Origin of the sequence: Novosphingobium sp. 63-713 (genome assembly GCF_001898925.1) — a bacterium.
Lineage (GTDB): Bacteria > Pseudomonadota > Alphaproteobacteria > Sphingomonadales > Sphingomonadaceae > Novosphingobium.
The window spans coordinates 171474-227352 of the sequence record NZ_MKVS01000046.1; the positions used below are offsets into that span (position 1 = coordinate 171474).

Below are 55879 nucleotides of genomic sequence, written 5' to 3' on the forward strand. Positions count from 1 at the left end.
AGGCTGGGCTTCGTGCAGGGCGGCCGCAGCAGCGGTCTTGTCACCACCGGCGATCGCGGCTTCGACCTTCTTGACGAAGGTGCGGATGCGGCTGATGCGGGCGCCATTGATTTCGGCGCGACGCTCGTTACGGCGGATGCGCTTGCGGGCTTGCGGCGTATTGGCCATGTGTGTCCTCGTATCGGGCCGATGTGGCCGGAAATTGCTAGCGAAAATCGGTATAGCAGAACCATCGGTTCCACCAGAAGCGGCGCCCTTAACCAGCGTTGGCCGAATCGTCAAGGGAATAGGAGTCTTTATTGTTCCGCCCCGGACCATCCGGCGCGGCCCGTTTGCCCTATTTCTGACAGGCCGGACACCAGAAACTCGACCGGCCGCCCTGCGCCACGCGGGCAATCGGCGCGGCGCAGGCGTGGCACGGCTCGCCCTCGCGGCCATAGACGCGCCAGTTGGCCGCGAAATAGCCCAGCTCGCCGTTGGGCTGGGCATAATCGCGGATCGTGCTGCCGCCTGCCGCGATGCTCTCGGACAGGACATCGACAATCGCGGGCACCAGCAGCGCCAGTTCGCGCTTCTTCACATCGCGCCCCAGCCGCAAGGGGCTGATCCCCGCCCGGTGCAGCGCCTCGCAGACATAGATATTGCCAAGGCCCGCCACGACCGCCTGATCGAGCAGCAATTGCTTGACCGGGCTGAGGCGTCCCTTCATCCGTGCGGCCAGCAGGGCAGGGGTCAGTTCCGGCCCCAAAGGCTCGGGCCCCATCGCGGCAAAGGCGGGCCATGCGGCCAGCGCCTCATCGGCCACCAGATCGACCGAGCCGAATCGCCGCGCATCATTGAGCGCCAATCGCGCACCCGCCTCTGTGGTCAGCACCAGATGGTCGTGCTTTTCAAGCGCATCCGGATCAATCCGCCACCGCCCCGACATGCCCAGATGGAACACCATCACCGCGCCCCGGTCGGTATGGATCAGCCCGTACTTGGCCCGGCGCGACAGGGCCGTCACCGTGGCTCCCGTCATCACCTGCACCAGATCGGCGGGAAAGGGGCGGCGCAGTCCCTCGCGGCGGGTTTCGACACGGGCGATCCGTTGTCCGTCCAGATAGGTGGACAGGCCGCGCAGTGTGGTTTCGACTTCAGGTAGCTCTGGCATGGGGGGGAGATAGGAGGTTTAGAAGGATAATGCGAGGGTCTAGACCCTCGCGCTCCCATTACTGTCTTCGCTGTGCCGGGCTGGCGGCCGGGCGGATTTGGGCGATGAATTTCTGCCTGCCGCGCTTGCATAAGCACCTTTCCGCAAGCGCGAAACCGTCCTAAAGCGGCGCCCATGACTCAGAGCGATCAACAGCCCGACACCGTCTCCTTTGGCTATGAGGAGGTCAGCCCCGAGGAAAAGACTGCCAAGGTGGGCGCGGTCTTTTCATCCGTGGCCAAGAAGTATGACATCATGAACGATGCCATGTCGGCCGGGCTGCATCGCCTGTGGAAGGACAAGTTCGTGCGCCGGGTGAAACCCCAGCCGGGCGAGATGATCCTGGATATGGCGGGCGGCACGGGCGACATCGCCTTCCGCATGGCCGAGCGCGGCGCCTCGATCACCGTGTCCGACATCAATCAGGACATGCTGGACGTGGGCATCGAACGCGCGATGGAGCGTGGCCTCGATGGTCTGGTCTGGAGCCGTCAGAATGCCGAGGAGCTGAGCTTTCAGAGCCGGGTGTTCGATGCCTATACGATTGCCTTTGGCATCCGCAATGTCACGCGCATCGACAAGGCGCTGAAGGAAGCGCATCGCGTGCTGAAATTCGGCGGGCGCTTCTTCTGCCTTGAATTTTCGACGACCGAATGGCCGGGCTTCAAGGAAGCCTATGACGCCTATTCGCACAAGCTGGTGCCGCAACTGGGCCAGATGATCGCGGGCGATGCCGATTCCTATCGCTATTTGATCGAATCGATCCGCCGCTTCCCGCCCATGCCCGAATTTGAAGGCATGATCCGCGAGGCCGGTTTCGTGAACACCCGCGTCGAACCGATCCTTGGCGGTCTGGTGGCGATTCATTCGGGCTGGAAGGTCTAAACACCTTGTCACCCCGCAAGCATATCTGGCGCCTGCTGAGTTGGGGCCGCATTTTGGCGTCGCATGGCGCGTTGCGGGGGATCGAGCAGGATCCCCATACGCCCGCCCCGGTGGCCCGCCTGTGCCGCATCGCGCGGTTTGGCGCGCGCGTTCCGGCTGTGCCCGATTATGCCGGAGCCTTCCGCGCGATCGGCCCCGCCGCGATCAAGCTGGGCCAGACCTTGGCCACCCGCCCCGATCTGGTGGGCGAGGAAGCGGCCAATAATCTGCTCGAGCTGCAGGACAGCCTGCCACCTGTTCCCTTTGCCGCGATCAAGGCCGAGGTGGAGAGCGCCTTTGGCCGTCCTTTAAGCGAACTCTACGCCGAATTCGAGGAGCAGCCGGTGGGCGCGGCCTCCATCGCGCAGGTCCACCGCGCGATCACCACCGATGGCCGCCGCGTGGCGGTCAAGGTGCTACGCCCCGGCATCCGCGAGAAATTCGCGCAGGATATCCAGACCTATGAATGGGCTGCGGCCCATCTGGAAGCCCTTGGCGGCGAGGCCACGCGCCTGCGCCCGCGTCTCATCATCGCCAATTTCAAGCGTTGGTCGATGCGCGAACTCGACCTGCGCCGCGAGGCCGCCTCGGCCTCCGAACTGGCCGAGATGATGAAGGGCACCCACGGCTATCGCATTCCCGCCATCGACTGGGACCGCACATGCGGCCGTGTGATGACGCTGGAATGGATCGACGGGATCAAGATCAGCGACACCGCCGCGCTCAAGGCCGCCGGGATCAATCTGGAAAGCCTGGCCAAGCGTCTGGTCATCGCCTTCCTGACGCAGGCGGTGCATCTGGGCTATTTCCATGCCGATATGCATCAGGGCAACCTGTTCATCGAGCCGGACGGCACCATTGTCGCCATCGACTTCGGCATCATGGGCCGGATCAACCGTCAGGCGCGCATCTGGCTGGGCGAGATCCTGCATGGGCTGACCACTGGCAATTACCGCCGCGTGGCCGAGATCCATTTCGAGGCGCAATATGTGCCTTCCTATCACTCGGTGGACGAATTCACGACCGCGCTGCGGGCCGTTGGCGAACCGATGCGCGGGCGTCCGGTCAAGGATCTCTCGGTCGGGCAGATGCTCGACGGGCTTTTCGCCATCACCCGCGATTTCGACATGTCGACCCAGCCGCATCTGCTGCTGCTGCAAAAGACGATGGTGATGGTCGAGGGTCTGGCCACGCAGCTCTATCCAGACATCAACATGTGGGATGTGTCGGGGCCTTTCGTCTCCGAATGGATGCGCGACGAGCTGGGCCCAGAGGCGGCCATCGCGCGCGGCATCCATCGCGGCCTGCGCCGGATCATGCGTATGCCCGACCTGATCGAGCGGATCGAGGAAAGGTTCCCCCTGAAGGGCGCCGCCCCCGAACAGCCGCCCTTGCCCGATATTCCTCTCATCTGGGATCGTCAGGGTAAACCGAATGCTAACCGCTGGCCCGGATATATCGGAGCCTTCCTGTTGGGGGGTATAAGCGTATGGGCGGCGTGGCATATCGGCTGGATGGGGTGAACGGGCGGGGGCCTGCGCCCTACGACCGTTTCGCCGCATGGGGCCGGTGGCCTGCGCGATTGGTGCTGGCGGTGCTGGCGTTGTTGCTGGCGGCTTCGGCATGGGTGCCGCTGACGGTCGGGCGGGGTGAGCAGGCCAAGGCCCCCAGTCTCGTCATCGCCCATAATAAGGCCGCCGAGCGCCCGCGCGACGAGGATCTCAAGCTCTATGACCGCGCCATATCGCGCATCCTCCATGGTGAGAACTATTACGACTTCATCGTGAGCGAGCATCGCCGCGCCGATTATCCGGTGCGGCCGGGCGCGGCGGTGCGTCTGCCCACGCTGGCCTATCTGGACGCGGCGATGGGGGTGGATGGCGACAAGCCTGCGCCCATCGCCATGGCGGTGGCGCTGGCGCTGATGGTTGGCGTGATTGCGGCATGGTGGGGGCGGCTGGGCGATCTGGGCGTGGATCCTTCGTTGCGGCGGATCGGCACGGCGCTGGTGTTCTTTGGCGCTTCACTGGGGTTGAACCGCTACTATTTCGTGCTGCATGAACTTTGGGCGGGGATGCTGGTGGGGCTCTCGCTGGGGCTGCATCGGCCGGAACGGGGTAAGTGGGTTGGGGCGGTGCTGGCCGCCGCGCTGGCGCTGTCCATCCGTGAGCATGTGCTGCCCTATGTTCTGCTGATGGGGGCGATGGCGGGCTGGCGCGGGGCGTGGCGCGAGGCGGCGGCATGGGGCGCCTTGGTGGCGCTGTTTGCGGTGGGTTATGCCTGGCACCTCCACCTGATTGCGCTGCAAACCCTGCCCACCGATCAGGTCGGGCCAAGCTGGCTGGCGATGCGCGGGCTGGGGGGCTTCCTGTCGAACACGGTGCTTTCCTCCAACCTGCGCTTTCTGCCCCATCAGATCGCCGGGCCGCTGACCATCCTGATGATCTTCGGCTGGGCCTCGTGGCGATCGAGCGCGGGGGAGACGGGGATGCTGCTGTTTTCCGGCTATGCGCTGCTGTTCTCCATCGCCGGGCGGAATGACAATTTCTATTGGGGGGCAGTGATTACGCCGGTCATGGCTTTGGGGTTGGCCTTTGTGCCGATGGGGCTGGGGGCTTTGGTCCGGGGGGCTTTTAAGAAGTAAGTTTGCCTCCGGCGGGCAAAGGGCGGGGGCCCTTTGCAATCCCGTTAATGGGGTGGTGCCAGAGTTCAGTGAGTGTGTTTGGGGCGATGTTTTAAAGCCTGCGGCGCGGTGAGGTCATCCCTGTCCGCGCCGCAGGCTTTAAAATTCAAGCATCGCGTCCGATGCGTAAGGCTGAACCCATGGCGCAACGCATACAGTAACGGGAGCGCGAGGGTCTAGACCCTCGCATTCTTCCCCTACCTCTTCTATGACCGTCTCCATGCTAGGCAAACGCATCCTTCTCATCATCGGCGGCGGCATCGCGGCCTATAAATCCTGCGAACTGATCCGCCTGATCCGCAAGGCGGGGGGCGATGTCACCTGCGTCCTCACGAAAGGCGGGGCGCAGTTTGTGACGCCGATGACGCTGGCGGCGCTGTCGGAAAATCCGGTGCATACCAGCCTGTTCGATCTGAAGAACGAGGTTGAGATGGGCCATATTCAACTGAGCCGTCAGGCCGATCTGGTGGTGGTCTGTCCGGCCACGGCCGATCTGATGGCCAAGATGGCCTGCGGCATTGCCGATGATCTGGCCACGACGCTGCTGCTGGCGACGGACAAGCCGGTGCTGGCGGTGCCTGCGATGAATGTGCGCATGTGGCAGCATGGGGCGACGATGGCCAATGTCGCCACGCTGCGCGCGCGCGGTGTGAATGTGCTGGACCCGGATGATGGCGTGATGGCCTGCGGCGAGTATGGGCCGGGGCGCCTGCCCGAGCCGGAGGCGGTGATGGGGGCGATCGGCGCGGCGCTGGCGCATGAAAAGCCGCTGGCGGGCCGTCATGTGCTGATTACCGCCGGTCCTACGCATGAGCCTATCGACCCGGTGCGCTATATCGCCAATCGGTCGAGCGGGCGTCAGGGTTTTGCCATTGCGCAGGCCGCCGCGCTGGCCGGGGCATCGGTGACGTTGATCGCTGGCCCGGTCGATCTGCCCACGCCCTATGGCGTGGCCCGCGTCAATGTTGAAACCGCGCGCGAGATGGCGGCGGCGGTCGAGGCTGCTTTGCCCGCCGATATTGCCGTGATGGTGGCGGCTGTGGCGGATTGGCGCGTGGCGGATGCCGGTGCGCAAAAGATCAAGAAGGATGGCAGCGGGGCCGTTCCTCCGCTCGCCCTTGTCGAGAACCCGGATATTTTGGCTGGCCTGTGCGCCTCGCCCCGCCGCCCGCGCCTTGTCGTGGGCTTTGCTGCCGAGACGCAGGGTGTCATCGCCCATGCGCAGGCCAAATTGGCGCGCAAGGGCGCGGACTGGATCGTCGGCAATGATGTGTCGGGCGATGTCATGGGCGGTTTGCGCAACAGCGTTCATATTGTCAGCGCCGATGGGGTGGACAGCCTGCCCGATCTGCCGAAAGAAGCGGTGGCTGCCGCTCTGGTTGAAAGGATTGCCCGTGTCTTTATCTGAACCCATTCCCGTCCGTCTCAAGCGCCTGCCCCATGGGCAGGATCTGCCCTTGCCCGCCTATGCCACCAGCGGCGCGGCGGGCATGGATGTCGTCTCGGCCGAGGATGTGGTGATCGCGCCGGGCGCGCGCCATGCGGTGGCCACGGGCCTTGCCATGGCGATCCCGCATGGTTTTGAAATTCAGGTCCGCCCGCGCAGCGGTCTGGCGCTCAAGCATGGCATCACCGTGCCCAACACGCCCGGTACGATTGATTCGGACTATCGCGGCGAATTGAAGGTGATCCTCATCAACCACGGCATGCAGGATTTCGCTATCGCGCGCGGTGATCGCGTGGCGCAGCTCGTGCTGGCCCCGGTGGTGCAGGGCGGCTGGATCGAGGTTGACGAACTGGACGAAACCGCGCGCGGCGAGGGCGGGTTCGGATCGACGGGCGGCGTGGTCGCGCTGGGCAATTAAGGCCACGAAAAAACCCGCCGCTGGTGAAGGCGGCGGGTTTTTCTCAATTTCGGTTTTTACTTCGCCGGACCCTTCACCGTGGTCTTTTCAGGGGCCACCGTGATGCGCAGCGTTTCGCCCGAATTGCCGGGGAAGCCGGTAAAGAAGGCCTCAACCAGATTGGGCACCAGCCAGGTCAGCTTGTTCGAGGCCGAGGCGGCTTCGGCCTTGCCTTCGAACACGCGCTTGTTGGCGCTCTTGTCGTCGATCTTCACGCTGATGCCGCTGGTGTAAACGGTATAGCTTTCCACGCCCTGATCGAACCAGGGATCATACCAGCCATAGCCCCAGCCGCCCATCATATAGGGACGGCCATAAAAGCCGCCGCCGTAAAAGCCCCGACGGCCAAAGCCCGGCCCGTACCACGGACCCCAGAACGGATCGCGCATGCCGGTCGAGCGGACATGCACGCGGCCCTTGTCCACGCCATAGGAAAAGCGCACGATCAGGTTGGCCGCATCAGGGTTGACCGCTTCGGTATAGCCCTTCTTGGTCAGTTCACCGGCCACCAGCTTGGCATACTGGCCAAATTCGATCCCGCCCGCCAGCGACGGATCATCGGCCACAACCGCAAAGGTCTGGCCCTGGGCCGCGGGCAATTGCGATTGAAAGCGGGTGACACGCGTGTCGAGCGTGTCGGCACAGGCGGAAAGGCCCAGCATCAGGAGGCCAGCCATGGCTCCCTTTATGCCGCGCGAGATCCATTGAGAGTTAGCGCCACTCATTCGTTTTTCTCCTCTGCATGCCGCTCTGGCCGACTATCCCTCCCCGGTTAGGGCGCAGCAGTGGTATGGTGCCGCGATGCTAGGCTTGCAAGGCTGAATAATGGTTGAATGATGCGGCAAAAAGAGGCGGGCGCAAAAGGGTTTAACCCCCTTTTGCGCCCTCATTTGTCAACGCACCAGACCCAGCGCGTCATAGGTGGCGGCCAGCGTCGGGGCCGAGGCGGCGCGGGCCTTTTCGGCGCCTTTGCGCAGAATGGCGTTCAACGCCTCGCGGTCCTGACGCAATTCATTGAAACGCGCGTTGATCGGCGCCAGTTGCTCGACCAGCAATTCGCCCAGCGCGGGCTTGAACGCGCCAAAGCCCTTGCCGCCGAAGGTGTCCAGAATCTGCGCCACCGACTGGCCCGACATGGCCGAATAGATGCCCACCAGATTGCGCGCCTCGGGGCGGCCCTCCAGCCCTTCGGCCTCGGATGGCAAGGCGTCGGCGTCGCTCTTGGCCTTCTTGATCTTGCCCATGATCGCGTCCGCATCGTCGGTCAGGTTGATGCGGCTCATGTCGCTGGGGTCCGACTTGCTCATCTTGGCTGAACCATCGCGCAGCGACATGATACGCGCGGCGGCGGGCGGGATGATCGGTTCGGGCAGGACGAACAGCGGCGCGTCCGCAGGGCAGAAGTCATTGTTGAACTTTTGCGCAATGTCGCGCGCCAGTTCGAGATGCTGCTTCTGATCCTCGCCCACGGGAACATGCGTGGCCTGATAGATCAGCACGTCAGCGGCCTGCAGCACAGGATAGGTGAAAAGCGCGACCGACTGGCCATCGCGGTTCTTGCCCGCCTTGTCCTTCCACTGCGTCATGCGGTTCAGCCAGCCCACGCGTGCCGTGCCGTTGAGCAGCCATTGCAACTCGGCATGGGCGGGCACCTGCGTCTGGTTGAACAGGGTGGACTTGTCCGGGTCGATCCCGCAGGCGACCAGCGCGGCGGTCATCTCGCGCGTGTTTTCGCCCAACGCCTTGGGATCATGCGGCATCGAAATCGCGTGAAGGTCGGCGAGGAAATAGAAACATTCCCCGCCCTTGGCCGTCCACTCGTCCTGCATCGCCACCCAATTGCGGATCGCACCAAGGTAATTGCCAAGGTGAAGATTGCCGGTGGGCTGAATGCCAGAAACGATACGCATGTGTTTCACTTCTCTGCTGAAACGCGGCGACGCCGCAAAAGTTTAAGATCCTCGATGCCAAAGGCGCCAAGGGCAAAGCTGGCGAGGCCATAGACAAAAACGCCCCCGCCCACCAGCGCCCCCATCGAGGCCAGGCGCACAAACCACGAGCCATGGGTATAAGGCATCAGCCAAGGCTGGCTGATCCACAGTACCGCGCCCATGGTCAGCGCCGCCACGCCCAATCGCCAGGCCCGGTGGCGCAGGCGCAGATCCATCTCGAAATGGCCGCGCTTGACCAGCGTGGCATAGAGCAGCCAGACATTGACCGTCGAAGCAATCGCGGTGGCCAGCGGCGGCCCCATATGGCGCAGCGGCAGGATCAGGATCAGGTTGAGCGCGAGGTTGACCCCCATGCTGATGGTGGCGAAACGCACCGGGGTCTTGGTGTCGTGGCGTGCGTAATAACCGGGCGTCAGCACCTTCACCAGAATATAGCTGGGCAGGCCGATCGAGAAGGCGGCCAGCGCCTGCGCTGTATGGGCGGTGTCGAGCGCAGTGTAGCGGCCATAGCCGAACAGCGCGGCGGCAATCGGCTCGCCGCAGAACACCAGACCCACCGTTGCGGGCAGGGTGAGCAGCAGGGCGATTTCGAGGCCGCGGTTTTGTGTCTCCATCGCCCCCGCCTCATCGCCCGCGCCCAGCAGGCGGCTGATCGTGGGCAGCAGCACCGTGCCCAGCGCAATGCCGATCAGGCCCAGCGGCAACTGGTTGAGCCGGTCGGCCATGTAAATATAGGTCACGCTGCCATGGTCGAGCAGGCTGGCGGCCAGCGCGGTGGAGATGACAAGGTTGATCTGCACCGCGCCTGCGCCCGCCGCCGCCGGCCAGATCAGCGCCATCAGCCGCTTTACCTCGGGCGTGAAACGCGGCCAATGAGGGCGCAGCGAGACGCCGTTGCGCCATGCCGCATGGGCCAGCCACGCCAGTTGCAGCGCGCCCGACACTGTGACCGCCAGCGCCTGATTGCGCGCGGTTTCAAACGGATCCGGCGAGTGGAAAAGCAGCAGCGCGCCGATCAGCGTCAGATTGAGCAGGATGGGCGCGGCGGCATTGACCCAGAATTTATGCAGCGAATTCAAAATCCCGCCCAGCAAAGACACCAGCGAGATCAGCATCAGATAGGGGATCGTCAGCCGCGAAAGCTTGACCGCAAAGGCGAACTGATCCGCCGAAACCCCATGGAACCGGCCCGATAGCGCCCATGTGACGGGCCATGCAAAGACCTCGAGCAGGATCGTCATCGCGATCAGCACGGGCAGCAGCACCGAAAGCGCCGCCTCGGCAAAGGCGATGCCGTCGGACAGGCCGCGCCCCTGCGCATCGGCCACTTTCTGATTGAACATGGGCACAAAGGCGCTGGCAAAGGCGCCCTCGGCAAACAGGGCGCGGAACATGTTGGGCAGGCGGAAGGCCACCAGAAAGGCGTCCGAGGCAAAGCCCGCGCCCACCATGCGCGCAAAGAGCGAATCGCGCACCAGGCCCAGCACGCGACTCATCAGGGTGAGGCCGCCGATCGTCCCCGTGGCTTTAAGAAGGTTCATGGGTTGGGCGGTCTTGTGTTGGCTTTATCGGGAAATGCCCGGCCCCGCATGGAGGCCGGGCAGGACATTATGCGTGGCCGGCGGGCTCGTCGGTGGCCGAGGGGCCCTGCTGGGCTTCGGCCTGCGCGGCAAGCTGCTGGATATAGAGGCCATTGAAATCAATGGGTTCCAGCATGACCGGGGTAAAGCCTGCATCGCGCGTGGCATCGGCGATCACGCGGCGGGCAAACGGGAAGAGGATGCGGGGCGCTTCGGCAAACATGAAGGCGTGCATCTGGGCTTCTTCCAGATTGCGCATCCCGATCAGGCCCGCATAGGTCAGATCGACGATATAGGCCACGCCCGCTTCGGCGCGCGCGTTGATCTGGATCTTCAGCTCGACCTCATGCACGTCGCCCTCGATGGCGCGGGCCTGAATGTTGAACTGGATGTCCAGCTGGGGCGAATCCTGCCACGAAAAACTCTCGGGCGCATTGGGATTTTCGACCGACAAGTCCTTCACATACTGCGAAATCACGCCTGCGCTGGGCAGGGTGTCCTCGCCATCCAGACGCAGCGAGGAAGTGACGGTGCCATCATCGGCCATGTTTGATACTTTCCCTGTGTGGCCCGGACTGCGGGCGCATGTGGTGGTCGTGGTTTGGGCAAAGCGCCTAGCATCACGGCCCGCACCGCACAAGGATCTGGGCGGCAAAGCAGACAGTTGCGGCGATTGTGACGCAGTGCGGGATTTTTTCGGGATTATATCCCCATCCATGCGTTGTTCATTTGTCAATCGTCACTATGTAGGGCACTATCAAGGGTGAAGTCCGCATGTTGCAAGACTCGCTCACAGGGATGAAAGCAAACGCAAGTGACCGTCTCGATCGTCATTCTGGCCATGATCGCAGCCTTTCTGGGCATGCGTCTCTATTCGGTGCTGGGGCGCCGCGCCGAACATGGCGAGGAGCCGGTACAGAGCCGTCTGGACGCCCAGCCCGCCGCTGCGGCCCCCGCTTTGCCGCTGCCCGAACGGGCCGTGGCCGGTACGGTCCGCCCGCGTGAACTGGGCGCGGTGCTGCCGGGTGTCGAGCGCGGATTGCGCGAAATCATCTCGGCGGACCGCCGCTTTGACCCCGTCACCTTTGTCGAAGGCGCCCGTTCGGCCTATCGCATGGTGCTCGAGGCTTTCTGGCGCGGCGATCGCGGGCAATTGAGCCATCTTTGCGATGCCGAAGTCGCACGCAGCTTCATCGAAGCCATCGACGCGCGCGAGGCCGCCGGTGAAACCTTCAACAACAGCCTTGTCCGTATCGAGGAAACCCAGATCGTGGGCGCCAGCTATTCGGCTCCCTTCGCCCGCGTGTCGATCCGCTTTGTTGCCGATATCGCCGCCGTCACGCGCGACCGCGATGGCAAGGTGATCGCCGGTTCGCTCAATGACGCGGTCGAGGTTCGCGATGTCTGGACATTCCGCCGCGATATCCACTCGGCCGATCCCGATTGGCTTCTCGAAGAGACCGACGAAGGTTAAGACCTTCGCTAAGCGGGGCGGCGCTAAGGCGTTCGCCCCGTTTGCCTGTGCCAAAGGGCCGGGCATGGAATGCGCCAAAAGGCGAATCTGGTGGGGACGATTATGAATTTGAGGCAGTCGCGAATCGGCGCGGCGCTGGCTGGATTGCTGTTGCTTGAGGCTTGCGCCCGCATCATTCCCGGCCCCCGTCCGCCCGTTACGCCCCCTCCGCGCCCAGTTCCCACCACGCCCGTTCCCCCGCCAAAACCGGTGGTGACCGCACTGGATGTCGGCGTGCATCGCGGGCCGGATCTGGCCTCTTTCGCGCTGAGCGACGGGACGGCGCAGAGCGCGCTGGCCTCTTTCCGTGAAAGCTGTCCCAAGCTGCTGGCGCGACCTGACACCAGCGGGTTGACCCAGCGTGGCGATTGGCAGGATGCCTGCGCGGCGGCCTCGGGTTGGGCTTCGTCGGATGCGACGCGGTTTTTCCGCTCCCGCTTCGAACTGGCGCAGGTCAGCGATGGAGCGACTTATGTCACCGGCTATTACGAGCCGGAAATCGCGGGCAGCCGCACCCGCCAGCCCGGTTATGACGTGCCGGTCTATGGCGTGCCGCGCGATTTGGTCCATGCCCGCCCCGGCGATGCGCCAATCAAGCCCAACGGCCAGACGCCCTTTGGCCGCTATGACGAGAACGGGGTGTTCCAGCCCTATTTCGAACGCGCCGAAATCGATGATGGAAAGCTGGTCGGCAAGGGGCTGGAAATTGCCTGGGCGGCCGATCCGGTGGAGTTCTTCTTCCTGCAGATTCAGGGTTCCGGGCGGTTGCGCGGGCCGGACGGGCGGGTGATTCGTATCGGCTATGCCGCCGACAATGGCCAGAATTACACCGGCATCGGCACCGTCATGCGGCAGCAGGGCCTGCTGGGCAATGCGCCGGGGCAGTATCCGGGCTCGATGCAGGGCATCATGCAATATATCCGCGAACATCCGCAGGATGGCATGTCGCTGATGCGCCAGAACAAGAGCTGGGTGTTCTTTCGCGAATTGACCGGCGACGGGCCGATCGGCGCGATGGGCGTGCCGGTGCGGCCCCATGTCAGCGTGGCGGCCGATCCGCTGTTTACGCCGCTGGGGGCGCCGGTGCTGATCGCGGCCGATCCGGCGCTGGCCAATGCGAACAAGGTCAACGGCCTGTGGGTGGCGCAGGATACCGGCGGGGCGATCAAGGGGCCGAACCGCTTTGACAGTTTCTGGGGCGCGGGCGACGAGGCAAGGCGCATCGCGGGCGGTATGCTGGCGCGTGGGCGGGCCTATATTCTGTTGCCCAAGGGTACGCTGGCGCGGCTTGGGGTGCGATGAGGGCGCCGTTCTCCCTGCGTGGCGGGCGCAGGCTGACGCCGGAAGAAGAGGATCTATGGCGCCGGGTGGCCGATACGATCGAGCCGCTGGAGCCGCGCCGCAGAGTTGAACCCAATGTGCCGCCGCCGGTTGTGGCCGAGGCGTCGCCCCTGCCGCCCAAGCGCATCAAGGGCCGCGTCCCGCCTCCTCTGCCGCCGCCCGCGCCGCCACCGGCGCCCGCGCGTCCGCTGGACCGGCATGGACTGGACGGCGGATGGGACAAAAGGCTGGGCAAGGGGCAGGTGGCTCCTGATTTTACGCTCGACCTCCATGGCGCCAATCTGGAAGGGGCCTATCAGCGCCTCGATCATGGCCTTGCGCTGGCTCTGGCGCAGGGCGCGCGGGTCGTGTTGCTGATCACGGGGCGCGCGCGTCCGGCTCCCGGCCCGGCGGATCGCGGATCGCATCGCGGGGTGATCCGGGCCAAGTTCCTCGACTGGCTGGTCCATGGCTCGCATGCTTCGCGCATTGCGGCTGTGCGGGCGGCGCATCCCCGGCATGGGGGCGCGGGGGCGGTGTATATTATTTTGAAGCGGGGGAAGTAAGGGAAGGGGTTGCCTCCGGCGGGTTAAGGGACTCGGTCCCTTAACAATCCCGATAATGGGGTGGCGTTTGGTTGGTAGATAAGCGCTATTCCGCGAGGCGTTTCATAAAGCCTGCGGCGCGGCGACGTAGCGCCATTGGCGCCGCAGGCTTTCAATTCCAAACATCGCTTCCGACACAAAAGGCCGAACATTTAACACATCCAATAACGGGATTGTTAAGGGACCAAGTCCCTTAACCCGCCGGAGGCATAAAAGCCCCTTAAGCCACCCCCTCCAACACCGGCGCCGGCGTGCGGATCAGGTAATCGAACGCCGACAGCCCCGCCGTTGCCCCCGCGCCCATGGCGATGACGATCTGCTTATAGGGCACGGTGGTGCAATCGCCCGCCGCGAAGACGCCTGGCACGCTGGTCGCGCCCTTGGCGTCGATCTCGATTTCGCCGCGAGGGCTCAGGGCGAGGGCGCCTTTGAGCCATTCGGTGTTCGGCACGAGGCCGATCTGGACGAAGATACCTTCGAGCTCGACCGTGTGGACCGCATCGGTATTGCGGTCTTTATAGGTCAGGCCCGTCACCTTGGCGCCATCGCCCAGCACTTCGGTGGTCAGCGCGCTGGTGATTACGTCCACGTTGGGCAGCGAACGCAGCTTGTCCTGAAGCACGGCATCGGCGCGCATTGCGCTGTCGAACTCGATCAGCGTGACATGGGCGACGATGCCAGCGAGGTCGATGGCCGCCTCGACGCCCGAATTGCCGCCGCCGATTACCGCCACGCGCTTGCCCTTGAACAGCGGGCCGTCGCAGTGGGGGCAATAGGCCACGCCCTTGTTGGCATAGTCCTTTTCGCCCGGCACATTCATGTTGCGCCAGCGCGCGCCGGTGGACAGCACGATGGACCGCGCCTTGAGCACACCGCCATTGGCCAGCTCGATCTGGTGATAGCCGCCTTCGCGCTCCGCCGGGATCAGCTTTTGCGCGGTGGCAAGGTTCATGATGTCGACATCATAGTCCTTCACGTGGCTTTCCAGCGCGGCGGCCAGTTTCGGGCCTTCGGTGTGGGAAACCGAGATGAAATTCTCGATGCCCAGCGTGTCGAGCACTTGCCCGCCGAAGCGCTGAGCGGCGACACCCGTGCGGATGCCCTTGCGCGCGGTATAGATGGCCGAGGCGGCGCCTGCGGGGCCGCCGCCGACAACCAGCACTTCGAACGGCTCCTTGGCGTTGACCGCTTCGGCGGCCTTCGCTTCGGCGCCCTCGTCCAGATCGGCGACGATCTCCTCCAGCGTCTTCTTGCCCGACAGCCACATCGCACCATCTTTGAACACGGCGGGCACAGCCATCACGCCGCGCTCATCGACTTCGGCCTGATAGGTACCGCCCTCGATCAGGGTTGCGGAGAAACGCGGGTTCTTCAGCGCGATCAGCGTCAGCGCCTGCACCACGTCGGGGCAATTGTGGCAGGTCAGCGAGAAATACATCTCGAAATTATGGGTGCTGGTCAGGCTTGTTACCTGATCCAGCACCTCTTGCGACACCTTGGGCGGGTGGCCGCCGGCCCAGAGCAATGCCAGGACCAGCGAAGTAAATTCGTGCCCCATCGGCAGACCGGCAAACCGCACACGGTCATGCGCATTGCTCACGGGGCTGATGGTGAAAGAAGGGACGCGCGCATTGGTTCCATCGAAGCGCGCCGAAACCTTGTCGGACAGCGCGGCGATGGCTTCGATCAATTCGCGGGTCTGAGCCGATTTGGCATCGTCGCCAAGGCTGGCGACAAGCTCAATCGGTTCACGCAGCATGGCGAGATATTGTTTGAGTTGGGCGGACAGGTTGGCGTCGAGCATCGGATTTGATCCTTCGGAATTTAGAAATACGAGGGGCGCGGCCCCTCGCGCTCCCTTTACGTCTCCCGACGAAAGGGCAGCTTATCAGGCAACGCTATGTATAAAAGGCTCTGCGGTGCAGCAGCCATAAAAGCCTCCGGCGGTGCGATCCAAGCGCTCGGGGGCCGCTAATCGCATATCTCTCGCCGGGAGACGTATTGGGGGTGAAGGGGGTGTAACACCCCCTTCGATAACCTACTTCAAAATCAGATCTTGCCGACCAGATCGATCGAGGGAGCCAGCGTTTCGGCGCCTTCTTCCCACTTGGCGGGGCAAACCTGACCGGGGTGTTCCTGCCAATACTTGGCGGCCTTGATCTTGCGCACCAGTTCGGCAGCGTTGCGGCCCACGCCTTCGGGGGTCACTTCGACGAGCTGCACCACGCCTTCGGGATCGGTCACGAAGGTGCCGCGATCGGCCAGGCCCACGCCTTCGCGCAGGTTGTTGAACTGCTTGGTCAGGTCATGGTTCTGGTCACCGACCAGGAAATATTCGATCTTGCCGATGGCGGGCGAGGTGTCGGCCCATGCCTTGTGGCTGAAGTGGGTGTCGGTCGACACGCCGTACACTTCAACGCCCATGGCCTTGAGGTTGGCATATTCGTTCTGGAGGTCTTCCAGCTCGGTCGGGCACACAAAGGTGAAGTCGGCCGGATAGAAGAAGAACACCGACCACTTGCCCTTGATGTCGGCGTCGGTCACGTCGACGAAAGCGCCGGCCTTGTAGGCGGTGGCGGTGAAGGGCTGGATCGAATAGCCGATAAGCGACATGGGATAAGCTCCGTCGTTTGCCCAGTTTGTATCTGGGGTTGTTGAAACTGTTGAAGCGGAGATAGGCACTGATGGCGCAAATGCGAAGTGCGGATTCCCGATTAATCACATTGGGAATAGCGATAAGTCGGAGGCGATAGGTACGGTTTGATCGATTTATCCGATCATCAATCCTGCTTGCGCAGGTTCAGGTCCCAAGGTTTGTCGCCGCCCGATGCGCATTGCCCGGTCACAATGCGCCCGTCGCCCGACAGCATGCCCGAGCAATCGCCGCTCTGGCCGTCGGCATCGACGACATAATGCCATGCGACATGCCTTCCCTCGATCCGGCCCTTGCCTGATCCGGTCCGGGCGCCATTCTCTATTGTGTCATAGGTCAGGGTCTGGCCCGTCTGGGCAAAGCGAAAGCTGAAACCGTCCCCGCTGCTCCACAGGCCGGTCATCGAGGCGGCGGCACCAGGGGATGGGGCCTGGGAGGATGGCAGCAGCGGCTGAGCCGTGGGGGCATTTTCCGGGGCGGGAGTATGATCCGGTTCGGGCGCATTGGCGGATGACTGCCCGGCCATCATCGTTGCCGCGCCAAACCCGACCGCCGAAAGCAGCAGTCCGCCAAACACCACCAGTTTGATCGAATCGCCCGACCGCCGAAAAAAGCTGAGCGCGATCATGGCGATCACCAGCACCAGCAGCGAAAGCACCCCCAGCGGGCTGACCGCCGCGGCCGCGATCACTTTGGGAAAATCGAGATTGCCCATGGCGCATACCCCCGGCCCAAGACCGGGGGCAAGCTAACCCAGACAGCAGCCCGGCTCAAGCGCGGGGAGCGGAAACCTGTCCACGGTCGATCAGCTTCTGATCGGCCAATACCAGCGCCATCATCGCCTCGACAACGGGCACGCCGCGAATGCCGACGCAAGGGTCATGGCGGCCCTTGGTGCGGATTTCGGAGGCTTCGCCTTCGTTGTTGATGGTGGGCACCGGGATCAGGATCGAGCTGGTCGGCTTGAAGGCCACGCGCACCACGACCGGCTGGCCAGTGGAAATACCGCCCGCGATGCCGCCCGCATGGTTGGCCTCGAACAGGGGCCGCCCATCGGGGCCGGGGCGCATCGGGTCGGCGTTCTGTTCGCCGCGCAAGGTGGCGGCGGCAAAGCCATCGCCGATTTCCACGCCCTTGACCGCGTTGATGCTCATCATTGCGGCGGCCAGTTCAGAGTCCAGCTTGGCATAAAGCGGCGCGCCCCATCCGGCGGGCACGCCATAGGCCAAGCATTCGACCACCGCGCCGATGGACGAGCCATCGAGCCGCGCCTGATCCACGATCGCTTCCCAGCGCTTGGCGGCCTCGGCATCGGGGCAGAAGAACGGGTTGGCCCGGATCTGCGCCTCGTCGAAATTACCCATGTCGATGCGGTCATCGCCGATCTGGCTGACATAGCCGACGATCCGCACCTCGGGGATCACCAGCCGCGCCACGCCGCCCGCCGCCACGCGCGCCGCCGTTTCGCGGGCCGAAGAACGCCCGCCGCCGCGATAGTCGCGGAAACCGTACTTGGCGTCATAGGCATAATCGGCATGGCCGGGGCGATAGGATTTGGCGACCTCGGAATAATCCTTCGACCGCTGATCGGTGTTCTCGATCATCAGGCTGATCGGCGTGCCGGTGGTGCGCCCTTCAAACACGCCGCTCAGGATCTTGACCAGATCGGCCTCGTTGCGCTGGGTGGTGAACTTGCTCTGCCCCGGACGGCGCGCGTCGAGGAAGGGCTGGATCCACTCCTCGCTGATCTCCAGCCCCGGAGGGCAACCGTCAACAACCGCGCCCAGCGCGGGCCCGTGGCTTTCGCCCCAGGTGGTGAATCGAAAAAGGCGGCCAAAAGTGTTCCAGCTCATGGCCGCGCTCTTTGGCGATTGTGGGCGGGAAAGTCCACTGTTACCCATGCGCCCATGTATATGAACGTGTTTCGCAGCCGGAAACGGGCTGATTACGACGCCGCCGCCTATGCCGCCGACGCTGCGCGCATGGACGAGTTGGCGCGGGCGCAGCCGGGCTTCCTCGATTACAAAAGCTTTGCCGCCTCCGATGGCGAAACCGTGACCATCTCGGTCTGGGAAAGCGTCGAGGCTGCGCGGGCATGGGCGCGCCACCCCGAACACCGCGAGGCGCAGGCGAGGGGGCGTGAGGCATATTATGCCGAATACACGGTCTATTCCTGCGACGGGGCGGTCGAGCGTCGTTTTCCGTGAAGGAAAGCATTGCCAAACCCGCCGCAACGGTGCTTTGGCCCGGCTCTACTTATCCAAGGAATTTCCATGACCATCACCCTCTACGGTATCCCCAATTGCGATACCGTCAAAAAAGCGCGCAAGTGGCTGGAGGGTAATGGCGTCAGCTATGCTTTCCATGATTACAAGAAGGCAGGCGCGGACAAGGACAAGCTGACCAACTGGATCATCGAGGCCGGGCTGGACAAGGTTTTGAACCGCGCGGGGACGACGTTCAAAAAGCTGCCCGAGGAAATCCGCGCGATGGTCGATGACAATCTGGCTGTCTCGCTGATGGTCGAGAACCCTTCGATGATCAAGCGGCCCATCGTGGAATACAAGGGCGGTCTGCTGGTGGGCTTCAAGGCCAGCGAGTGGGAAACGGCGCTGCGGTAAATTATGGGCGAGAGCTGGTATTCTATCCTTGAATGGGTGGCCGCCGCGCTGGGGCTGGTCAATATCGTGCTGCTCGTCCGGCGCTCGATCTGGAACTATGCCTTTGGCATGGCGATGGTGGCGATCTACGTCTTCGTTTTCCTTGAAAAGCGCCTCTATGCCGAAAGCGGGCTTCAGGTGTTTTTCTTCGCCGCGCAGGGCTGGGGCTGGTGGCTCTGGGCCAAAAGCAGGCGGGCGCCCAGCAAGGGAGAGAGGGACGAGGTGCCGGTCGGCTGGCTCAGCCCGTTTAGCCGCATCGTCTGGGCGCTGGTCACGGCTGCGCTCAGCCTCAACCTCGGCTGGGCGCTGGCGCGCTTTACCAATGCGGCGATGCCCTTTGCCGATTCGGCGGTGACAGGGGCGAGCGTTGCTGCGCAGATCCTGCTCGGCCTGCGCCGGACCGAAAACTGGGTGCTGTGGATCGCGATCGATGTGGCCTCGGTGGCGCTCTATATCAATCGTGGGCTTTATCCCACGGCGGCGCTCTATGTCGGCTTTCTCGTGCTCTCGGTGCTTGGCCTGCGCGAATGGGTGAAGGCAGGGCGGGCATGAGCCGCATCTGTTTCCACGGCGCGGAAAGCACGGGCAAATCGGTGCTGGCCGGGAGGCTGCGCCAAAGGTTCGGTTGGCCATGGGTGACCGAATATGGCCGCGAATATGCCGAGACCCACGGCACGGATTTCACCATGGACGACCTGCTCGCCATGGCGCGGGGCCAGAACGAAGCCATGCTGCGCGCCAGCGAGGCGCGGCCCCCGGTGCTGATCCTCGACACCGATCCGTTGATGACCGCCGCTTGGGCGCAGATGCTCTTCGATCACGCGCCTGATGAACTCTTCGCCTATCCCAAGGCCGACCTCTACCTTCTCTTCTCGCCCGATGTACCATGGGTGGCCGATGGCACGCGCTTTTTCGGCACCGACGAGGCGCGGGCGCGTTTCGCCGCCGTTGCCGAGGAGATGCTGGTGCGGGCGGGGGTGCCCTATGCGCGGATTGAGGGGGATTGGGAGGAGCGGGAGGCGCAGGTGGTGGAGGCGGTTAAGATTAGGATGCCTCCGGCGGGTTAAGGGCGGGGGCCCTTAACAATCCCGATACTGTCTATGTCGCGCTAGGGGTTCGGCCTTGCGCTACGCCGCCGCGCCGCAGGCTATAAAACCGCTTCGCGGATTGGCGCTTTGCCGGCGATCCAAACCTCACCCCAATAATGGGATTGCAAAGGGACCGAGTCCCTTTGCCCGCCGGAGGCAAAACTCCCTTAAACCGCCTTCTTCGCCGTCAGAATATAATTCAACGCCATATCATCCGACAGATACAGACCCTTCAAAGGATTCCACGCGATCCCCATCGGCTGGCCCACCTGCATGCCCAGATCTTCCAGCATCAGCGCCAGCTCGGGGGGCGTGATGAAGTCGTCCCAGTGATGTGTCCCGCGCGGCACCATGCCGAGGCGCTCGGCGGCCTCGATCATCAGCCATTTGGATTGCGGCGTGCGGTTGGGGGTGGACAGGATCAGCAGGCCATCCTCGGCCATTGCCCCAATCAGCGCGCGCAGGAAGGCGGGCTTGTCGGCGACATGCTCGATCACCTCCATGCTGGTGACCAGATCATAGCCCGACAGGCCCAGCGCCCCGACATCGCCGCAGACGTATTCGATGGACAGGCCGCTGCCGGCCGCGTGTGCGCCGGCCGCCGCGATGTTTTCCGCCGCCGCGTCCACGCCTGTTACGGCCGCGCCCAGCCGGGCCAGAGGCTCGCACAAAAGCCCTGCGCCGCAGCCCACATCCAGCGCCCGCCGCCCCGCCAGAGGTCGCACAGAGCGCGAATCGGCATGGAAATGCGCATCTACCGCATCGCGGATAAATCGCAGCCGAACCGGGTTCAGCCGGTGCAGCATGGCCGAGGAACCCTTGGGATCCCACCACTCTGCGGCCAATTTGCCGAAATGGGCGGCTTCCTCGGGGCGAATAGTCGTTGCATTGCTCATGGGACCTACCTAAAGCGCCAGCCCCAAGCGGGGCAAGTGCCTCGCGTGTAATTTTGTTTCAATTAAGGAGCCTGTGACCGTGGCCCGGATCGTCATGAAATTCGGCGGCACCTCCATGGCCGGCACCGAGCGCATCCGGCGCGTGGCGGGCATTGTGCGCCGTCAGCAAGAAGCCGGGCACGAGGTGGCGGTGGTGGTGTCGGCCATGTCGGGTGAAACCGACCGACTGGTAAACTTCTGCCGTGAAGCCAACGCGCTGTATGACCCCGCCGAATATGACGTGGTGGTGGCCAGCGGCGAACAGGTGACCAGCGGCCTTTTGGCGCTGACGCTGCAATCCATCGGCGCCAAGGCGCGTTCGTGGCTGGGCTGGCAATTGCCGATCCGCACCGATGACGCCCACGCCAAGGCACGCATCGAATCGATCGACACCGACGAGATCCTGGCCAGCATGGCGCGCGGCGAAATCGCCGTGATCCCCGGCTTTCAGGGCCTGACGGCGGACAATCGCATCACCACGCTGGGTCGTGGCGGTTCGGACACCTCGGCCGTGGCCGTGGCGGCGGCGCTGAAGGCGGATCGCTGCGACATCTACACCGACGTGGACGGCGTTTACACCACCGACCCGCGCATCGTCGCCAAGGCGCGCAAGCTCAAGAATGTCACCTATGAGGAAATGCTGGAATTGGCCAGCGTCGGCTCCAAGGTGCTTCAGACCCGCTCGGTCAGCCTTGCCATGAAGGAAAAGGTGCGCGTTCAGGTGCTCTCGTCCTTCATCGACGAAAATGCTCCCGCTGCTGATACACTGCCCGGCACGATGATCGTGTCCGACGAAGAACTTGAGGGCCTGGATATGGAACGCCAACTCATCACCGGCATCGCCGCCGACAAGAATGACGCCAAGGTTATCCTGACCGCCGTGCCGGATCGCCCGGGCGCCGTGTCGTCGATCTTCGGCCCGCTGGCCGAAGCCAACATCAACGTGGACATGATTATCCAGAACGTTGGCCGCGCCGATACGGACACGGACGTCACCTTCACGGTGCCCGCTGCCGACCTCGACCGCACCGTTGCCGTGCTGGAGGAAAACCGCGAAACCATCCGCTACGAAAAGCTCTCGACCGACCCCAAGGTCGCCAAGATCTCGGTCGTGGGCGTGGGCATGCGCAGCCACGCGGGCGTCGCGGCCATGATGTTCAAGGCTCTGGCCGATCGCGGGATCAACATCCAGGCGATCTCGACCTCGGAAATCAAGGTTTCGGTGCTGATCGATTCGGACGAAACCGAACTGGCCGTGCGTCTGCTGCATACGGCTTACGGGCTGGATGGGTAATCTGATCGCTATGGGGCATTGATCGCTGCGCGATGGATGCCTCCGGCGGGCAAAGGGACTTGGTCCCTTTGCAATCCCGTTACTGAAAAGCGCTCCTGCGGAAACGTGGGGGCGTTTTTCGTTTGGGGGTAAGCCGCTTCGCGGGAAGAAAAGAGGCGCCGCAGGCTTTAAAATTCCCACGACGCGTCCGATACCAAACGCCGAACCACAAGCACCACGCAGACAGTAATGGGAGCGCGAGGGACGAGTCCCTCGCATCAATTACTTCTTCTTGCTCACCTCAACCGCCGCATCGCTGGCCAGCTTGTCCACGCGCTCATTTTCCGCATGGCCATTATGCCCACGCACCCATTGCCAGTCGATCTTATGCGGCTTGGACACCAAAAGCATCTCGCGCCACAGGTCCTCATTGGCCACGGGCTCTTTCTTGGCATTGACCCAGCCGCGTTTCTGCCAGCCAAAGACCCATTGGGTGATGCCGTCGATCACATATTTGCTGTCGGTGCAGAGGGTGATCTGACAGGGCTGGTTCAGCGCCGCCAGAGCGCGGATCACGGCGGTCATTTCCATGCGGTTGTTGGTGGTTTCCTTTTCGGCGCCCACCAGTTCCTTTTCATGCTTGCCCATGCGCAGCAGCGCCGCCCAGCCGCCGGGGCCGGGGTTGCCCTTGCAGGCCCCGTCGGTAAAAATCTCGACCTGTTTCATGCCTGCAAACTCAAGCCCCGAACACGCCGGGGTTGGCAGCATAGAATTGCAGCCGGCGGGCAAAGGCCATCGGGTCCTTCTTCACCACCAGCGCATCGGGCGGGGTGTTGATCCAGTCATAGGCGCGGGTTGACAGGAAACGCATCGCCGCCCCCCGCGCCAGCACCGGCAAGGCGGCGATTTCGGCATAGGAGAGCGGCCGCACCGATTCGTAACCCGCCAGCAGCGCTTCGGAAATGTCCGAGTTGAATTCCCGCCCATCGCCCGAAAAACACCATGCCGCATGGGTCACGGCCACGTCATAGGCGATGATGTCATGGCAGGAGAAATAGAAGTCGATCAGCCCCGTCACCTGATCCCCCAGCATCAGCACATTGTCGGGGAACAGGTCGGCATGGATGATCGAGCGGGGCAGGTCGGTGGGCCACTCGCCCTCGATCACGGCCATTTCGCGCGCCACAAGGCCCGCCAGAGAAGGATCGATCGAGGCCAGCCCATCGGCCCCGCAACCGTCGATCAGCCCGCGCCAACCGGCGAGGCTAAGATCATTGGCGCGGCTCTGCGGGAAATCGGCGGCGGCCAGATGCAGTCCGGCCAGCGCCGCGCCCACCGAGCGCGCCTGTCCGGGCGTGGGCTCGGACACCGAAACGCCGGGCAGGAATTCGATCAGCGTGACGGCCTTGTCGTCGATCCAGCGAAAGCTGGCGCCGGTGCGGTCATGGATCGTGCGCGGCACCGGGCATTTCTTGTCGGCCAGATGGTCGAGCAGGCCCAGGAAGAAGGGCAGTTCGGCGACTTCTGTCCGGCCCTCGAACATGGTCAGGATGAAGCGCTTTGGCCCCGATCCGGTCCCGGTGGTTTCGATCAGCCAGTTTGAATTGGACACGCCCTCGGCAATGCCCTTGGCCGAAACCAGCTCGCCCACGGAAAATTCGCCGATCAGCGCGGCCAGCGCTTCGGCGCCCAATTGTGTATAAACCGCCATTGCCGCCTCTATTCAGCCAGCCAGTTGGCGCGGCAGTTTGAAGATCATGTTTTCTTCGGTGGTGACCACCGTTTCCTCTTCGACCTGGCGCCATTGGCCGATGCGGGCGATCACCTCGCGCACCAGTTCCTCAGGCGCGCTGGCGCCCGCCGTCAGGCCCAGCGTGTTCACCCCGTCGAGCCAGGAAACGTCGATCTCATCGGCGCGCTGCACCAACCGCGAGGGCGTGCCGCTGCGATCCGAAACCTCGACCAGACGCATCGAATTGGACGAATTTGGCGCGCCGATCACCAGCACCAGATCGCATTGCGGGGCAATCGCCTTGACGGCGGCCTGACGGTTCGATGTGGCGTAGCAGATGTCTTCGGCGCGGGGCGCGTGGATCTGGGGATAGCGGGCCTTGAGCGCCTCGATGATCTCATGCGTGTCATCGACCGAGAGCGTGGTTTGCGTGAGGAAACCAAGCGTGTCCTGCGTGGTGAAGGGCAGTTGCGCCACATCCTCGACCGTTTCGACCAGCGTCATATGGCCTTCGGGCACCTGACCGAATGTGCCGATCACCTCGGGGTGGCCCTTGTGGCCGATGAAGATGATATGGCGGCCCGCCTCGATCTGGCGTTCGGCCTGACGGTGGACCTTGGATACCAGCGGGCAGGTCGCATCGAGCCATTCCAGCCCGCGCGCATCGGCCGCTGCGGGCACCGCCTTGGGCACGCCATGGGCGGAAAAGATCACCGGCACGCCATCGGGAACTTCGTCGAGTTCCTCGACAAAGATCGCGCCCTTGGCCTTCAGCCCGTCGACCACATAGCGGTTGTGGACGATTTCATGGCGCACATAGACAGGAGCGCCATATTTGCGAATCGCCCGCTCGACAATTTCGATTGCGCGATCAACACCGGCGCAAAATCCGCGCGGCGCGGCAATCAACAGCTTGAGCGGCTGCAAAGAAATGGAATCGGCGGGGGCGGGAAAGGCGGTGTTCATACACCCGCCTCTAGCGCTTTGCGCCGCGCGCCGCTAGGGCAGCGAACAGGAATGTTGAAGGAACGAGTCTGTCATGCCCTTTCGTACACGCCGAATGAATGCCAAAGTTGCTTGCGGGGCGGGGCTGCTGGGCGCCATGGCTTTGCTGGCCGGGTGCAAGACGACTGGTGAACTGGTGGTGCAGGATGGCGTGGGCATCACGGCGGTGCGCTCGACCTGCCCGGCGGTGGGCATTGCCGATTACACCGGCGATATCACCACATTCCGTATCGGCGGCGGCCAGACCGCCGGCGCCATCGACCTGACCGGCGCGATCACCGATGTGCGCGGCCATTGCGATCCCAAGAGCAATCCGGTTGAAGCCAATGTGACCTTCAAGGTGCTGGCCACGCGCGCCGATGGGCGGGGCGAACGGGTGGTGAACCTGCCCTATTTCGTCACCGTGGTGCGCGGCGGCAATGTCGTGATCGCCAAGCGTTTGGGCACCGCAACGGTGCATTTTGCCGATGGCCAGACGCGCGGCGAGGTGATGGCCTCGGGCGGGGCGACGATCAACAAGGCCGACGCCACGCTGGACAGCGCGGTGCGCGCGCGTTTGCTCAAACAGCGCAAGGCGGGCGAGGCGGATGCCGCTATCGACCCGCTGACCGATCCCGAAGTGCGCGCGGCGGTCGCCAAGGCTACCTTCGAGGTGCTGGTGGGCTTCCAGCTCACGCCTGAACAGCTTCAGTATAACGCCACGCGCTGATTTCCGGGGGGCTTGGCGGCCCCCCTTTCGTTTCCGGCGTAAATTCGCTAGGCGCGCTGGCATGACACAGCAAGCCGATAGCCAAGCCCCGATCTTTCACGCCTTTGCGGGCCATGTCGCCGCCGCGCTCGATGCGCTGGTGGCTGCTGGCCAATTGCCGGAGGGGCTGAACCGAGGCGCGGTGACGGTGGAAAGCCCGCGCGATCCGTCGCATGGCGATCTGGCCACCAATGCGGCCATGGTGCTGGCCAAGCCCGCAGGCACCAATCCGCGCGCGCTGGCAACCTTGCTGGTGGCCGAGCTGGAAAAGCTGGAGCAGGTGAAAAGCGCCGAGATCGCCGGGCCGGGCTTTATCAACCTGCGTCTGTCGGATGCGGCATGGCTGGGCGAACTGGCTCTGATCGGGGCGCAGGGCGGCGATTATGGCCGTTCGGCCGTGGGTGCGGGCACGACGGTCAACGTCGAATATGTCTCGGCCAACCCGACTGGTCCCATGCATATGGGCCATTGCCGCGGCGCGGTGGTGGGCGATGCGCTGGCCTCGCTGCTGGAATGGGCCGGGCATAAGGTCATCCGCGAATATTACGTCAATGATGCGGGCGCGCAGGTGCAGGTTCTGGCCCGCTCTGCCCATGTCCGTTACCGCGAGGCGCTGGGCCATCAGGTGGGCGAGATCCCCGAAGGGCTCTATCCGGGCGATTATCTGGTGCCGGTGGGTCAGGCTTTGGCCGAGGAATTCGGCGATAAATACGTCGAGGCGCCCGAAGCCGAGTGGTTGGCGCTGTTCCGCGTGCGCGCCGTGGCCAAGATGATGGACATGATCCGCGACGATCTGGCGCTGCTGGGCATCGAACACGATCTTTTCTCATCCGAAGCGGAGCTTCAGGCGGCGGGCAAGCCCGAGGAGGCCGAGGCCTGGCTGCGGTCTGTCGATCTGGTCTATGACGGCGAGCTGGAAGCGCCCAAGGGCAAGCTGCCCGACGATTGGGAGCCGGTGGCGCTGCCCTTGTTCCGCAGCACCAAGTTTGGCGACGATCAGGACCGCCCGATCAAGAAGTCGGACGGGACATGGACCTATTTCGGCGCCGATCTGGCCTATCACTATCAGAAGGCCCAGACCGCCGATGCGCTGGTCGACATCTGGGGTGCGGACCATGCGGGCACGGTCAAGCGCATCAAGGCGGCGGTGGCCGCGATGACCGGGCGCGATGGCGCGGCGAAGCCCTTCGAGGTCAAGCTGGTGCAGATGGTGCAATTGCTGCGCGATGGCGAACCGGTGAAAATGTCCAAGCGTTCGGGCAATTTCGTCACCCTGCGCGAGGTGGTCGAGGAGGTCGGCAAGGAAGTCGTGCGCTTCACCATGCTGACCCGCAAGCCTGAGGCGATGATGGATTTCGACTTTGCCAAGGTGGTAGAGGCCAGCAAGGACAATCCCGTCTTCTATCTGCAATATGCCCATGCGCGCATCTGTTCGACGCTGCGCAAGGGCGCGGCGGAAGGCTTTGCGCCTGCCGCTGCCGGGCTGGACCTGCTGGGCGAGGAAGAGCTGGCGCTGGTGCGCACGGGGGCGCAGTTCCCGCGTCTGGTCGAGGCCGCCGCGGCGGCGCGCGAGCCGCACCGCATTGCCTTTTTCCTGGCCGATCTGGCCGCCGCCTTCCACGCGTACTGGAATGTCGGCAATGACCGGCCCGACAAGCGTTTTATTGTGTCCGAAAACGGTACGCTTACGGGCGCGAGGCTTTTCTTGGCCTCGCAAATCGGGCAGATCATCCGCAACGGCCTTGCCATCCTTGGCGTGACCGCTGTCGAGGAGATGTAAGTCATGGCGAACGGTCAGGATGGGTTTGGGAGCCGGGGTAACGGGTTTGCCCAGCCGCCAGTCCAGCCATGGACCGACGCGACGGGCGACGCGCAGGCGCGGGCAAGGGATCTGATCGGCCGCGCGCGCGATGCGGCTCTGGGCAGCAGCGCAACGCTGGCGGACAAGGCCGGCGTGCTCTCGCAGGAGGCCGGCGCCCATATGCAGGACGCCGAAACCCGCGCCCGGCAATGGTATCAGGACGCGCGCGAGGCTGTGCCCGGACGCGACGATGCCGCGCTGCATGGCGTGGACGAGGCGCTGGGCAATGCGCATTTTGATGACCATGACCGCCTGCCCTGGCTCGAATCGGACGATGACGAGGAATATGAGGGCGTCGACAGCAAGCGCGTGGCGGTGGCGGTTGCGGCCGGTCTGGCGCTGACGGTGGCGGCGGTCGGCGGCTTTTGGTATTTCACCCATCGCCCCGACAATGGCGTGCCTGTGGCCGATGGCAGCGTGATCGCCGCGCCCGCCGAAAGCTATAAGGAAGCGCCCAAGGATCCGGGCGGCAAGCAATTTGCCGGGACGGGCGATTCCAGCTTTGCCGTTTCGCAAGGGCAGGAACGCCCGGCGCAACTGGCGGGCGGTGATGCTGCGGCAGCAGCAGGCGCCAATGCGGCCGAGGCGGCGGCCTCGACGGCGGCGGCGGCCGGGGCCAGTTTCGCGGGCGGCGCGCCCGTGGCGGGCAAACCGGAAGCGGTGGCGGCCAAGCCCGTGGCCGCGCCCAAGCCTGCGGCGGCGGCTGATAATGGCCCCACCGGCGGCGTTGTCCAGATCGCGGCCTATACCAGCGAGAGCGCGGCGGTGGCCGGGTGGAACCGGCTGGTGCAGGGGCATGAGATCCTGAAGGGCATGAACCACCGCGTGGTGTCGGCCAAGATCGATCTGGGCACGGTCTATCGCCTGCAACTGGTGACCAATGCCGGGGGCGGGGCGGGCCTGTGCGAACGGCTGAAGGCCGATGGTCTGCCCTGTCAGGTAAAGCACTAAGCGGATCTTGCGCGCAGGCGCCGTTACGTGCAACGGATGGCCGCATGATACCGGCGATTTTCGGCCTTTCCGGCCTGACCCTGACTGATGATGAGCGCGCTTTCTTTCGGGATTGCGATCCCGCAGGATACATCCTGTTTGGCCGCAATGTGGAGAGCCGCGCGCAATTGCGGGCGCTGACCGATGAATTGCGCGGCCTGCACGGGCGCGACGATCTGTTCATCAGCATTGATCAGGAAGGTGGACGGGTCGCGCGGATGAAGCCGCCGGTCTGGGCCAAGTATCCGGCCGGTGAGCCTTTTGCGCGGCTCTATGATGCGGCCCCTTCCAGCGCGATTGCCGCCGCGCGCGCCAATGCCGAGGCGCTTGGGCTCGATCTGGCGCAGGCGGGGATTACGGTCGATTGCTGGCCCTGCGTGGATGTGCGCGAACCGGGCGCGCATGATGTGATCGGCGACCGCGCGCTGGGTGAGGAGCCGATGCGGGTGGCCGCGCTGGGCCGCGCGATCCTTGAAGGGCTGGAGGCCGCAGGCGTTGCAGGCGTGATCAAACATATGCCCGGCCATGGCCGCGCCGGGGCCGACAGCCACCAGGAATTGCCCACCGTCCATGCCGATGCCGAGGCGCTGGAGCGCGACATTGCCCCTTTCCGCGCTCTGGCCGCGCGGGCGAAGATCGGGATGACGGGGCATATTCTGTTTCCGGCTTGGGACGTCGATGCGCCCGCCACGCAATCGCCGCGCATCATTTCGGACATCATCCGGGGGGCGATCGGCTTTGACGGTCTGCTGTTGACCGATGACATCGACATGCAGGCGCTGTCGGGCACGATTCCGGAACGGTCGGCGCGGGCGCTGGCGGCGGGCTGTGATCTGGTGCTCAATTGCTGGGCGCGGATGGACGATATGGTGGGGATTGCTGATGCTTGCCCCACCATGGGCGAGCAAAGCGCGGCGCGTCTGGCGCGAGCGATGGAGGGGACTTTCCTGTCGCCCGCTTTGGCGCAGGAGCGGCAGGCCGAATGCATCGCCACGCGCGATGCGTTGCTTGGTTTGGTATGAACGAAATCGCGCTCCCGCCGGGCGAGGGCGCAGACTTGTTCACGGCACCGGCACGAGACGCGCTGATGCTGGAAATCGAGGGCTGGGAAGGGCCGCTTGATCTGCTGCTCGATCTGGCGCGGCGGCAAAAGGTCGATCTGCGGCGGATATCGATCCTCGAACTGGTCGATCAATATATCGCCTATGTCGAGGCCGCCGAGGCGCTCAAGCTGGAGCTGGCCGCCGATTATCTGGTGATGGCGGCGTGGCTGGCCTATCTCAAATCCGCGCTGCTCTTGCCGAAGGAGGAGCAGGAGGAGCCAAGCCCTGAAGAACTGGCGCTGCGCCTGCAATTGCGGCTGCAACGTCTGGCCGCGATGCGCGAGGCGGCGGCAAGGCTTCTGGCGCGCGACCGGATCGGACGCGATGTGTTTCTGCGCGCCGCGCCGGAGGGGCTGCGCATTGGGAAAAAGGCCGTGTGGCAGGCCGATCTCTATGACTTGATCGCCGCCTATGGCCAGGTCAAGGCCCGCAACGCGCCGGTGGTCCATATCGTGCGCGACCGCAAGGTGATGACGCTGGATTCGGCGCTGGCGCGTATGTCGGCGATGCTGGGGGTGACGCTGGACTGGGTGGAATTGCGCGAATTCCTGCCCCCCGCGACGCAGGCGGAATGGAGCGATGAGCGCTTGCGCCGTTCCGCTTTGGCCTCCAGCTTTGTCGCCGCGCTCGAGCTGGCGCGGCAGGGGAGGGTGGAGATCGTGCAGGACCACGTGTTCGGCCCCTTGCGTTTGCGGAGTTTGAACGCATGAGCCCGCTGATCCGCGCGCTGGAGGCCGCGCTCTTTGCCGCGACCCAGCCGATGAGCGTCGAGGCCATTGCCCGCCATCTGGGGCAAGGGGAAGCGGCGGTGCGCGAGGGGTTACGGGAACTGGCCGCCCATTATGCCGGGCGCGGGGTCGAGCTGGTCGAGCGCGGCGGGCGCTGGCATTTCCAGACCGCGCCCGATCTGGCCCATCTGCTGCGCCCCATGCATGAGGAACCGCGCCGCCTGACGCGGGCCGCTACCGAATGCCTTGCCATCATCGCCTATCATGAGCCGGTTAGCCGGGCCGAGATCGAGGCGATTCGCGGCGTTCAGACCGCCAAGGGCACGGTGGACGTGCTGATGGAGGCCGGATGGGTGCGCATCGCCGGTCGGCGCGAGGTGCCGGGCCGCCCGGTGATCTATGCCACCACGCCGGCCTTCCTTGCCGAATTCGGTTTGGGCAGCCGACGCGACCTGCCCGGAATCGAGGAATTGCGCGCTACCGGCCTGCTCGATCCGGTCGATGAGGCCTATGACGCCCTGATGGGGCAAGGGGCGGTCGATCCGAACAGTGAGGAAGCGCTACGTCAATAAGCGGATGGGCTGGCGCAGCTGAAAGAAAGGGCCTAGATAGTATACAAATGCCCGCGTCGATGCATGAATCTTGGCTCGGCGGGTCACAAGGAGTTGGTATCATGGGTTTTGGGTCTGTCTGGCACTGGGTCATCGTTTTGCTGGTCGTGCTGGTGCTGTTTGGTCGCGGCCGCGTTTCGGACATCATGGGCGATTTCGGCAAGGGTATCAAAAGCTTCAAGGAAGGCATGGCCGACGAAACCGACCGTCCCGCAACGCCGCCCCCGGCCCAGATCGAAAGCAAGGGCGAGCCGGTCAAGCCTGCTTCGAGCCCGGTTGGCACCGAAGAAAAGACCGGCCAGAACTGAGCCTTTCTTACCTGTTCCTCGCAAGATTGGCCTGACGCACTGTGCTGTTTGACATTGCCCCTTCGGAATTTCTGCTGACGGCGGTGGTCGCCGTGGTGGTGATCGGCCCCAAGGATATGCCCCGCGCCATGCGCACGATCGGCAAATGGATGGGGACGGTGCGCCGTGTCTCGGGCCATTTCCGCTCGGGCATCGAAACCATGATCCGCGAGGCGGAAATGGAGGAGATGGAGAAGAAATGGCGCGAGCAGAATGAGGCGATCATGAAGGCCAATCCGCCAGAGGCTCTGCCCTTGGCGGCCGTGCCGCCCGAAGTGATCGCCCATGCGCCCAGCGAGCCTTTGGCGGCGGGCAAATTGCCGAGCGCCCAATTGCCGGGCGCCGAATTGCCCGTCGATCCCCATTCGGCCAGCGCGCGCGAACATGCCGCGCATCATCCGGCGCAACCCCACGATGGCCATGAACAGGTCGAAAAGGCCAAGGGCGAATAAGCGATGGCGTTTGAAATCAAGGATATCGACGAATCGCAGGCCCCGCTGATCGAGCATCTGGTCGAACTGCGCTCGCGTCTGCTCAAATCCATCGCGGCCCTGTTCGTCGCCTTTGGCATCTGCCTCTATTTCGTGAACCCGATCCTAGCCTTTCTGGTGCAGCCGCTGCGCGATGCGGCGGGCACCGGGGGCAAGCTGATCTATACCAAGCTCTATGAAGCCTTTTTCGTCGATCTGAAGGTCGCGCTGTTCGCCGCCTTCATGCTGGCCTTTCCGGTGATCTCGAACCAGATGTGGGCCTTTATCGCGCCGGGCCTTTATGCCAAGGAAAAGAAGGCTTTTCTGCCCTTTCTGATCGCCACGCCGGTGCTGTTCCTGTCGGGTGCGGCACTGGCCTATTATGTGGTGATGCCCACAGCCTTCCGCTGGATGCTGGGCTTTCAGGGCAATCGCGGCGGGGTCCAGATGGAGGCGCTGCCCAGCGTCGGCGATTACCTCGGGCTGGTGATGCAGTTCATCCTAGCCTTCGGAATCAGCTTTCTGCTCCCCGTTCTGCTGCTACTGCTCAACCGCGCGGGGATCGTGACGCGCCAGCAGCTTTCGGGCGCGCGGCGCTATGTGATCGTCGGGATCACGGTGCTGGCCGCCGTGCTGACGCCGCCCGATGTGGGCTCGCAATTGATGCTGGCCGTGCCGCTGATGATCCTGTTCGAAGGTTCGCTGGTGGTGATGTGGTTTGGGGAAAAGCGCGCGGCCAAGGCTGAGGCTAAGGGCGAGGTTGAGGTCGCAGGGTAAGAAGGTTTGCCTCCGGCGGGCAAAGGGCGGGGGCCCTTTGCAATCCCTTTATGGGGTGGCGTCAGGTTTGCAGACGTAGTTTTATGGTTTGAAAGCCTGCGGCGCGGAGAGGTCATTCTTATCCGCGCCGCAGGCTTTATTTTTCAACGCTGCGTCTGACACTCAACGCCGAACCCCATGCGCAACGAAGACAGTAACGGGAGCGCGAGGGTCTAGACCCTCGCATTCATCCCTTACTTCTTCCCCAACTCCCAAACAGGCTTACCCTCCACCCACGTCTGCAACACCCTGGCCCCCCGGATTTTCTCCGCACTGTCGGTCATGGGATCAACATCGACCAGCACGAAATCCGCCTGCCAACCCGGCCTTAACTGGCCCAGCTTCCCTTCGGCGAACCCGGCAAAGGCGGCGCCTGTGGTATAGGCGGCCAGCGCCTGCGTGCGGGTGAGTTTTTCCTGCGGCTGCCATCCACCGGCGGGCTGGCCGTCGGCGCCTTCGCGGGTGATGGCGGCGGCCATGCCCGCAAAGGGATCGGAAACCTCGACCGGCGCGTCCGAGCCAAAGGCCAGACGCGCACCGGCCTTCAGCATCGAGGCCCATGCATAGGCCCCGTTCAGCCGGTTCGGCCCCAGCCGCGCTTCGGCCATGATGCGGTCGCTGGTCTGATGGATGGGCTGCATGCTGGCGATGATGCCGTTGCGGCCAAAGCGGGGGATGTCGGCGGGATCCACGATCTGGGCATGTTCGATGCGCCAGCGCCGGTCGCCCTGATAGGTCTGCGCCACATCCTCGATGGCCGAGAGCAGCGTGGCATTGGCCGCATCGCCGATGGCATGCACGGCCACCTGAAAATGATCCATCGCCGCGCGGCTCATCAGGTTTTTGAGCTGCGTCTCGGTCAGGAAGGGCAGCCCGCTGGTCGCCGCATCGGCATAGGGCGCTTTGAGCCACGCCCCGCGCGAACCCAGCGCCCCGTCCAGATAGAGCTTCACGCCATTCAAGCGCAGCCGGTCGCCATAGAGCCATGGCGTTGGCCCCGGCCCGCCAATCAGCACCGTGTTGGCGATGCCGTCGCCATAGGCCATGACGCGCATCTTCAACCGCGCCTCATCGCCCGCGCGGCGCATCGTCTGCCAGTCCTCGATGGAGGTACCCATGTCCGCCGCCGCCGTCACCCCGCGCGAAAGGAACAGTTCCTGCGCCTTGGCCAGCGCGGCATCGCGGTCTTCCGGGCGCGGGGGAGGCACGATCTTGGCTACCAGCGCCATCGCCCCATCGACCAGCACGCCGGCGGGCCGCCCTGGCGCTGCCTGAGCCTTGCCCGCCGGTCCCTTTTTGATGGCCGGGGACGCGGGCAGGCGTTCGATCCGCCCGCCGCTGGGGTCTTTCGTGGCCGCCGTCACGCCAGCGGCAGCAAGAGCCTTGGAATTGGCCCAGCCCGCATGGCCATCGACCCGCTCCAGCCAGACCGGGCGGTCATCCACCGCCACATCCAGCTCCGCCGCCGTGGGGAAGCGGCCCAATTGCCACAATTCCTGATTCCACCCGCGCCCGATGATCCATGGGCGGCCGGGAAATTGCGCGGCATAGGCGCGGATCTTGCCCTGCGCCTGCGCCAGCGAGGTGGTGTCCGACAGGTCGAGCGTGAGCGCCGCGATCCCCACACCCATCACATGCGCATGGGCGTCGATCAATCCGGGCAGCAGCACCGCCCCGCGCCCATCGGCAGCGAAATCCAGCCTTGTCGGGCGGGGATCATCCTCGTGCAGCAATTGCAGCACGCGGCCGTCGCGGTCGATGACGATGCCGTTGAAACGCTCGACATTGCCCGCCGCATTGAGCGTCAGGCCCCGAACGTGATCGACCAGCGTATCGGCATGGGCCGACCCGGAGCACAGCAATCCCGCGACCAGCGCGGCAAAAGATAATCTCATCGAACCCCTCGTTTGGGCAGGCGGCGAAGAATGGCGCTGGTGTCCTGACGCCCGCCGCCCATGGCCTGAATGTCGGCGTAAAGCTGGTCGATCAGCGCGGCCACCGGGAAGGACAGGCCCAGCCCGCGCCCTTCATCCAGCGCCAGCCCCAGATCCTTGCGCATCCAGTCGATGGCAAAGCCGAAGTCGAACCGCTCCTGCGCCATCGTGTGCCAGCGGTTGTCCATCTGCCAGCTTTGCGCCGCGCCCCCGCTGATCGCCTCATAGACCTTGTCGAGATCGAGATGCTCGGCCTGCGCCAGACGGAAGGCTTCGGCCAGCGCCGCCGTGACGCCCGCCAGCGCGAGCTGGTTGACCATTTTGGTGGCCTGTCCGGTGCCTGCCTTGCCGATATGCACGATGCGCCGGGCATAGGCGCTCATCACCGGGGTGGCGGCGGCCACGGCATCGGCCCGCCCGCCGCACATCAGAGTCAGCGTGCCCGCCTCGGCGCCCGCCTGCGCCCCGGTCATCGGCGCATCGACACAGCGGATTTCCTTGTCGCGCGCCTCCACCCCGATTTGCCGGGCGATGCGCGCCGACACCGTGGTGTGGTCGATAAACAAGCCTCCGGGATGAAGCGTGGTGAACACGCCCTGCGGCCCCAGCACCACCTCGGCCAGATCATCGTCATTGCCAACGCAAGTGATGACCACATCCGAACCATCGGCGGCGTCGGCGGCATTGTTGGCCTCGCGCACCGGTATGTCGGGGTTGGCCTCGCGCCACAGCGCGATCCGCTTGGGGCTGCGGTTATACAGGGTCAGACTGTGTCCGGCATGGCCCAGATGGCGGGCAATCGGCCCTCCCATCACACCAAGTCCGATGACGGCAACGCGGCGAGGAGCAGAAGCAGGGTCGGTCATGCAGGCCGTATTAGCCGGTTTGTGCGCGAAGGGAATAAGGGAAGTGCGGCGTGAGGAGATAAAGCGAGGAGGTGAGGTAAAATCCTCGCATAATCGCGGTTTCTTGCGAAAGGTTTTTCCGCTAGGGGCGCAGGATTATGACTGAGGCAAACATCACGCAAATCGGCGCCACCGCGCCCCTGCTCACCATCGATGACATCCGCGCCGCCGCAGGGCGAATTGCGGGCCATGTGGTGCGCACCGACATGGACCATTCGCGGACCCTGTCGAAGATTTGCGGCTGCGAAGTCTATCTCAAGTTCGAAAACCTCCAGTTTACCGCCGCCTATAAGGAACGCGGCGCGCTCAATGCCCTTTTGCATCTGACCCAGGAACAGCGCGACCGGGGCGTTATCGCCGCAAGCGCGGGCAATCATGCCCAGGGCCTGTCCTATCACGGCAGCCGTCTTGGCGTGCCCGTAACGATTGTCATGCCCAAGACCACGCCCACCGTGAAGGTGATGCAGACCGAGAGCGTGGGCGGCAAGGTCGTGCTGGAGGGCGAGACGTTCGATGAGGCCTATGCCTATGCGCGCAGCATGGAGAAGCAGTTGGGCCTGACCTTTGTTCATCCCTTCGATGACCCGCTGGTCGCCGCAGGACAGGGGACGGTTGCGCTCGAAATGCTGGAGGATCAGCCCGATCTCGACATGCTGGTGATCCCGGTGGGCGGGGGCGGCCTGTCGACCGGCATGGGCACGGCGGCGCGCGCGATCAAGCCGGGCATCGGCCTGATCGGGGTCGAGGCCGAGCTGTATCCTTCGATGTACAACCTGCTCAAGGGCACCAATTACCCCATCGGCGGCGACACGCTGGCCGAGGGGATTGCGGTCAAGGAGCCGGGCGAGTTCACCTCCAAGGTGCTGGCGCAATTGCTCGACGATTTCGTGCTGGTGTCGGAAAGCGAGTTGGAACATGCGCTGTGCCTGTTGCTCAACATCGAAAAGACGGTGGTCGAGGGCGCGGGCGCGGCGGGTCTGGCCGCGCTGATGGCGCATCGCCATCTGTTCAAGGGCAAGAAGGTGGGCATCGTCCTGTCGGGCGGCAATATCGACCAGCGCCTGCTGGCCAATGTGCTGCTGCGCGATCTGGCGCGTTCGGGCCGTCTGGCGCGTCTGAAGCTGACGCTTCAGGACCGCCCCGGTGCGCTGTTCAAGGTGGTCGAGGAATTCAACCGCCATCAGGTCAATATCATCGAGGTCTATCACCAGCGCATCTTCACCCATCTGCCCGCCAAGGGGCTGACGGCGGACATCGAATGCGAGGCGCGCGACGGCGAACAGATCGACGCATTGGTTAACGCCCTGCGCGCCAAGGGCTATGAGGTGGTGCAGGCCGAAGTGAGCTGAGGAAACCCACAGGGGGTCGGTTAACGCGATCCTGACCCCCTGTGCCTATATGAGGCAATGGATGAAATTAGCGCCAAAATAACGGTTAAACGCTTTGACGCCATGAACCAGCGGGGCATAAAGTCGGCCCATGGCGCGCAATGACCGAAAGCGGGAGCCAACCCGCCGGTTAACAGACAAAGCGTCTTGGCCAGTTTAAGGATCGCAAAAACAGTGACCGCCCCCGTTCGCTTTCCCCGGTTTTTCGTGACGGCGCCCGCGCCATGCCCCTATCTGGCGGGCCGGACCGAACGCAAGGTGTTTACCGAACTCAAGGGCCCCCATGCCGATGCGCTCAACGATGCGCTGGGCCGCATCGGTTTCCGGCGCAGCCAGACGGTGGCCTATCGCCCCTCCTGCGTGGATTGCAGCGCCTGCGTTTCGGTGCGCGTGGTCACGGGCGAATTTGTCCCCAATTCGGCGCAGAAGAAAAACCTTAAACGCAACAGCGATCTGGTCGCCTCGGTTTGCCACCCCTGGTCCACGGCCGAACAGTTCGCCTTGCTCCAGCGCTATCTTGCCGCACGCCACCCCGGCGGGGGCATGGCGACAATGGACGAGGTGGATTATGCGGATATGGTGGAACATACGCCGGTCACCAGCTATGTGATCGAGTATAGGGAGCCCTCGACCGGTTCTCAGCCGGGCCGTCTTGTGGGGGCCTGTCTGACGGACCGGCAGGGCGATGGGTTGTCGATGATCTATTCTTTCTATGACCCAGAACATGCGACACGGACCGGGCTTGGCAATTATATCATCCTTGATCACATCCGCAGGGCGGCCAGCGAGGGCCTGCCCTATGTGTACCTCGGCTATTGGGTCGATGGGTCCGAAAGGATGCAATATAAGGTCCGGTATCGTCCGCTCGAAAGGCTGGGGCGTGATGGATGGGTGCGCCTGTCCGATGATGAACAGGATGCGCTTATCCGCGCCACCGCAGGCCGCAGCGGGCCTGCCGAACCCGCGATGCGCGATCCTGCCACTGAGGGGCGGGAAGACGGGAGCGCCGAACCTGGCAAGTTTGACGCGGGCAAATTTGTCGAGCGCGATCCGCAGGATCTATGGAGCCGCAGCAGCCGGTTCTAAAACCGACTGGCTGGGCGGGGCCGCGCTGGCGCTGGTGCTGGCCGGGGGGGCGCCGCTGGCCGCGCAGCAGCGCCAGACCGATGATGACCTGCGCGCGCTGATCCCCGATGCGGCGCTGAGTGATCCCGAGGGCTGGGCCAAGGCGCAGGCGGCCAAGAAATCGGTGGCCAAAGAGGCGCCGCCGCCCGTTGCGATTGCCCCGCTTGCGGCCTCCGCCCCGCCGGTCAATCTGGCCGCGCTGATCCCTGATTCGCCGATGGATGTGATCGCCGGGCTCGACCTGCCCTGGCCCGAACCGGGCAAGGAGGAGGCCACGATCCCGATCCCTGCCGCTCTGGCCGCGCAGGAGGATGGCGAAACGCTGGCCGCCGCGATGGAGCGTGTGCCGCCGCCGGGCGCGGCGCGTCTGGCTGCGCGCAATCCGGCGGATGCCAAGGCGCAGGGCAAAGAGCAAGCCAAAGAGCAAGAGCGCGAGACGATACTGGCCACGGGCCGGGCGCGGCTGGTGTGGCCCGCCGATGCGGTCGCCATGCCCGAGCGCGAGGCGTTCGAGCGCCGCTTCCGCGATCTGTCCGCGCTGCAGGGGCTGGGCGCGCATGATGCCGATGCGCTGGCGCAAGTGGTGGTGCGCGGCAGCAGCGACCGCAAACTGCTGGAAAAGCTGCTGCGGGTCTATGGCTATTACGATGGCGAGGTGACGCAATCGCTGATCGGGCCGGATCCGGGCGCCGATGGCACGTCGGGGTCAGGCGCTGCTGCGCCGCCCACCGGGGTGCGTTTCGATATGGAGCCGGGCGCGCGCTATCACATCGGCGCGATCACGACGGGGCGGCTGGACGATACGGGCAAGGATGCCGCGCGGTTGCGCGCTGTGCTGGCGATCAAGACCGGCGATCCGCTCGATATGGACGCGATCACGGCGGGCACGAACGATCTGGCCAAGGCGCTGGGCGAGGCGGGCTATCCCTTTGCCAAGGTGCCCCCGGCCTCGCTGACCATCGACCATGCCCGCGACGAGGGCGATGTCGATGTGGCGGTCGAACCGGGCGGGCAATATCGCTATGGCGCGATCACCTCGGCGCTGCCGCGGGTGATGTCACCCAATCATCTGGGCGATATTGCGCGGTTCAAGCCGGGGCAGGTGTGGAACCAGAAGGACGTTGAGGACCTGCGCCGCGCGGTGCTGGCCACGGGCCTTGTCGCGGGCGTCAATGTCACCCCGCGCGAAACCGCCCCGCCCAAGGATGGCCAGCCCGGCGTGGTGGCGCTGGACGTGGCGATGAGCCGGGCGCCGGTCCACACCATTGCCGGCGAGATCGGTTATGACACCGGGCAGGGCGCGCGCGTCGGGGCCAGTTGGGAAAACCGCAATCTGTTTCCGCCTGAAGGCTCGCTGAAACTGCGCGGGGTGGTGGGCACGAACGAGCAGTTGGCCGGGGCCACCTTCCGCCGCGCCAATTTCCTGGGCCGCGACCGACAATTGACGGTCGATCTTTATGCCACGAACACCACGCTGATCTCCTATGCCGCGCGCAAGGTGGCCTTTGCCACCAGCTATGAACGGCTGACCAACCTGTTGTTTCAAAAGCCCTGGACATGGTCGATGGGGCTGGAAGTCGAAGCCTCGGAGGAGCGCGAGGGCGTGCCGAGCGGGGTGACCACCGGGCGTATCCTGTATATCACCACCGCGCTGCCGCTGCGCGCGGGGATCGACAGCACCGACAATCTGCTCGACCCGACCAAGGGGCACCGCGCCTCGCTTCGCATTTCGCCCGAACAGAGCTGGGCGCGCGAAACGCAGTCGCGCTATGCCCGCATTCAGGCCGATGCCAGCTTCTATCGCTCGTTCGACAAGGTTGTGCTGGCGTCGCGCGTGCGGCTGGGCACGATGCCGGGCAGCGACATCGACTATGTTGCGCCCTCGCGGCGGTTTTATGCGGGCGGCGGGGCCTCGATCCGGGGCTATGGCTATAATCTGGTCGGCCCGCGCAACGCTCTGGGCGAGCCCAAGGGCGGGCGCTCGCTCTATGAATTTTCGATCGAGGCGCGGGTCAACACGCATTTCTTTGGCGGCGCGCTGCAACTGGTGCCCTTCCTCGACGCGGGCGGGGTCGAGGCGGGCACGGTGCCCAAATTCAACGACTGGCGCTATGGCGCGGGGTTGGGCATCCGCTATCGTACCGGCTTTGGCCCGATCCGCATTGACGTGGGCACTCCGCTCAATCCAAGGGCGGGGGACAGCCGGATCGGCGTCTATGTCGCACTGGGACAGGCGTTCTGATGACGCAGGGGGCGGACATTCAGGAACAGCCACAGCCGGAAGCGCCGCAGCAGGACGCGCCCCGCGTGCGCGGCGGGCTGGGCTGGCGCAAATATGCGCTGGGCCTGCCGTTGGGGATTGTGGGCGCGGCGGCGGCCTTGCTGGTCGGGCTGGATACGCCGATCGGGCATCGCCTGATTGCCGATATTATCGCGGCCAACGAACTGGACAATGGGCTGCGCGTCTCGATCGGGCGGATTGAGGGGTCGATCTATGGCCGGGCGCGGCTGTCGGGCATCGTGCTGCGTGATACGCATGGCATTTTCCTGCGCGCGGGCGAGGGCGTGTTCGACTGGCGCCCGATCAACTGGTTCTCCTCGGGGCTCGATATTCGCGAGGTGGTGCTGCGCCGCGCCACGTTGCAGCGCGTTCCCGAATTTCGCGCGACGGCGGCCGATGCGCAATTATGGCCCGATTTCGATGTGCGGCTCGACCGGGTGGCGCTGGAAAAGCTCGTGATTGCCAAGCCGGTGCTGGGGGTGGAGCGCCGGATCGATGCGCAGGGCAGCCTGCGCGTGGCCAAGGGCCTTGCCGCGATCCGGCTGAACGGCAGGCTGGGGGGCGAGGATCGGCTCTCGCTGGTGCTGGACGCGCAAAGGGCGCAGGATCGGTTCGCCCTCTCGCTGGACTATAACGCGCCCAAAAACGGGCTGCTGGCCGCGCTGACGCGCAGCCGCGCCGCGCGCGAGGTCCGCGCCGAGGGCCGGGGAAGCTGGAAGGTCTGGTCTGGCTGGGCCAAGGCGCAGCAGGACGGGCGCAATGCCGTGGCGGTCAATTTCGCCAACAGCGAAGGCGCGGTCCGTTTCGACGGCAAATTGTGGAGCGATCCGGTGCTCTCCGAAGGGCAGCGCCATACGCTGGGCGGCGGGGTGATCGCGCTGGCGGGCAAGGGCGTGGTGGCGGATCGGCGCTTTACCGGCGATCTGTCGGCCCGCGCGCCCAATCTGAGCGGGCAGGGCAAGGGCGTGCTGGATCTGAGGCGGCAGAGTTTTGTCGACTGGGAGCTCAATCTCAAGGGCGGGCCGCGCCTGCCTTTGGGTAAGGATGACGAATTCGCCGGGCTGGAGGTCCGCGCGCTGATGAACGGGGCCTTTGCCTCCCCGCGCGCGCATGTTGTCGCCCGGACCCTACGCTGGCGCAGCCAGACCACGGTGTTTGAGGGCATGACGGCCGATGGCAATTTGCGCCGCGAGGGCGCGCGCTGGGTCCTGCCCGTGCAATTGACCGCCGCGCAGATCCGCACGAAAGACGGCAGGTTCGATCCCGAATTGCACCATGTCCGCGCGGCGGGAACGCTGGCGCTCGAGGGCATGCGGCTGACCAGCGCGGACGTGGCGCTGGCCATTCCCCATGGCACCGCGCGGGCCAGTCTGAACGCCGATCTGGCGCGGGGTGACTGGGTGATGCAGGGCAAGGCGGGGCTGCATGGCTGGCCCCTGTCGCTGGGGCCTGCCGATGCGCAGGGGCAGGTGCGGGTCAGCGGGGCACGGGGCGCGCCATGGCGGGTCGCGGCCGATGTGACGGGCGGCATCGCCCAATTGAGCAGCCATAGTCTGGAAAATCTGACGGGCGGCGCCTTGCGCTTTGCCGGCCATGTCGATGTAGCGCAGGGCAACCATCTGGCCGTCACGCGCGGCCGGATCGATGCGCCTTCGTTGCAGATGGTGCTGGAGGGCGGGCGCGACGGCGACGGCCGGATCGCGTTGAATGCGCGGGGGCAGCAGGAGCGCTATGGCAGCTTTGCCGGTGAACTGAGCATTGGCGATGGCGGCCCGCGCGGTCAGGTCCGTCTGCAGGACCCGCTGCCGACCCTGGGCGTCAAGGATGTGCTGGTGGTGCTGACGCCGGAGGCCGACGCGCTGAAGATCGAGGCGCGGGGCGATTCCACCGTCGGCCCCTTTACCGGGACGGCGGGTTTGATCGTGCCCAAGGGCGAGGGACGCACAAGGCTGGAATTGCGCGATTTCCTCTTGTCCAGCACCCATGTCACCGGCTCGGTGATGCTTGATGACGAGGGGGCCGACGGGCATCTGACTGTCTCGGGCGGCGGGGTGGCGGGGCTGATCGCTCTGGCGCCGCGCGGGGGCGGACAGAGCGTGGATGCCTCGCTGGATGCGCACAATGCCCATTTCGAGGGCGAGCGGCCGCTGACCATCGCGTCCGGGCGGCTCAAGGTCAGCGGGCAATTGCTGAAACAGCATACGACCCTGTCGGCGGATTTGTTTGCGCAGGGGATCGGCAAGGGCAAGCTGTTCATCGGGCGGCTGGGGCTGGCGGCGCGGCTGAACGATGGCAATGGCACGGTCAATGCCACGATGGGCGGCCGCAAGGGCAGCCGTTTCGATCTTCAGGTGAGCAGCGATATCGCGCCGGGCAAGGTGTCCGTGCTGGCCGGGGGCAGTTTTGCCGGGCAGAAGATCGCCATGCCGCGCCGTGCCCTGTTCACGGTGGAAAGCCGCGATGGAGCGCCGGGCGTATGGCGTCTGGCGCCCAGCCAGATCGACTTTGGCGGCGGGCGCGTGGTGGCGCAAGGGCTGATCGGCAATGGTTCGACCGAGCTGGATCTGGGACTGGTCTCGATGCCGCTTTCGCTGGCCGATGTGGTGGTGCCCGACATTGGCCTAGGGGGCAAAGTGTCGGGCAAGCTGACCTATGTGCAGCGTCGCGAGGCTCTGCCCGAGGGCGAGGCAAGGGTGATCGTCAAGGGGCTGACGCGTTCCGGGCTGATGCTGACCTCGCGGCCGGTCGATGTGGCGGTGGTCACGCGGCTGGGCGCGCGGGCGCTCGATCTGCGCGCGGTGGCCAGTGAGGGCGGCGCGGCGCGCGGGCGTTTGCAGGCGCGGATCGACCAATTGGCCGACACGGGCGCGATCAATGAAAGATTGGGCGCAGGAAGGTTGGCGGCGCAGATGCGCTATGCCGGGCCTGCGGATGCGCTGTGGCGGTTGATGGCGCTGGATGCGTTTGACCTGTCGGGGCCGGTGGAGATCGCCGCGGATATGAGCGGGACGCTCGACGATCCCAGCATTCGCGGGTCGCTGGCGGGCAAGGGAATGCGGTTACAGAGCGCGGCCTCGGGCACGGACATTGGCAATGTCGATGTCAAAGGCGATTTCGACGGCTCGGCGCTCAGCCTCAGCACGCTGTCGGGCGTGGCGCCGGGCGGTGGGCTGGTGACGGGCAGCGGCCGGGTCGATTTCGCCCAGATGGGGCCGGGGCGCGGGCCGTCCATCGACGTGGCGCTGGCGGCGCGGCGGGCGCAATTGATCTCTCGCCCCGATATGGCGCTGAGCGCGTCGGGGCCGATCCGCATCATGTCCGATGGCATGACCGGTACGATCGCCGGGCGCCTGACGATTGATGCCGCTCGCTGGCGGCTGGGTCAGGCGAGTTCGGCGACGGATCTGCCCAGCCTGCCCACGCGCGAGATCAACCGGCGCGCCGATATCGCCCCGGCCTCCGAGCGCGATATGCCCTGGCGGCTGATGGTCGATGCGTCGGGTGGGAATATTCGCCTGTCCGGGTTGGGGCTGAACAGTTTGTGGAACGCGGATCTGAAATTGCGCGGGGCCTTGCAGGAGCCCGCCATCAGCGGGGCGGCCACGCTGGTCGAAGGCAGCTATGATTTTGCCAGCAAGCATTTCGACCTGACGCGCGGGCGGATCAGCTTTGATGGATCGACCCCGGTGGACCCGAGGCTGGATATGGCCGCAACCGCCACGGTCAACAATCTGACCGCGACGGTGACGGTGCGGGGCACGTCGCTGCGTCCGGAAATCGCATTCTCCTCGGTGCCTGCGTTGCCGGAAGAGGAATTGTTGTCGCGCATCCTGTTCGGCGATTCGATCACCCAGATTTCCGCGCCTGAGGCCCTGCAATTGGGGGCCGCGCTGGCGGCACTGCATGGCGGCGGCGGGCTGGATCCGATCAACAAGCTGCGCAGCGTGATCGGGCTCGACCGGCTGCGGTTCGTATCCGCCGATGCCACCATCGGGCGGCAGACGGGCGTGGCTGTGGGCAAATATCTCGGACGGCACATCTATGCCGAGATCGTGACCGACGGGCGCGGCTATTCGGCCACCAATGTCGAGTTTCGTCTGACCAGTTGGCTGGCGTTGCTCGGCACGGTGGCGAGTACGGGGCGGCAGAGTGTGAATGCCAAGGTGTCGAAGGATTATTGATTTCGGGGGAGGTTTATGCCTCCGGCGGGCAAAGGGCGGGGCCCTTTGCAATCCCGTTAATGTCGGTGTTGTGTGTGGGGGCGGCCTTTTGCGTCGGACGCGGCCTTGAAATTTTAAAGCCTGCGGCGCTGATCGGCACTAGGCCGCCGCGCCGCAGGCTTTCTAACCTACTGCCTTTACCACCCCGCTGCCGACCACGCGCAACCCCATAATGGGATTGCAAAGGGACGAGTCCCTTTGCCCGCCGAAGGCAACTGCCAACCCCTAACGCAACAAAAAAGGCGCCCGGTTTCCCGGACGCCCTTCTTGTGCCTTGCAGCGGTCCTGAGTGAGATCAGGCGCTGTAGTACATGTCGAACTCGACGGCCGACGGCGTGGTTTCCCAGCGCAGCACTTCGGGCCACTTGAGTTCGAGGTAGGAGTCGATCTGGTCCTTGGTGAACACGCCGCCTTCGAGGAGGAAGTCGTGATCAGCAGCCAGCGAGTCCAGAGCTTCGCGGAGCGAACCGCAAACGGTGGGGACTTCGGCCAGCTCTTCGGGCGGCAGATCGTACAGGTTCTTGTCCATGGCTTCGCCGGGGTGGATCTTGTTCTTGATACCGTCAAGACCAGCCATCAGCAGAGCGGCATAGCACAGGTAGGGGTTGGCCATCGCGTCGGGGAAGCGGAATTCAACGCGCTTCGCCTTGGTGCCGGCGCCGTAGGGGATGCGGCACGAGGCCGAACGGTTACGGGCCGAGTAGGCCAGCAGAACGGGGGCTTCATAGCCCGGCACCAGACGCTTGTAGCTGTTGGTGGTCGGGTTGGTGAAGGCGTTCAGGGCCTTGGCGTGCTTGATGACGCCGCCGATGAAGTACAGGCAGGTGTCCGACAGACCGGCGTAGCCGTTGCCGGCGAACGTGTTCTGACCCTTATCCCAGATCGAGATGTGGGTGTGCATGCCGCTGCCGTTGTCCTTCATGATCGGCTTGGGCATGAACGTGGCGGTCTTGCCATAGGCATTGGCGACCTGATGCACGACATACTTGTAGACCTGCATGCGGTCGGCGGTGGTCACCAGCGTACCGAAGGTCAGACCCAGTTCGTGCTGAGCCGAGGCCACTTCGTGGTGGTGCTTGTCGCAGGGCAGGCCCATGTCGAGCATGGTCGAAACCATTTCGCCGCGGATGTCGACCAGGCTGTCGACCGGAGCCACGGGGAAGTAGCCGCCCTTGGCGCGCGGACGGTGGGCGAGGTTGCCGCCTTCATACGACTTGTTCGAGTTGGTCGGCAGTTCGATGTCGTCGATCGAGAAGCCGTTGCCATTGTAGCCGTCATAGAACTTCACGTCGTCAAACACGAAGAATTCGGCTTCGGGGCCGACGTAGACGGTGTCGCCAAGGCCGGTCGACTGCACGAAACCTTCGGCGCGCTTGGCGGTCGAACGGGGGTCGCGGGCATAGAGTTCGCCGGTCGAGGGTTCGACGATGTCGCAGACCAGGATCAGCATCGGGGTGGCCGAGAACGGATCGACATAAACAGCGTCGAGGTCGGGCTTGAGGATCATGTCCGACTCGTTGATGGCCTTCCAGCCTTCGATCGACGAACCGTCGAACATCAGGCCGTCTTCGAGTTCGCTTTCACCCAGGACCGAGGCGACCATGGTGAGGTGCTGCCACTTGCCCTTGGGGTCGGTGAAGCGCAGGTCGACCCACTCGATTTCCTCATCCTTGATCCGCGCAAGGATGTCTGCTGCAGTTGCCATTCCGATAGTTCTCCGCATTATGGCCGGGGTCGACAGGTTCGAACCTCCGGCAAAGATTTCAAATTGCTTATGTAGGGCGGCCCGCCCGCAATGCCTGTGCCCTGCGCCCGATCCCTGACGGGGCAGGGACGGGCAAGGGATCAGACCGCGTCGTTGTCGCGTTCGCCGGTGCGGATACGCAGGGCGTTGTCGACGGGGATCACGAAGATCTTGCCGTCGCCGATGCGGCCGGTCTGGGCCGCGCCTGCGATGGCTTCGACCACGCGTGCGGCCAGATCGTCGGCCACAACCACCTCAAGCTTCACCTTGGGCAGGAAATCGACGACATATTCTGCGCCGCGATACAGTTCGGTGTGACCCTTCTGGCGGCCAAAACCCTTGGCCTCGGTCACCGTGATGCCGGACACGCCCACTTCGTGCAGCGCTTCCTTCACCTCATCCAGCTTGAACGGCTTGATGATCGCCTCGATCTTTTTCACGCCTGCACCATCCCTCATTGGCGGGGCCAAAACAGCCACCGCAGTGCGCAATTACGCCAGCATCCGGACCGCGATGGCCGGACCTGATGCGGTTGACGCTGGTAAGGATCTAACAAGATTCGTGCCAGAGTCGATTGGGAAGGGATAGGACAAAGGAAGCCTGAGGAAAACCTCTGAAATGCGGCTTTGCACGAAAGATTTTCCGGAAAACCGGGGGTGTGCGGGCAGGATAATGACTCAAACTGCCAATTTTGCGATCATTTTTTAGGCAGTGCTGCCTACATTTTGGGCATGGGTGCCCAAGGGGCTCTTTCGCGCCGGAAAGAGCCCCCAAAAGAGATCAGAGTGCGAGGCCCGCCGTCTCGGGCAGACCCGCCATCAGGTTGAGGCTTTGCACCGCAGCGCCGCTGGCGCCCTTGCCCAGATTGTCGAGCACGGCGACGAGGCGCGCCTGCGTACCATCGGCGCTGCCGAACACATGCAGCGTGAGCGCATCGGAAGGCGCCATCGAGGCGCGCAGCAGCATTTCGGCAGGCGTTCCCGCCTCGGCCACGCGCACGATCGAGCCACCGGCATAAAAGGCCGCCAGCCCTTCGCGCAGCGCATCGGCCGAAGCCGCGCCGGGGATCGCGGCCAGAGGCAGCGGCACCTCGACCCACATACCGCGATGGGCCGGGATCACGCTGGGGGCAAAGACCGGGGCGTGGGCAAGCCCGGCATAGCGCGTCATTTCGGGTACATGCTTATGCCCCATGCCCAGTCCATAGGCGCGGAAAGCAATGTCGCGATCTTCTTCAAACCGTTCGATCAAGGCCTTGCCGCCGCCCGAATAGCCAGACACGGCATTGACCGTATAGGGCCAGTCGGCGGGCAGCAGCCCGGCGCGCACCAGCGGCGCGACCAGCGCGATAAAGCCGGTGGGATAGCAGCCCGGATTGGCGATCCGGTCCGCACCGGCCACCGCATCGCGCCCGACGATCTCGGGAAAGCCATAGGTCCAGCCCGGCGTCACGCGATGGGCGGTGCTGGCGTCGATGATACGCACTTTGGCCCCCTGCGCCATCTCGACCGCCTCGCGCGCGGCGTCATCATGCAGGCACAGGATCGCGAAATCGGCGGCATGCAGCGCTTCCTTGCGCGCGGCGCTGTCCTTGCGGCGCGTGTCATCCAGAATGATCAGGTCGAATTCCGACCGCCCGCCCAGCCGGTCGGCGATCTCCAGGCCCGTGGTGCCTGCGGCACCATCGATGAACACGCTCAGGCTCATGCCAGTTTCTCCAGTTGATCGGCGGCAATATAGCCGACCATGCCGCCGGGAATCTCGCCCCACGCATGGCCGCCCGCCAGATCGAGCACATCAAATTGCGCGCCCGCATTCAGGCTGGCGATGGCCTCGCCCCCCGGAGCGCGCAAAACCTCGGTTTCGCCCATGGCGCGATGCGGCATGGGCACCACATAATGCGGCACAAACACCTGTCCCGCCAAGCGAATATGCGCAACATCACCTCGCACGGGGACGCGGGCCGGATCGGGTTTGCCCACAGGGCCGCTCAACGCGAAGGATGCGCCCAAAGCCGGAACCTGATTTTCAAACATAGATAAACTCGCCTGCCCCCGACACGGAAAGGCGGGCGCTTAGCCGGAAGGCGCGGTTTTCGCAAGTTTCAGGGGAAAATTCACCCAAACCGGGCCTTCACCATTGCCCATGCCGCGCGCAGGCCCAGTGCATCGCCGCCCTTGGGGCGTCCGGGCTTGGCGGTGGGGCGCCATGCGAAAGTGTCGAAATGGGCCCAGTCGATGCCTTCACCCACGAAACGGTCGAGGAACAGCGCGGCCACGCTGGCCCCGGCAAAGCCGCCGGCGGGGGCGTTGTTCATGTCGGCAATGTCGGATTTCAGCCATTCGCGATAGCCGTCATACAAAGGCAGCCGCCAGACCGGATCGTCGCAGGCCAGTCCGGCATCGAGCAGAGCCTGCGCCGTACCGTCGGTCCTCGCAAACATCGCGGGCAGGTCCGGCCCCAGCGCCACCCGCGCCGCCCCCGTCAGCGTGGCGAAATCGAGGATCAGGTCCGGCTTGCCCTCGCTGGCCCGCGTCAGCGCGTCGCCAAGGATCAGGCGCCCTTCGGCATCGGTATTGCCGATTTCGACCGAGATCCCTGCCCGGCTGCGCAGCACATCGCCGGGGCGGAAAGACCCGCCCGACACCGCATTCTCCACCGCCGGGATCAGCAGGTGCAGCCGCACCTTCAACCCGGCCTCCATCACCAGCCGCGCCAGCGCGAGGGCATGGGCCGCCCCGCCCATATCCTTCTTCATAATCAGCATGGCCGAGGACGGCTTGATATCCAGTCCGCCCGAATCGAAACACACGCCCTTGCCGACAATGGCGAGGCGAGGGGCCTTTTCATCGCCCCATTCGATCTCGATCATGCGCGGCGCGTGGGATCGCGCGGCGGCGCGGCCCACCATATGGACCATCGGAAAATCATGCTCCAGCGCCTCGCCGCGCGTGACGCGGAGCGTGGCGCGATGGGCCTTGGCCAGCAATTCGGCCTCATGCTCCAGTTCGGCCGGGCCCAGATGTTCGGCGGGCGTGTTGACCAGATCGCGCACCAGCGCCACCGCCCCGGCCTCGGCCAGAGCGGGCGCGATGGCCTTGACCTCGCCGGTCAGCAGGACGCGCGGCGCTTCGCCATTGCCATCCTGACGATAGCGATCATAGCGATATTGCCCCAGCGCCCAGCCGATGAAGGCTGCCCCGGCGCTGCACGGACCGGCAGGCACAAGGCGATAGAAACCGCCCGGCAGAACATCGCCCAATTTACCAAGGCACCAACTGCCCAGCACATCGAGGCGCGCCACGCCCGCCGCCACGGCAAAGCCGTCGCCATCGGGGATGATCGCATGGCTGCCCGCCTCGCCCTTGAACTTCTGCCCGGCCAGAGCGGCGCGCTGCGCCGGCGTTCGGCCTTTGAGCCATTCCTCATAGGAAGCCTTGTCCACCAGATGGATCGGCGTTGCGGCCTGCCGACGGTCGGGCTGGACCAGATCCGGCAGGGAAGGGTCGGCGGCGGTGCTGTGGGTCTTGGACATGGCCCCTTATGGACCCAGGCGGGGGGGCGCTTCAATCCAGATAATCATCCAGCTTGCATGGGGGCGGGGGCGCTCTATCCTTGGGCGCGAATGGTATGGAGTTGGCAGGCATGATGAAGGCTCGGGCGATTGTGACGGCAGGACCGGTCCTGTCTCTTGCCCTTTTCTCTGCGGCCTGCGGCGGGGCGGGCGATGCGCCCTCGCAAGGCGCCAGCGCCGCCTCGGGCGCGGTGCCCACCCATGCCGCCGCGTCCAGCCCGACCCCGGGCGAGGCGCGCAAGGTCAAGATTGCCAATGACTTCTTTGAATTCGACTACAGCTATCCGGCCGCCGCCGCTGGCATACCGGGCCTGAAAAGCTGGCTGGAGGCCGATATGGGCAAGCAGCAGTCGCGGCTGGCCAAGGAGGCGCGCGCGGCGGCCAAGGAGGCCAAGACCGACAATTTCCCCTTTCGCCCATGGGCCAATGGCGTGGAATGGAAAGTGGTGACCGATCTGCCCGGCTGGCTCAGCCTGTCGGCGGCGGTCTATGAGGATTCGGGCGGCGCGCATCCCAACCATGGCTATACCGCGCTGTTGTGGGACAAGGACGCGGGGCAGCAGCGCAAGGCCGAGGACCTGTTCACCAGCAAGGCGGCGCTGTCGGCGGCAATCCGCGAACCGTTTTGCGCCTTGCTGGATAAGGAGCGGGCCAAGCGGCGCGGCGAACCGGTGGTGCGGTCAAGCGAATGGCCCAATGATTGCATCGACCCGGCCGCCTCCACCGTCATTCTGGGCAGCAGCGATCACGCCCATTTCAACCGCATCGGCATTCTGGTCGGGCCCTATGAGGCCGGGCCCTATGCCGAGGGGGATTATGAGATCACGCTGCCGGTGGATGCGCGGGTGATGGCGGCGGTGCGCCCGGAATATCGCGCGGCCTTTGCGGCGGGCAAATGAGGCCGCGCCCCCAATAAGCGCACCCCCAATAAGCACACCTCTGTCATTTTTCGCGCGCTTTGCTATATGGGGGCCATGACACAATATCAGATCGTCGCCGATGGCGACACCGTGCTGCGCGACGGCACGATCAAGCTGCATGGTCCCGCCGCGTTTGAAGGGATGCGCCGCGCCGGTCGTCTGGCCGCCGAGATCCTTGATGCGCTGACCGAGGTGGTCAAGCCGGGCGTCACAACGGGCGAAATCGACGACATCGTGCGCCAGATGACGCTGGATGGCGGGGCTGTTCCGGCAACACTGGGCTATCGCGGCTTTGCGCATAGCTGCTGCACCTCGATCAACCATGTGATCTGCCATGGCATTCCGGGCGACAAGGTGTTGAAGGACGGCGACATCGTCAACATCGACGTGACCCCGCTGCTCGATGGCTGGCATGGCGATTCCAGCCGGATGTATCTGGTGGGCGATGTGCCGTTGAAGGCCCGGCGGCTGGTCGATGTGACCTATGAATGCCTGATGATCGGCGTGGAGATGGCGCGTCCGGGCGTGCGCCTTGGCGATATAGGCCATGCGATCCAGCGTCATGCCGAGGGGCACCGCTATGGCGTGGTGCGCGATTTCTGCGGCCATGGCGTGGGCCGCCTGTTCCATGATTCGCCCGAGGTCGTGCATGTCGGCACGCCGGGCACCGGGCCGGAATTGAAGCCGGGCATGTTCTTCACCATCGAGCCGATGATCAATCTGGGCAAGGCCGGGGTCAAGATGCTCGACGATGGCTGGACGGCGGTGACGCGCGACCGTTCGCTCTCGGCGCAGTTCGAGCATTCGATCGGCATCACCGAGGATGGCTGCGAAATCTTTACGCTCAGCCCCAAGGGCTTGCACAAGCCGCCCTATTGAGCGGTTTGCAGCGGACGATAAAAAGGGGCGGTGCCTTGGATGGCGCCGCCCCTTTTTTCATGCCTTAGGATCAGGTCAGCGCCTTGTAGATCGCAAAGGAACTGGTGGCCATCAGCACGATGCTGACCATGATCAGCAGATGTTTGGGCGCGATGCGCTTGGCAAACCATGCGCCAAAGGGCGCGGCCAACAGCCCGCCCACGAGCAAGCCGCCGGTGACGGTGGTGAAGGCCGAAAAGCCCGAATTGTAGATGAAAGTGGCCGACACCGCGAAGGTCAGCACGAATTCGGCGGTGTTGACCGTGCCCACGGTCTTGCGCGGATCGGTGCCCTGCAGCAGCAGGTTGGAGGTGACCACCGGCCCCCAGCCGCCCCCGCCCGACGCATCGAGAAAGCCGCCGATCAGCCCCAGCGGCATCGTGATGCGCGCCTCGTCATGCAGCTTTTCCGAGGGGTAGTGGAACGCCTTGTAGAACAGGTAAAGCCCGATCAGCGCCAGATAGGCCATCACGAAGGGCCGCGCCACCGAAGCATCAATATGCGACAGCACCGTGGCCCCCGCCACACCGCCGATCACCCCCGGCACGGCAAGCCGCCCGAAAAGTTTCCAGTCCACATTGCGATGCAGGATATGGCTGAGCCCCGAGGCGCCCGTGGTGAAGAATTCGACCAGATGCACCCCCGCGCTGGCCCGCGCGGGCGGCACGCCCATCGCGCTGACCAGCAGTGTGGAGGAGATCACGCCAAAGGCCATGCCCAGCGCGCCATCCACCAATTGCGCGGCAAAACCGATGCCGATGTAGGGCAGAAGCGCTTCAAGGCTGAAAGAGGCGAGGCTGAGGGACACGAAAGGCTCTCTTCTGTCTGAAAGGCGCCCGGTTTGGCGCTGCGCCGCATGGAAAACAGATTAGCGCATGTCTTGCAGCAAAGAAATTCTATCAAAGTGGTGGAGATTGTGATTTTCATGCAAAACCCCTCTTCCGGCTGTGCCGAAAGAGGGGGCGCGGGGCCGGCCGTGAGGGGATGGAGCCAACCCCTGGATAAAAATCTATCAGAGATCGAAGCGGTCGGCTTCCATCACTTTGGTCCATGTTTTTGCGAAATCGGCCACGAAGCGGGGCAGGGCGTCATCGGTGGCATAATATTCGGCCAGCGCCCGCAATTGCGCGTTCGAGCCAAAGATCAGATCGACACGGCTGCCATGCAGCTTTGCCTCGCCACTGGCGCGGTCATGGCCGGTGAGGCTGCCATCCTCGTTCTGCGTCCACACCAGCGCCGTGGTGGCCCCCAGCAGGTTGCGGAAGAAGTCGTTGGAAAGCACGCCCTCGCGGTCGGTGAACACGCCCAGCTTCGAACCCGCGCTATTGGCGCCCAGCGCGCGCAGGCCACCCACCAGCACGGTCATTTCCGGCGCGGTCAGGCCGAGCAATTGCGCCCGGTCCACCAACAGTTCCTCTTCCGAGCGCGCGAGTTCGCCGGAACGGAAATTGCGGAAGCCATCGACCTTCGGCTCCAGCACGGCGAAGCTCTCGGCATCGGTCTGCTCGGCCGTGGCGTCGGTGCGGCCCGGGTGGAAGGGGATCGAGAGCGTAACGCCCGCCGCCTTGGCCGCCGCCTCGACCGCCGCATCGCCGCCCAGCACGATCAGATCGGCAAGGCTGACCTTCTTGGGCGCATGGGCCTCGTCGAACCCGGCCTTGATCGCGGCGTAAACCGTCAGCGCCTTGGCCAGTTCCTCCGGATCGTTCACCGCCCAGTCGCGCTGGGGCGCCAGAGCGATGCGTGCGCCATTGGCCCCGCCGCGCCGGTCCGACCCGCGATAGGTGCTGGCCGAGGCCCATGCCGTGGCCACCAGCCGCCCGATGGACAGGCCCGAGCCGAGGATCGCGACCTTGAGCGCCGCCACATCGCCCGCATCCACCAGCGGATGATCGACCGCCGGCACCGGGTCCATCCAGATGCGCGGCTGCGCGGGAACCTCGGCGCCCCGATAGCGGGTGATCGGCCCCATGTCGCGGTGGGTCAGCTTGAACCACGCCTCGGCAAAGGCATGGGCTAACTGGTCGGGGTTACGGTGGAAATTCTCGGATATGGCGCGATAGGCCGGATCGGTAATGAGCGCGATATCGCTGGTGAACATCATCGGGGCGTGGCGCTTTGCCGGGTCATGGGCATCAGGCACGGTGCCTGCGCCCGCATCGCCCTTGGGTTTCCATTGGTGGGCCCCGGCGGGGCTCTTGGTCAGTTCCCATTCAAAGCCGAAAAGCGTGTCGAAATAGCCATTGTCCCATTGGGTCGGGTTGGGCGTCCATGCGCCTTCCAGACCGCTGGTGATGGCGTCGGCGCCGCGTCCGGTGCCATGGCTGCTGATCCAGCCCAGACCCTGCGCGGTGATGTCGGCGGCTTCGGGATCGGGGCCGACCAGAGCGGCATCGCCCGCGCCATGCGCCTTGCCGAAAGTGTGGCCGCCCGCGATCAGCGCCACGGTTTCCACGTCATCCATCGCCATGCGGGCAAAGGTCTCGCGGATGTCGCGCGCGCTGGCCAGCGGATCGGGTGTGCCGTTGGGGCCTTCCGGGTTCACGTAGATGAGGCCCATCTGCACCGCGGCCAGCGGGCTTTCCAGTTCACGGTCGCCGCTATAGCGTTCGTCGTCCAGCCACTTGGCCTCACGGCCCCAATAGACGTCGTCTTCCGGCTCCCAGATATCCTCGCGCCCGCCGCCAAAGCCGACGGTGGGCAGACCCATCGATTCCAGCGCGCAATTGCCGGTCAGGATCATCAGATCGGCCCAGCTCAGCGCTTCGCCATATTTCTGCTTGATCGGCCAGAGCAGCAGGCGCGCCTTGTCAAGGTTCACATTGTCGGGCCATGCGTTGAGCGGGGCAAAGCGCTGGTTGCCGGTCGAGGCGCCGCCGCGCCCGTCAAAGGTGCGATAGGTGCCCGCGCTGTGCCAGGCCATGCGGATGAAGAGCGGGCCATAATGGCCGTAATCGGCAGGCCACCAGTCCTGCGACCGGGTCATCAGGGCAAAGATATCGGCTTTCACCGCCGCCAGATCGAGCGCTTCAAAGGCCTGCGCATAGGCGTTCCGGCCCTTGGGCGCGACCTTTTCGCTGTGCTGCGAGAGGACTTTCAGGTTCAGCCGGTTGGGCCACCACATGTCATTGGTGAGCGCGGCCACAACGGCGGTGCGGCTGGCTTTTGCGTGGAAAGGGCATTTCGATTCAGCGTTCATGGTGCATCCCCTTTGGTTTGCCTGATGGCCAAGAATTATTCCATGTTTACTTATCGGTGAAGCTGCATGATTGTATTACAGTGATCGAATTTGGCGATTATGGTGCGCAAGGCCGCTTGCCTGATCCGCGCGGGGGCCCTAAGGGCGCGCATCAGATTTTGCGCAGGCCGCGCCATGATGCAGGAGGAATTGCCGATGCCCACCAAGACCGAAACCCTGATGGCGCGCGGCAAGGCATTTCTGGGCAGTGAATATGCGATCCTGTGCGGCGCGATGAGCTGGGTTTCGGAACGCAATTTGGTCTCGGCGATCAGCAATGCGGGCGGGTTCGGCGTGATTGCCTGCGGGGCGATGACGCCCGAACTGCTGGATGCTGAAATCGAGGCGACCAAGGCGCTGACCTCCAAGCCCTTTGGCGTCAATCTGATCACCATGCACCCCAAGCTGTTCGAACTGATCGAGGTCTGCGCGCGCCATGGCGTGACCCATGTCGTGCTGGCCGGGGGCATTCCGCCCAAGGGCAGCGTCGAGGCGATCAAGGCTTTCGGCGCCAAGGTGCTGGTCTTTGCCCCGACGCTGGCGCTGGCCAAGAAGCTTCTTCGCTCTGGCGCGGATGCCTTGGTGATCGAAGGGTCTGAGGCAGGTGGTCATATTGGGCCCGTATCAACGTCTGTGCTGGCCCAGGAGTTCCTGCCCGCACTGGCCGAAGATTATCTTGTTTTTGTCGCGGGCGGAATTGGGCGCGGTGAGGCTATTGCCTCCTATCTGGAAATGGGCGCGGCGGGCGTGCAATTGGGCACCCGCTTTGCTGCGGCGAGCGAGTCCATCGCCCATCCCGATTTCAAAAAGGCCTTCTTCCGCGCCGCCGCGCGTGAGGCTGTTGCCAGCGTGCAGGTCGATCCGCGCCTGCCGGTAATCCCGGTGCGCGCGCTGAAGAACAAGGGCACCGAGGAATTCACCGCCAAGCAGCGCGAAGTG

General features: G+C 64.6%; 52 protein-coding genes (2 of these 52 only partly in view). 29 read left to right on the plus strand and 23 right to left on the minus strand.

Annotation, left to right across the window (positions count from 1 at the left end):
- Positions 1 to 168 carry the 5' portion of a 30S ribosomal protein S20 gene (rpsT, locus tag BGP00_RS18155; RefSeq protein WP_168605033.1) on the minus strand. It extends 93 nt beyond the left edge of the window, so only the first 168 of its 261 coding nucleotides appear in the window; it begins with the start codon at positions 166 to 168; its stop codon lies beyond the left edge, outside the window.
- A gap of 169 nt (positions 169 to 337) precedes the next feature.
- Positions 338 to 1153: a bifunctional DNA-formamidopyrimidine glycosylase/DNA-(apurinic or apyrimidinic site) lyase gene (gene mutM, locus BGP00_RS18160; RefSeq protein ID WP_292691380.1), complete on the minus strand. Its 816-nt coding sequence runs from the start codon at positions 1151 to 1153 to the stop codon at positions 338 to 340.
- 174 nt (positions 1154 to 1327) lie between these two features.
- Here mutM and BGP00_RS18165 point away from each other — a divergent pair, with 174 nt between their 5' ends.
- The 5 genes from BGP00_RS18165 (at position 1328) to dut (ending at position 6664) form a co-directional block, all read left to right on the plus strand.
- Positions 1328 to 2077, plus strand: coding sequence for a class I SAM-dependent methyltransferase (locus tag BGP00_RS18165; RefSeq protein WP_168605035.1), 750 nt, complete (start codon positions 1328 to 1330; stop codon positions 2075 to 2077).
- A gap of 5 nt (positions 2078 to 2082) precedes the next feature.
- A complete protein-coding gene (gene ubiB / locus BGP00_RS18170) occupies positions 2083 to 3639 on the plus strand; it encodes a 2-polyprenylphenol 6-hydroxylase (protein WP_292691377.1) in 1557 nt (518 codons plus the stop codon).
- Positions 3606 to 4760: a hypothetical protein gene (locus tag BGP00_RS18175; protein WP_292691376.1), complete on the plus strand. Its 1155-nt coding sequence runs from the start codon at positions 3606 to 3608 to the stop codon at positions 4758 to 4760. Before ubiB ends, BGP00_RS18175 begins: the two co-directional genes overlap by 34 nt.
- A gap of 259 nt (positions 4761 to 5019) precedes the next feature.
- Positions 5020 to 6207, plus strand: a complete 1188-nt coding sequence (coaBC, locus tag BGP00_RS18180; protein WP_292691637.1) for a bifunctional phosphopantothenoylcysteine decarboxylase/phosphopantothenate--cysteine ligase CoaBC — start codon at positions 5020 to 5022, stop codon at positions 6205 to 6207.
- On the plus strand, positions 6194 to 6664 hold the full coding sequence (gene dut, locus BGP00_RS18185; protein ID WP_292691374.1) for a dUTP diphosphatase: 471 nt from the start codon (positions 6194 to 6196) through the stop codon (positions 6662 to 6664). Before coaBC ends, dut begins: the two co-directional genes overlap by 14 nt.
- A 56-nt stretch (positions 6665 to 6720) precedes the next feature.
- Here the strand turns inward: dut and BGP00_RS18190 are convergent, their stop codons facing one another.
- From BGP00_RS18190 to secB, 4 genes are all read right to left on the minus strand, one after another.
- Positions 6721 to 7380 carry a DUF4136 domain-containing protein gene (locus BGP00_RS18190; RefSeq protein ID WP_292691373.1) on the minus strand — a complete coding sequence of 220 codons (660 nt, stop codon included), beginning with the start codon at positions 7378 to 7380 and terminating at the stop codon, positions 6721 to 6723.
- A gap of 216 nt (positions 7381 to 7596) precedes the next feature.
- A complete protein-coding gene (gene trpS / locus BGP00_RS18195; RefSeq protein WP_292691371.1) occupies positions 7597 to 8613 on the minus strand; it encodes a tryptophan--tRNA ligase in 1017 nt (338 codons plus the stop codon).
- 5 nt (positions 8614 to 8618) lie between these two features.
- The gene (murJ, locus tag BGP00_RS18200; protein WP_292691369.1) at positions 8619 to 10196 is read right to left on the minus strand and encodes a murein biosynthesis integral membrane protein MurJ; all 1578 of its coding nucleotides are present in this window, start codon (positions 10194 to 10196) and stop codon (positions 8619 to 8621) included.
- Positions 10197 to 10263: 67 nt separating this feature from the next.
- On the minus strand, positions 10264 to 10782 hold the full coding sequence (gene secB / locus BGP00_RS18205) for a protein-export chaperone SecB (protein ID WP_168605130.1): 519 nt from the start codon (positions 10780 to 10782) through the stop codon (positions 10264 to 10266).
- 267 nt (positions 10783 to 11049) lie between these two features.
- Here secB and BGP00_RS18210 point away from each other — a divergent pair, with 267 nt between their 5' ends.
- The 3 genes from BGP00_RS18210 to BGP00_RS18220 all read left to right on the plus strand — a co-directional run bounded on the left by BGP00_RS18210 (position 11050) and on the right by BGP00_RS18220 (position 13634).
- Complete coding sequence (locus BGP00_RS18210) at positions 11050 to 11709, plus strand: Tim44/TimA family putative adaptor protein (RefSeq protein ID WP_168605040.1); 660 nt, start codon at positions 11050 to 11052, stop codon at positions 11707 to 11709.
- 102 nt (positions 11710 to 11811) lie between these two features.
- The gene (locus BGP00_RS18215) at positions 11812 to 13050 is read left to right on the plus strand and encodes a murein transglycosylase A (RefSeq protein ID WP_292691367.1); all 1239 of its coding nucleotides are present in this window, start codon (positions 11812 to 11814) and stop codon (positions 13048 to 13050) included.
- Positions 13047 to 13634, plus strand: a complete 588-nt coding sequence (locus BGP00_RS18220) for a Smr/MutS family protein (RefSeq protein WP_292691366.1) — start codon at positions 13047 to 13049, stop codon at positions 13632 to 13634. The genes BGP00_RS18215 and BGP00_RS18220 overlap by 4 nt, the downstream gene beginning before the upstream one ends.
- 259 nt (positions 13635 to 13893) lie before the next feature.
- Here the strand turns inward: BGP00_RS18220 and ahpF are convergent, their stop codons facing one another.
- The 4 genes from ahpF to aroC all read right to left on the minus strand — a co-directional run bounded on the left by ahpF (position 13894) and on the right by aroC (position 18179).
- Positions 13894 to 15477, minus strand: a complete 1584-nt coding sequence (ahpF, locus tag BGP00_RS18225) for an alkyl hydroperoxide reductase subunit F (RefSeq protein ID WP_292691364.1) — start codon at positions 15475 to 15477, stop codon at positions 13894 to 13896.
- 245 nt (positions 15478 to 15722) lie between these two features.
- Positions 15723 to 16286: an alkyl hydroperoxide reductase subunit C gene (ahpC, locus tag BGP00_RS18230; RefSeq protein ID WP_168605044.1), complete on the minus strand. Its 564-nt coding sequence runs from the start codon at positions 16284 to 16286 to the stop codon at positions 15723 to 15725.
- 167 nt (positions 16287 to 16453) lie between these two features.
- Positions 16454 to 17041, minus strand: a complete 588-nt coding sequence (locus tag BGP00_RS18235; RefSeq protein WP_292691362.1) for a hypothetical protein — start codon at positions 17039 to 17041, stop codon at positions 16454 to 16456.
- Positions 17042 to 17096: 55 nt separating this feature from the next.
- Positions 17097 to 18179, minus strand: coding sequence for a chorismate synthase (gene aroC / locus BGP00_RS18240; protein WP_292691360.1), 1083 nt, complete (start codon positions 18177 to 18179; stop codon positions 17097 to 17099).
- Between the two features lie 60 nt (positions 18180 to 18239).
- Between aroC and BGP00_RS18245 the strand changes: the two genes are divergently transcribed.
- The 4 genes from BGP00_RS18245 (at position 18240) to BGP00_RS18260 (ending at position 20053) form a co-directional block, all read left to right on the plus strand.
- Entirely contained in the window at positions 18240 to 18533 is a 294-nt protein-coding gene (locus BGP00_RS18245; protein ID WP_310014811.1) for an antibiotic biosynthesis monooxygenase, read from the plus strand.
- A gap of 66 nt (positions 18534 to 18599) precedes the next feature.
- A complete protein-coding gene (locus BGP00_RS18250) occupies positions 18600 to 18947 on the plus strand; it encodes an arsenate reductase (protein WP_292691357.1) in 348 nt (115 codons plus the stop codon).
- A 3-nt stretch (positions 18948 to 18950) separates the two neighbouring features.
- On the plus strand, positions 18951 to 19538 hold the full coding sequence (pnuC, locus tag BGP00_RS18255; RefSeq protein WP_292691356.1) for a nicotinamide riboside transporter PnuC: 588 nt from the start codon (positions 18951 to 18953) through the stop codon (positions 19536 to 19538).
- Positions 19535 to 20053 carry an ATP-binding protein gene (locus tag BGP00_RS18260; RefSeq protein WP_292691355.1) on the plus strand — a complete coding sequence of 173 codons (519 nt, stop codon included), beginning with the start codon at positions 19535 to 19537 and terminating at the stop codon, positions 20051 to 20053. The genes pnuC and BGP00_RS18260 overlap by 4 nt, the downstream gene beginning before the upstream one ends.
- Before the next feature lie 188 nt (positions 20054 to 20241).
- Here the strand turns inward: BGP00_RS18260 and ubiG are convergent, their stop codons facing one another.
- The gene (ubiG, locus tag BGP00_RS18265; RefSeq protein ID WP_292691354.1) at positions 20242 to 20970 is read right to left on the minus strand and encodes a bifunctional 2-polyprenyl-6-hydroxyphenol methylase/3-demethylubiquinol 3-O-methyltransferase UbiG; all 729 of its coding nucleotides are present in this window, start codon (positions 20968 to 20970) and stop codon (positions 20242 to 20244) included.
- 94 nt (positions 20971 to 21064) lie between these two features.
- Here ubiG and BGP00_RS18270 point away from each other — a divergent pair, with 94 nt between their 5' ends.
- Positions 21065 to 22303 carry an aspartate kinase gene (locus BGP00_RS18270; protein ID WP_172249357.1) on the plus strand — a complete coding sequence of 413 codons (1239 nt, stop codon included), beginning with the start codon at positions 21065 to 21067 and terminating at the stop codon, positions 22301 to 22303.
- A 261-nt stretch (positions 22304 to 22564) separates the two neighbouring features.
- Here BGP00_RS18270 and rnhA read toward each other — a convergent pair whose 3' ends face one another.
- From rnhA to ispH, 3 genes are read right to left on the minus strand one after another with little or no spacing between them, the layout of a single operon-like run.
- Positions 22565 to 23008, minus strand: coding sequence for a ribonuclease HI (gene rnhA / locus BGP00_RS18275; protein WP_292691353.1), 444 nt, complete (start codon positions 23006 to 23008; stop codon positions 22565 to 22567).
- 10 nt (positions 23009 to 23018) lie between these two features.
- Entirely contained in the window at positions 23019 to 23993 is a 975-nt protein-coding gene (gene thrB, locus BGP00_RS18280; RefSeq protein ID WP_292691352.1) for a homoserine kinase, read from the minus strand.
- A 12-nt stretch (positions 23994 to 24005) separates the two neighbouring features.
- Positions 24006 to 24980 carry a 4-hydroxy-3-methylbut-2-enyl diphosphate reductase gene (ispH, locus tag BGP00_RS18285; RefSeq protein ID WP_168605055.1) on the minus strand — a complete coding sequence of 325 codons (975 nt, stop codon included), beginning with the start codon at positions 24978 to 24980 and terminating at the stop codon, positions 24006 to 24008.
- 94 nt (positions 24981 to 25074) lie between these two features.
- Here ispH and BGP00_RS18290 point away from each other — a divergent pair, with 94 nt between their 5' ends.
- The 9 genes from BGP00_RS18290 to tatC all read left to right on the plus strand — a co-directional run bounded on the left by BGP00_RS18290 (position 25075) and on the right by tatC (position 32654).
- Positions 25075 to 25728 (plus strand): hypothetical protein, encoded by a 654-nt coding sequence (locus BGP00_RS18290; protein ID WP_168605056.1) that lies wholly within the window; start codon positions 25075 to 25077, stop codon positions 25726 to 25728.
- 61 nt (positions 25729 to 25789) lie between these two features.
- Positions 25790 to 27547, plus strand: a complete 1758-nt coding sequence (argS, locus tag BGP00_RS18295) for an arginine--tRNA ligase (RefSeq protein WP_168605057.1) — start codon at positions 25790 to 25792, stop codon at positions 27545 to 27547.
- 3 nt (positions 27548 to 27550) lie between these two features.
- The gene (locus BGP00_RS18300) at positions 27551 to 28579 is read left to right on the plus strand and encodes an SPOR domain-containing protein (RefSeq protein WP_292691350.1); all 1029 of its coding nucleotides are present in this window, start codon (positions 27551 to 27553) and stop codon (positions 28577 to 28579) included.
- 44 nt (positions 28580 to 28623) lie between these two features.
- A complete protein-coding gene (gene nagZ, locus BGP00_RS18305) occupies positions 28624 to 29640 on the plus strand; it encodes a beta-N-acetylhexosaminidase (protein ID WP_292691348.1) in 1017 nt (338 codons plus the stop codon).
- Positions 29637 to 30431 (plus strand): ScpA family protein, encoded by a 795-nt coding sequence (locus tag BGP00_RS18310; RefSeq protein WP_292691346.1) that lies wholly within the window; start codon positions 29637 to 29639, stop codon positions 30429 to 30431. The genes nagZ and BGP00_RS18310 overlap by 4 nt, the downstream gene beginning before the upstream one ends.
- A complete protein-coding gene (gene scpB / locus BGP00_RS18315) occupies positions 30428 to 31021 on the plus strand; it encodes an SMC-Scp complex subunit ScpB (protein WP_292691344.1) in 594 nt (197 codons plus the stop codon). The genes BGP00_RS18310 and scpB overlap by 4 nt, the downstream gene beginning before the upstream one ends.
- A gap of 101 nt (positions 31022 to 31122) precedes the next feature.
- Positions 31123 to 31368 (plus strand): twin-arginine translocase TatA/TatE family subunit, encoded by a 246-nt coding sequence (locus tag BGP00_RS18320; protein WP_168605062.1) that lies wholly within the window; start codon positions 31123 to 31125, stop codon positions 31366 to 31368.
- A gap of 44 nt (positions 31369 to 31412) precedes the next feature.
- Positions 31413 to 31859 (plus strand): Sec-independent protein translocase protein TatB, encoded by a 447-nt coding sequence (gene tatB, locus BGP00_RS18325; protein ID WP_292691635.1) that lies wholly within the window; start codon positions 31413 to 31415, stop codon positions 31857 to 31859.
- Positions 31860 to 31862: 3 nt separating this feature from the next.
- Positions 31863 to 32654: a twin-arginine translocase subunit TatC gene (gene tatC / locus BGP00_RS18330; protein WP_168605063.1), complete on the plus strand. Its 792-nt coding sequence runs from the start codon at positions 31863 to 31865 to the stop codon at positions 32652 to 32654.
- Between the two features lie 233 nt (positions 32655 to 32887).
- On the opposite strand, the gene BGP00_RS18335 is transcribed toward tatC, so the two are convergent.
- The gene (locus BGP00_RS18335; RefSeq protein ID WP_292691341.1) at positions 32888 to 34588 is read right to left on the minus strand and encodes an amidohydrolase; all 1701 of its coding nucleotides are present in this window, start codon (positions 34586 to 34588) and stop codon (positions 32888 to 32890) included.
- On the minus strand, positions 34585 to 35493 hold the full coding sequence (locus BGP00_RS18340) for an NAD(P)-dependent oxidoreductase (protein WP_168605065.1): 909 nt from the start codon (positions 35491 to 35493) through the stop codon (positions 34585 to 34587). Before BGP00_RS18340 ends, BGP00_RS18335 begins: the two co-directional genes overlap by 4 nt.
- Before the next feature lie 137 nt (positions 35494 to 35630).
- Here BGP00_RS18340 and BGP00_RS18345 point away from each other — a divergent pair, with 137 nt between their 5' ends.
- The 4 genes from BGP00_RS18345 to BGP00_RS18360 all read left to right on the plus strand — a co-directional run bounded on the left by BGP00_RS18345 (position 35631) and on the right by BGP00_RS18360 (position 44507).
- Positions 35631 to 36881: a threonine ammonia-lyase gene (locus BGP00_RS18345; RefSeq protein ID WP_168605066.1), complete on the plus strand. Its 1251-nt coding sequence runs from the start codon at positions 35631 to 35633 to the stop codon at positions 36879 to 36881.
- A 213-nt stretch (positions 36882 to 37094) separates the two neighbouring features.
- Complete coding sequence (locus BGP00_RS18350) at positions 37095 to 38006, plus strand: arginyltransferase (RefSeq protein ID WP_292691339.1); 912 nt, start codon at positions 37095 to 37097, stop codon at positions 38004 to 38006.
- Positions 37957 to 40287, plus strand: a complete 2331-nt coding sequence (locus tag BGP00_RS18355) for a BamA/TamA family outer membrane protein (RefSeq protein WP_292691337.1) — start codon at positions 37957 to 37959, stop codon at positions 40285 to 40287. Before BGP00_RS18350 ends, BGP00_RS18355 begins: the two co-directional genes overlap by 50 nt.
- Complete coding sequence (locus tag BGP00_RS18360) at positions 40287 to 44507, plus strand: translocation/assembly module TamB domain-containing protein (protein WP_292691335.1); 4221 nt, start codon at positions 40287 to 40289, stop codon at positions 44505 to 44507. The genes BGP00_RS18355 and BGP00_RS18360 overlap by 1 nt, the downstream gene beginning before the upstream one ends.
- 334 nt (positions 44508 to 44841) lie before the next feature.
- On the opposite strand, the gene glnA is transcribed toward BGP00_RS18360, so the two are convergent.
- The 5 genes from glnA to BGP00_RS18385 all read right to left on the minus strand — a co-directional run bounded on the left by glnA (position 44842) and on the right by BGP00_RS18385 (position 49825).
- A complete protein-coding gene (glnA, locus tag BGP00_RS18365) occupies positions 44842 to 46251 on the minus strand; it encodes a type I glutamate--ammonia ligase (RefSeq protein WP_168605069.1) in 1410 nt (469 codons plus the stop codon).
- 140 nt (positions 46252 to 46391) lie between these two features.
- Positions 46392 to 46730, minus strand: a complete 339-nt coding sequence (locus BGP00_RS18370; RefSeq protein WP_168605132.1) for a P-II family nitrogen regulator — start codon at positions 46728 to 46730, stop codon at positions 46392 to 46394.
- Between the two features lie 340 nt (positions 46731 to 47070).
- Entirely contained in the window at positions 47071 to 47997 is a 927-nt protein-coding gene (gene argC / locus BGP00_RS18375; protein ID WP_292691332.1) for an N-acetyl-gamma-glutamyl-phosphate reductase, read from the minus strand.
- Complete coding sequence (locus tag BGP00_RS18380; protein ID WP_168605071.1) at positions 47994 to 48326, minus strand: SH3 domain-containing protein; 333 nt, start codon at positions 48324 to 48326, stop codon at positions 47994 to 47996. Before BGP00_RS18380 ends, argC begins: the two co-directional genes overlap by 4 nt.
- A gap of 80 nt (positions 48327 to 48406) precedes the next feature.
- The gene (locus BGP00_RS18385; RefSeq protein WP_292691329.1) at positions 48407 to 49825 is read right to left on the minus strand and encodes a M17 family metallopeptidase; all 1419 of its coding nucleotides are present in this window, start codon (positions 49823 to 49825) and stop codon (positions 48407 to 48409) included.
- Between the two features lie 110 nt (positions 49826 to 49935).
- Between BGP00_RS18385 and BGP00_RS18390 the strand changes: the two genes are divergently transcribed.
- Positions 49936 to 50763 (plus strand): DUF4163 domain-containing protein, encoded by an 828-nt coding sequence (locus BGP00_RS18390; RefSeq protein ID WP_246870307.1) that lies wholly within the window; start codon positions 49936 to 49938, stop codon positions 50761 to 50763.
- 75 nt (positions 50764 to 50838) lie between these two features.
- On the plus strand, positions 50839 to 51663 hold the full coding sequence (map, locus tag BGP00_RS18395; protein ID WP_292691328.1) for a type I methionyl aminopeptidase: 825 nt from the start codon (positions 50839 to 50841) through the stop codon (positions 51661 to 51663).
- A 70-nt stretch (positions 51664 to 51733) separates the two neighbouring features.
- On the opposite strand, the gene BGP00_RS18400 is transcribed toward map, so the two are convergent.
- Entirely contained in the window at positions 51734 to 52510 is a 777-nt protein-coding gene (locus BGP00_RS18400; protein ID WP_292691326.1) for a sulfite exporter TauE/SafE family protein, read from the minus strand.
- A 204-nt stretch (positions 52511 to 52714) separates the two neighbouring features.
- A complete protein-coding gene (gene katG, locus BGP00_RS18405) occupies positions 52715 to 54901 on the minus strand; it encodes a catalase/peroxidase HPI (RefSeq protein WP_292691324.1) in 2187 nt (728 codons plus the stop codon).
- Positions 54902 to 55096: 195 nt separating this feature from the next.
- Here katG and BGP00_RS18410 point away from each other — a divergent pair, with 195 nt between their 5' ends.
- Positions 55097 to 55879, plus strand: partial view of a nitronate monooxygenase gene (locus BGP00_RS18410; protein WP_168605076.1) — the 5' portion only. Its footprint extends 222 nt past the window's final position; 783 of the gene's 1005 nt are visible here — the first part of the coding sequence; the start codon lies at positions 55097 to 55099; its stop codon lies off the right edge, out of view.

Excerpts from the sequence above, each read along its gene's own strand:
- mutM (WP_292691380.1), bottom strand. The coding sequence starts at position 1,153 with ATGCCAGAGCTACCTGAAGTCGAAACCACACTGCGCGGCCTGTCCACC.
- BGP00_RS18165 (WP_168605035.1), top strand. The coding sequence starts at position 1,328 with ATGACTCAGAGCGATCAACAGCCCGACACCGTCTCCTTTGGCTATGAG.
- BGP00_RS18175 (WP_292691376.1), top strand. The coding sequence starts at position 3,606 with ATGGGCGGCGTGGCATATCGGCTGGATGGGGTGAACGGGCGGGGGCCT.
- coaBC (WP_292691637.1), top strand. The coding sequence starts at position 5,020 with ATGCTAGGCAAACGCATCCTTCTCATCATCGGCGGCGGCATCGCGGCC.
- BGP00_RS18190 (WP_292691373.1), bottom strand. The coding sequence starts at position 7,380 with ATGGCTGGCCTCCTGATGCTGGGCCTTTCCGCCTGTGCCGACACGCTC.
- trpS (WP_292691371.1), bottom strand. The coding sequence starts at position 8,613 with ATGCGTATCGTTTCTGGCATTCAGCCCACCGGCAATCTTCACCTTGGC.
- murJ (WP_292691369.1), bottom strand. The coding sequence starts at position 10,196 with ATGAACCTTCTTAAAGCCACGGGGACGATCGGCGGCCTCACCCTGATG.
- secB (WP_168605130.1), bottom strand. The coding sequence starts at position 10,782 with ATGGCCGATGATGGCACCGTCACTTCCTCGCTGCGTCTGGATGGCGAG.
- BGP00_RS18215 (WP_292691367.1), top strand. The coding sequence starts at position 11,812 with ATGAATTTGAGGCAGTCGCGAATCGGCGCGGCGCTGGCTGGATTGCTG.
- BGP00_RS18220 (WP_292691366.1), top strand. The coding sequence starts at position 13,047 with ATGAGGGCGCCGTTCTCCCTGCGTGGCGGGCGCAGGCTGACGCCGGAA.
- ahpF (WP_292691364.1), bottom strand. The coding sequence starts at position 15,477 with ATGCTCGACGCCAACCTGTCCGCCCAACTCAAACAATATCTCGCCATG.
- ahpC (WP_168605044.1), bottom strand. The coding sequence starts at position 16,286 with ATGTCGCTTATCGGCTATTCGATCCAGCCCTTCACCGCCACCGCCTAC.
- BGP00_RS18235 (WP_292691362.1), bottom strand. The coding sequence starts at position 17,041 with ATGGGCAATCTCGATTTTCCCAAAGTGATCGCGGCCGCGGCGGTCAGC.
- aroC (WP_292691360.1), bottom strand. The coding sequence starts at position 18,179 with ATGAGCTGGAACACTTTTGGCCGCCTTTTTCGATTCACCACCTGGGGC.
- BGP00_RS18245 (WP_310014811.1), top strand. The coding sequence starts at position 18,240 with ATGAACGTGTTTCGCAGCCGGAAACGGGCTGATTACGACGCCGCCGCC.
- BGP00_RS18250 (WP_292691357.1), top strand. The coding sequence starts at position 18,600 with ATGACCATCACCCTCTACGGTATCCCCAATTGCGATACCGTCAAAAAA.
- pnuC (WP_292691356.1), top strand. The coding sequence starts at position 18,951 with ATGGGCGAGAGCTGGTATTCTATCCTTGAATGGGTGGCCGCCGCGCTG.
- BGP00_RS18260 (WP_292691355.1), top strand. The coding sequence starts at position 19,535 with ATGAGCCGCATCTGTTTCCACGGCGCGGAAAGCACGGGCAAATCGGTG.
- ubiG (WP_292691354.1), bottom strand. The coding sequence starts at position 20,970 with ATGAGCAATGCAACGACTATTCGCCCCGAGGAAGCCGCCCATTTCGGC.
- BGP00_RS18270 (WP_172249357.1), top strand. The coding sequence starts at position 21,065 with ATGAAATTCGGCGGCACCTCCATGGCCGGCACCGAGCGCATCCGGCGC.
- rnhA (WP_292691353.1), bottom strand. The coding sequence starts at position 23,008 with ATGAAACAGGTCGAGATTTTTACCGACGGGGCCTGCAAGGGCAACCCC.
- thrB (WP_292691352.1), bottom strand. The coding sequence starts at position 23,993 with ATGGCGGTTTATACACAATTGGGCGCCGAAGCGCTGGCCGCGCTGATC.
- ispH (WP_168605055.1), bottom strand. The coding sequence starts at position 24,980 with ATGAACACCGCCTTTCCCGCCCCCGCCGATTCCATTTCTTTGCAGCCG.
- BGP00_RS18290 (WP_168605056.1), top strand. The coding sequence starts at position 25,075 with ATGAATGCCAAAGTTGCTTGCGGGGCGGGGCTGCTGGGCGCCATGGCT.
- argS (WP_168605057.1), top strand. The coding sequence starts at position 25,790 with ATGACACAGCAAGCCGATAGCCAAGCCCCGATCTTTCACGCCTTTGCG.
- BGP00_RS18300 (WP_292691350.1), top strand. The coding sequence starts at position 27,551 with ATGGCGAACGGTCAGGATGGGTTTGGGAGCCGGGGTAACGGGTTTGCC.
- nagZ (WP_292691348.1), top strand. The coding sequence starts at position 28,624 with ATGATACCGGCGATTTTCGGCCTTTCCGGCCTGACCCTGACTGATGAT.
- BGP00_RS18310 (WP_292691346.1), top strand. The coding sequence starts at position 29,637 with ATGAACGAAATCGCGCTCCCGCCGGGCGAGGGCGCAGACTTGTTCACG.
- scpB (WP_292691344.1), top strand. The coding sequence starts at position 30,428 with ATGAGCCCGCTGATCCGCGCGCTGGAGGCCGCGCTCTTTGCCGCGACC.
- BGP00_RS18320 (WP_168605062.1), top strand. The coding sequence starts at position 31,123 with ATGGGTTTTGGGTCTGTCTGGCACTGGGTCATCGTTTTGCTGGTCGTG.
- tatC (WP_168605063.1), top strand. The coding sequence starts at position 31,863 with ATGGCGTTTGAAATCAAGGATATCGACGAATCGCAGGCCCCGCTGATC.
- BGP00_RS18335 (WP_292691341.1), bottom strand. The coding sequence starts at position 34,588 with ATGAGATTATCTTTTGCCGCGCTGGTCGCGGGATTGCTGTGCTCCGGG.
- BGP00_RS18340 (WP_168605065.1), bottom strand. The coding sequence starts at position 35,493 with ATGACCGACCCTGCTTCTGCTCCTCGCCGCGTTGCCGTCATCGGACTT.
- BGP00_RS18345 (WP_168605066.1), top strand. The coding sequence starts at position 35,631 with ATGACTGAGGCAAACATCACGCAAATCGGCGCCACCGCGCCCCTGCTC.
- BGP00_RS18360 (WP_292691335.1), top strand. The coding sequence starts at position 40,287 with ATGACGCAGGGGGCGGACATTCAGGAACAGCCACAGCCGGAAGCGCCG.
- glnA (WP_168605069.1), bottom strand. The coding sequence starts at position 46,251 with ATGGCAACTGCAGCAGACATCCTTGCGCGGATCAAGGATGAGGAAATC.
- argC (WP_292691332.1), bottom strand. The coding sequence starts at position 47,997 with ATGAGCCTGAGCGTGTTCATCGATGGTGCCGCAGGCACCACGGGCCTG.
- BGP00_RS18380 (WP_168605071.1), bottom strand. The coding sequence starts at position 48,326 with ATGTTTGAAAATCAGGTTCCGGCTTTGGGCGCATCCTTCGCGTTGAGC.
- BGP00_RS18385 (WP_292691329.1), bottom strand. The coding sequence starts at position 49,825 with ATGTCCAAGACCCACAGCACCGCCGCCGACCCTTCCCTGCCGGATCTG.
- BGP00_RS18390 (WP_246870307.1), top strand. The coding sequence starts at position 49,936 with ATGATGAAGGCTCGGGCGATTGTGACGGCAGGACCGGTCCTGTCTCTT.
- map (WP_292691328.1), top strand. The coding sequence starts at position 50,839 with ATGACACAATATCAGATCGTCGCCGATGGCGACACCGTGCTGCGCGAC.
- katG (WP_292691324.1), bottom strand. The coding sequence starts at position 54,901 with ATGAACGCTGAATCGAAATGCCCTTTCCACGCAAAAGCCAGCCGCACC.